The following is a 54,507-nucleotide window of genomic DNA, read 5'->3' as shown; positions in this document are numbered from 1 at the left end:
AATTTACCGAGTGCACCGGCTCGGAGCGCCCGAGCCAGCGAACCGGGTGACAATCCGATGACCACCACACTCCACGCGACCGACATCTCCTCCCCACAGGGGGAGAGTCCGTCCACCGTGGGGTTCGTGGTCGCCGGATACCGCCCGAACGCGCAGTCCGCGTCCACCCTCGCCGCGTGAAGCGGCGACGGAACCCCGAGGGGGACGCGGTCCGCCGTCGAACGCCGCCGACGGCACTGCGCGTGCTTCTCGTGGGTCCACCGGGTGAGCGCGGGCTGTACTCCCGACAGCCCGTGGCCGCCAGCCAGCCTGGCCCGAGTTCGAGTCTCGGCGGGAGCCTATGGCAGCAGCTTGCCAGCGAGTCCGCCTCGTGGCGGACCTCACGATGAACGTCCCGCGCGACGCCGCCGGCGACCTCGAGTGCGGCGCGCAGAACGTCCTCCGCGGCGTCGGCGCCGTCGACACCGTCGAACGCGTCGACGTCACCGCCCTCCAGCCGCGGCTGAACGACCTCCAGGTCGAGGCGACGGCGACCGTCGCCGTCGCGGCGCCTGACACCGACGCCGCTCGCGACGCGCTCGCGGACGGCTTCGGCGTCGCGGCCGTCGACGTCGTCCAGGTCGACCACGCCGACGCCGGCGCGGACGCGCCGGTCGAGGAGTACGGCTGAGGTGGCGGCGCGTGCCGCGTCCCCTCGCGGTCAGTCCCGCCACTCGAGGACGGTCGCCGACCACGTGTAGCCGGTGCCGGCGGCGAGGAAGAGCACGACGTCGCCGTCGGCGACGGTGCCGGCGGCGAGGCCCTCGCGGAGCGCGAGCGCCTGGTCGACGCTCTGGACGTGGCCGTACTCGTCGAGGTAGTGGTGGCCGTCGTCGCCGAGGCCGAGTTCGCCGACGAGCCACTCGTGGAACGACCGCTTCATGTGCGTGACCGCGGCGAAGTCCAGGTCCTCGCGGGCCAGCCCCGAGCGCTCGAGGGCGTCGTCGGCGACCGACAGGAAGTTCGGGCCGCTGACGTCCGCCATCCGGTCTTTCATGTCGTCGCTGGTGACGGTGAGCGCGTGCAGGCCCTCCCCGATGGTCCGCTCGCTGGGCGGGTTCCGCGAACCGCCGGCGGGCATCACGACGTCCGCGGCGAAACTGCCGTCCGTGACGGCGGCGCTCTCGCGGACGGTCGCGCGAGCGCGGTCGCCGGCGTTCCGCTCGAGCACGTACGCGGACGCGCCGCTCCCGAAGTTGAACATGAACGAGGCGTCCTCGTCGCCGTAGTCCACGAGGTCCTCCTCGCGGCTCGCGGCGACCAGCAGCGCCGAGTCCACGTCGCCGGTCTCGAGTTGCGCGCGCACCTGGCGGAGCGCGACCGGGGCGCCCGCGCAGAGCGTGTAGCTCTCCGTCGCGTACGCGTGCTCGGCGCCGAGGCGGTCGGCGACGTTCGCGGCCGCCGACCACACGACGTAGTCTTTGTACTCGCTGCCGTGGTAGAGCACGAGGTCCAGCGACCCGGGGTCGACGTCGGCGTCAGCGAGCGCCTCCTCGGCGGCCGCCACGCACATGTCGGTGGCGTGGTCGTCGTCGGGCGGACACACGTGCTTCTCGCGGACGCCCATCTTCTCGGTGACGACGTCGACGGGGATCCCGCTCTCCGCTGCGACCGCCTCGCCGGTGACGACCCGGTCGGGGACGTACGTCCCGAGGCCGGTGAGACAGACCGTCATCGGCGGAGGTTGCGCAGGTAGACCGGGAGCCGTTTCGCGACGGTGCCGCCCATGCGGTCGCGCAGCCAGCCGAGCAGGCCGCCCGGCACGTACAGCACGAACACCACGAACACGACGCCGAGGTACAGCGGCGCGTGCCCGTTCAGGAACACCTCGATGCCCTCGCCGAGCGTCAGCCCGCCTACCAGCGGCGTCTCGACGACACTCGCCGGCAGGTACGCGCGCAACAGGGGCAAGAGCCCGCCGCCGCTGCCGGTCTTCGAGAGGAACTCGACGACCGCCTCGTTGAACAGCCAGCCGTACAGCGGCCCGGCGAGCGTGCCGAACCCGCCGATGATCGAGGCCAGCAGCGCGTCGCCGCTCACGAGGAAGTACAGCGAGTTGTCCGGGGAGACCGCGCGCCGGAACCCCGCGAACAGCGCGCCCGCGACGCCGGCGAAGAACCCGCTGACGGCGAACGCGGCGAGCTTGTACCGGTAGGTGTCGTAGCCGACCGCGCGGGCGCGCTCCTCGTTCTCGCGGATGGCGACGAGCACGCGCCCGAACGGCGAGTGCACCATCCGCTGCATCGCGAGGTAGCTCGCGAGCACGACTGCCCCGACCATGTAGTACGACACCTCGGTCGCGCCGAGGTCGAGGAACAGCCACCGGAGCTCGTCGCCGCGCAGCGGCCCGATGGCGAAGTTCAGGGCGTCGACCCCGGGGACGCCGATCTCGAAGCCGTTCGGGTGGAGGTCGTTGCTGACCGCGACGCCGTCCCGGGGGTTGGAGCCGAGGTACTCCCAGTCCCGCATGAAGACGTACATCACCTGCGCGAACCCGAGCGTGATCATCGCGAAGTAGACCCCGGAGAGCCGGAAGGACACCGACCCGATGAGCAGCGCGAGCGCCGCCGCGAGCAGGCCGGCCAGCAGCATGCTCACCACGAACGGCGTGTCCGGCGGCAGCAGCGGGACCTTGCCGTTCGCGACGAGGACGACGAAGTACCCGCCCGTGCCGTAGAACGCGGCGTGGCCGAACGAGAGGTAGCCGGTGTACCCGGAGATGAAGTCGAAGCTCATCGCGAACAGCCCGAAGTAGAACACCGCGATCATCGTCTCCGTCCGCGGGAGGAACGCCTCGGCGACGCCGCCGAACCCGACGGCGGTCACCACCGAGTACACGAGGGGGTAGGCGCCGAGCGCTCCGACCACGAGCAGGTGGGCGACGTGGTCGCGTGCGTACCGGCGCACCCAGCTCGCGTCCGCGTCGGCCGCTCGCTCGCGGCCGACAGACTCGGTGCTAATGGCCCCCCACCTCCGCGAGCCCGGAGATGCCCTGCGGGCGCACGACGAGGACGCCCACGAGGATGAGGAAGATGGTGAGCTCGGGCAGCCCCGAGAACGTGACGATGCCCTCGGTGAACACGTGCGTCATGAGGGCGTCGACCATCCCGACGAGCAGCGCGGCGATGACCGTGCCGCGGAACGTGCCGAGGCCGCCGACGATGACGACGACGAACGCCGGCAGCAGCGTCTCCGACGCGAGCGGGACGCTGGCGCCCCACGCGGAGTCCCACATGAGGAGCGCGCCGGCGAACGCGGCGAGCGCGGAGCCGAGCGCGAACACGACGGTGAACACGCGCCGCACGTCGACGCCGAGCGCGGCCGCCATCTCGTCGTCCTCGCTGCCCGCGCGCACCATCAGCCCGTACCGGGTGCGGTTCAGGAACGCCCAGACGGCGACGACGGTGAGCGCGCCCCACGCGAACTCGAACAGCTCGAAGTTCGAGACGCTCGCGCCGAGCACGCCGTACGTGTCGCTGAGGAACGCCGGCTTCGTGCCGAGCGCCTCCCGCCAGTCCGTGCGCGGCTGCATCCCGTAGAACAGCACGACGATGCGCGCGAGCTCGTCGATGACCAGCGTCACGCCGAACGTCAACAGGATCTGGTAGATCGGCGGCCTGTCGTAGAGCTTCCGGATGAGGCCGACCTCCATCGCCGCGCCGATGCCGCCGACCACGGTGGCGGCGACGACGCCCGCGACGAGGAACGTGCCGACCGCCGCCCAGCCGGTGCCCGCGAACGTCACCATCACGAACGCGGCGACGTACGCGCCGACCATCGTGAGCGCGCCGTGCGCGAAGTTCAGCACGCCGAGCAGCCCGAAGATGAGGGTGAGCCCGAGCGCCATCATCGCGTACAGGCCGGCCTTCGCCAGCCCCGAGACGAGGATCTCGAGGAGCGTCCCGAGCGCGCTCATGCCGACAACCTCTCGAAGCGCTCGTCCTCGGTGGTCACGCCCGCCGTGCTGCCCTCGTCGACGACGGTGCCGTGGTCGAGCACGTAGAACCGGTCGGCGAGGTCGAGGGCCAGCGGGAGGTTCTGTTCGACGAGCAGCAGCGTCGTGTCCTCGGCGACGTCCTGCAGCGAGGCCGCGACGTCCTCGACGATGAGCGGCGCGAGCCCCTCGCTGGGCTCGTCGACGAGCAGCAGGTCGTTCTCGCCGACGAGGCCGCGTGCGATCGAGAGCATCTGCTGTTGGCCGCCGGAGAGCGTGCCGGCGTCCCGGCCGGCGAACTCCTCGAGGTCCGGGAACGCCGCGAAGGCGGTCTCGAGGCCGGCGCGCTCGTCGCCGCCGTCGGGGACCGCGAGCCGGACGTTCTCCTCGACGGTGAGGTGCGCGAACACGCGGCGGTCCTCGGGAATCCACCCGACGCCGCGGTCGGCGACCTCGTGGGTGTCGAGGCCGACGAGGCTCTCGCCGTCGTAGCGGACGTCGCCCTCGCGGGGCGGCGTCAGCTGGAGGACCGACCGCAGCGTCGTCGTCTTCCCGACGCCGTTGCGGCCGACGAGCGCGACCACCTCGCCGCGCTCGACCTCCAGGGAGACGCCCTCGAGGACGTGGCTCTCGCCGTAGTACGTGTGGACGTCCTCGACGTCCAGCAGCGTCACGCTACCCCCTCGCGTTCGTAGCCGCCGAGGTACGCCTGCTGGACGTCCTCGTCGTCGCGGACGGCCGACGGCGGGCCGTCGGCGATGACCTCGCCGCGGTCAAGCACCACGACGCGGTCGCTGACGTGCATCACGATGTCCATGTTGTGCTCGACGAGCAACACGGCGTGGTCGGTGGCGACGTCCTCGATGAGGTCGACGATGCGGTCGACGCTCTCCGAGGAGACGCCGGCGTTCGGTTCGTCCAGCAGGAGGACGTCGGGGTCGCCGGCGAGCGCGATGCCGACCTCGAGCTGGCGGGCGGCGCCGTGGCTGAGGTTCTGGGCTGCCTCGTGGGCCTGGTCGGCGAGGTCGACGCGCTCCAGGATCGCCCACGCCGCCTCGTAGTGCTCGTCGAAGGCGGTGACGTTCCGGTGGAGGCGGCGGCCGGTGTCGTCGCCGGCCTGCGCGGCCACGCGGACGTTCTCCAGGACGCTGGTCGTCGGGAAGACGTTCGTGATCTGGTACGACCGGTGGACGCCCAGGCGGGCGGTCCGCGCCGGGTCGGCGTCGGTGACGTCCCGCCAGCCGTCGCCGTCGCGGAGTTCGACCGCGCCCTCGCTGGGCGCCAGGGTCCCCGTGAGGAGGTTGAAGAACGTCGTCTTCCCGGCGCCGTTCGGCCCGATGAGCGAGCAGAGCTCGTCCCCGCCGAGCTCGAAGTCGACGTGGTCGACCGCGACCAGGCCGCCGAACCGGCGGGTCAGGTCACGCGTTCGCAGCATCTACAGCGAGCAGCCCATCTGGTCGCTGTCCGCGGGGATCGTCGACGCCTCCCCGGAGACCGTCTCCAGCGGCTCGGTCGGCATGATGGGCGCGTTCCAGTTGTCCGCCCACTCGTCGCTGGTCGGCGTCACGCCGGCGACGGTCATCGACGAGCGCGCCTGGTTGTTGTACTCCTGGAACGTGTACGCGTCCTCGCCCTTCGGCGTGTCCGCGACGGTCATCCCCGTGAGCGCGTCGATGAGGTCGTCGGGCTGCGTGGAGCCGGCCTCCTGGACCGCCTGCACGATGGCGGACGCCGCGGTGAACGTCCCGGAGCTGAACAGGTCCGGGACCTTCCCGTACGTCGACGTGTACATGTCGACGAAGTCGCTGTTGACGTCGTTGTCGTACTGGTTCCAGTGGTAGCGGGTCGTGAACGGGCCGGCCTTCACGCCGTCGAGTTTCTCCTCGGTGAGCGGCTCCCCGAGCACCTGCTTGAGGGTGTCGCCGAGCGCGCCGGTCGCGATCTCGGTGGCGAACCCGCCGAACAGCCGGAACGAGTAGTCGCCCTGGAGGAACTGCGCGAACATGTACGGGAGCGTCGAGACGGTGAACCCGCCGACGACGCCCTCCGCGCCGGCGTCCTCGGCCTGCTGGAGGAGGCCCTCCCACTCGCTGTAGCCGCTCTCGACGAAGCGCGTGTCGACGATCTCGACGCCCGCGTCGCTGAGCACGCTCTCGTAGTTGTTGACGACCGCGCGCCCGAACGAGTAGTCCGCGCCGAACAGGTAGACGCTGCCGACGTCGGTGTTCTCGGCGACGTACTTCCCGCCGCTGCGGGCGTCCATCGCGGTGTTCTCGCTCGCGCGGAACAGCTGGTCCGAGCACGTCTCCGCGTCGTTGGTCAGGTCGGCCGCGGCGGCCGGGCCCGCCACGTACGGGACGTCCGTCGCCGTCAGGACGTTGTTCGCCACGCGGCGCGCGGCGCTCGAGGACGCACACCCGAACAGGACGTCGACCTCGTCGTCGCTGACGAGGTCGTTCGCGACGGACTGCGCGGTGTCCGCCTGGAACTTCGAGTCGCGGACGACCAGTTCGATCGTCGTGCCGTCGACGTCGACCTCGTGGGTGCCGGTCTCCGGCTCGGCGATGGGGTCGGTCTCGCCCTTGTACGCGAGCCCGGAGAGGAACCCCCACAGCGAGTGTTGTCCGTAGTACGCGATGTCTCCCGACAGCGGCTGCATCACTCCGATTTTCATGTTATCAGGACCGCTTGAACCACCGAGGCCGGCACAGCCCGCGAGGCCGGTGAGGCCAGCGGCGCCTGCCGCGCCGACCGTCTTCAGTACGTTCCGCCGTGACGTGCCAAACTTCGGCATGTCACGCTATTCTGTTACGCTTCCTGCAAATACGGCCGGGTTAACATGTGAACGACCGCCGGCGCGCCGACGCCGGACCGACGCCGGGACCTCACTCGAGGTCCTCGATGGCGTCGATGACGCGCTGGATCATCTTCTGTTCGCCCCGCCGGAGGTTCTTCGAGACTGCGGGCTTCGAGACGCCGAACCGGTCGGCGAGCGTCCCCAGCGTCGCGTCACGGGGGTTCTCGTAGTAGCCGTCGGAGACCGCCGCCTCCAGGGTCTCGCGTTCGACGTCCGAGAGGTCCCTGCAGCCCTCGATGAGCGTCATCGCCGCGCCCGCGTTCTGCACGAGCCGGTGGAGCTCCGCGTCGTCGGTGTCGTCGCGGCCCACGACGTCGTACTCGTGGTTGCGGTCCAGCGCGGCGAGCGCGCCGTCCGCGTCGTCGGGCTCGTCGAACCCGACGTGCCAGGTCTCCGTGCCGTGCTCGGCGTAGAACGGCCCCGTGATGTAGCCGTCGTGGGACTGCACCACGTCCATCGCCGCGGTCGGCCCGACCACCGTCCGGAACTTCGCGACGTTGTCCACCTTCGAGAACAGCTCGTACTCCGCGACGCCGTCGTGGTCCCGGACGGCGCCCAGCCCGGACTCGAGGGCCGCCCGGTCGGCGGCCTCCGCGACCCACCGCACCTCGGTGCGGTCCGGCCCCGCGTCGCAGTGCACCGAGGAGAACGCGACCTCGTGGCTGTCGCTGGCGTGGACGAACGGGCAGTCGTACTGCTCGACCTCCACGCTGACGTTGATCATCGTCCGTGTCCAACCTGACTCTGTTCGAGGACCGACAAAACGTTTACCCCGTCGCGCGCCGGCCGGCCCCGCGAGCGCGTCACGCGCCCGAGACCGGTCGGCCGGCCCCGTCAGGCGTCCTCGGCACCGAAGGCCTCGCGGACCGCGTCGCGGTCGATCTTCGACGGCCCGCTCGTGGGCAGTTCGTCGACGAACGCGAGGTGCCGCGGGTGCTTGAAGCCCGCGAGCCGGTCGTCGAGGAACGCCTCGAGGGCCGCGAGCGTCAGCGACTCGTCGCCCTGCACGACCGCCTTCCCGACGGTCCCCCAGGTGTCGTCGGGGACGCCGACGACGACGACCTCCTCGACCTTCGGGTGGTCGGCGACCGCGTCCTCCACCTCGGGCGGGTAGACGTTCTCCCCGCCGCTGACGAACATGTTCTTCTTCCGGCCCTCGACGTAGTAGTAGCCGTCCGCGTCCCGGCGCGCCAGGTCGCCCGTCGACACCCACCCGGCGGAGACGCCGTCGGCGGTCGGGTCGTCGACGGGCGCGGCATCGAACGTCTCCGCGGTCTCCTCGGGCGCCCGCCAGTAGCCGGCGGCCGCGTGCGGGCCGCGCAGGAGGAGTTCGCCGACCTCGCCGTCCTCGACCGGCGTGCCGTCCTCCGCGACGACGCGCGCGTCGACGTGCATCGCCGGCACCCCGACGCTGTCGGCCTTCTCGCGCGGCCAGTCGTCCGGCATCGCGAAGTTGTTCGGCCCGCACTCGGTGAGGCCGTAGCCCTGCGAGAGGTCGACGCCGCGGTCCCACCACGCCTCCATGACCGCGCGCCGGCACGGCCCGCCGCCGCTCTTCGCGAACCGCAGCGACGAGAGGTCCGCGTCCGGCCAGTCGTCGTGCTCGGTCACCATCCGCAGGACGGCCGGCACCGCCACGAGCACGCTCGCGTCGTGGGCCTCGACCAGCGACAGCACCTCGCCGGGGTCGAAGTCACGCGCGATGACGACGTGCCCGCCGACGTGGAACAGCGGCATCGTCAGGACGTTCCAGCCGCCCGTGTGGAACATCGGGAACACCATCGGCGTCGCGTCGCCGGGGCGCAGCCCCCACGCCGTCACCGTGTTCGTCGCGTTCCAGACGACCGAGCCGTGCGTGAGCACCGTCTCCTTCGGCGTCCCCGTCGAGCCGCCCGTGTGCAGGAACATGAACGGGTCGTCCGGCGAGCGGTCCCGCGACCGGTACGGCGAGTCGTCGGCCGGCACGGCGCCGCCGAACGCCGGCGCGTCGTGGTCGCCGTCGGTCGCGAGCGCGAGCACCTCGGGGCGGTCGTCACCGTCCTCGACGTCCCCCAGCGCGTCGGCGACGTCGCCCTCGAAGCGCTCCTCGACGACGACGAGTTCGGGGTCGACGGTCCCGAGCAGCGCCGCCAGCTCCGGCGGCGCCAGCCGGTGCGAGAGCGGCGCGAACACGCCGCCGGTCTTCCCGCACGCGAACACGAGGTCGACGAGCGCCGGGCGGTTCCGGGAGACGACGGCGACGCGCTCCCCGTCGGCCACGCCGCGGTCGGCGAGCAGGCGCGCGGTCCGGTTCGCGCGCGCGTCCAGGTCCGCGTACGTCCACGTCTCCCCCGTCGTGGCGTCCGTGAGCGCGGGCGCGTCGGGCGACAGCGCAGCGCGGCGCGCGCTCCAGTCGCCCACCCAGTCGCCCGCCTCAGACATCGTCGAGGAACGCGAGCAGGCGGTCGTTCACGCGGTCGCTGTCCTCCACGAAGAAGAGGTGCGGGCCGCCCTCGACGAGGTCGAGGCGGCTGTCCGACAGGCGCTCGTGGAGGACGCGCGCGTTCTCCACCGGGAGCACGCGGTCGGCGGTGCCGTGCATCACGAGCACCGGCAGGTCGACGTCGCCGAGGCGGTCGCTGGCGTCGAAGGCCGCGACCGCCGCGCCCTGCGCCTCGCGGGCGTGCGGCGGCGCGTCGGACGCCAGCCGCCAGTCCACGATTTCCTCGACGACGTCGGAGTCCGCCAGCCGGTCGGTCATCGCCGGCTCCATCTTGTACAGGACGGCCTCGCGCTCGTCGAGGTCCTCGGGCACGTCGAACATGCGCTCCTGGGTCTCCGGCGGCGTCGGCACCGCGACGTCGCCGCCCGGCGACGTGCACAGCAGCGTCAGCGAGCGCGCACGGTCGAAGTCCAGGGCGTACTGCAGGGCGATCATCCCGCCCATGCTCGCGCCGACGACGTGCGCCTCCTCGACGCCAGCGTCCGCGAGCACGGCGTCGAGGTCCGCCGCCAGCTCCGCGATCGTGTACGGTCCCTCGGGCGCGTCCGAGTCCCCCGTGCCGCGGTTGTCCGGCACCAGGACGTCGTAGTCGTCGGCGAGCGCGTCTCGCTGCCAGTTCCACATCCAGCGGCCGTACCCCAGGCCCTCCACGAGGACGACCGTCTCCGCGTCCCGCGGCCCGTCTCGCTCGTAGGCCAACCGGACGCCGTCGCGGGAAACCGTCTGCATACCCCTTGCATGCGCGGACGCCGCCTTCAACCCCCTGTTTCACATGTTAACCACGGGAATTTCGGGGACGCGGCGCCGACCGACTCCCATGCCAGTCGCGTCCGTCGGCGACACCGCCGAAGCGTCCATCGCCGTCACCGAACAGACCATCGAGGCGTACGCCGACCTCTCGGGCGACCACAACCCCATCCACGAGGACGACGAGTACGCCGCCGAGACGATGTTCGGCGGCCGCATCGCCCACGGCATGCTGTCGGCCGCGCCCATCAGCGCCGCGCTCGCCGCGCTCCCCGGCGACGTCGTCTACCTCTCCCAGGACCTCGCCTTCGAGAACCCGGTGTACCCGGGCGACACCGTCACCGCCGACGTCGAGGTCGTCGAGGACCTCGGCGGCGACCGCGTCCGCGTCGAGACGACCGCCGCGACCGACGAGACCGTCGTCTCCGGCGAAGCAGTGGTGCTGTCCGTCCCCCACGAGTCGTAGCGAGCCGGCACGGACGACTACCGATTACTGGCCGTCCCACCCCAGACGACCACCGATACTGGCCGTCTCGCCCCAGGCGACTACCGGAACTCGCCGTCGCGCCGGGGGTCGTCCGCGAACCCCTCCCGGTCGCTTCGCTCGTCCGGCAGCACGCCCGGGTCCGCGCTCCCGACCGCGGTCGGGTCGGGCTCCGTGAGGAAGTCGTGGAGGTCCGGGATGTCCTCGAGCCTCGGGCCGACGTCCCCGCTCGGCGGCACCGGCGCCGGACCGCGGTCGTCCCGCGAGCGCCCGCCCGTCGACGCACCCTCGCCGCCGCCGTCGAGTTTGGCTTCGATGCGCGCGACCGACCGGTCGAACCCCAGGCGCTCGTAGCGGTCGCGCGCGGCCTCGAGGTGCGTCAGGCGCTCGCCGTCCCCGTCCGCGAGCGTCGCCTCGCGCTCGCGGCGCTGGCCGACGAGGTGGTCGCGCAGCTCCGCGAACCGGCCGTCCGGCACGCCCTGGTCGCGGAGCGCGTCGAGCGCGTCGTCCAGCACCGCGACCGCCGCCTCGTGTTCGCCCGCGGCGGACAGCCGGTTCGACTCGACGACCGCGCGGCTGTACGTCGGCTCCCATGGGTCGAGGAAGTCGTACTCCGACGCGAGCGCGCGCGCCGCGTCGAAGTGCGCGACGGCGAGCGCGTGGTTGCGGCCGCTGCGGTGCCGGTGACCGGCGGCGCGGTGGCGCTCGAAGCGCGCCCGGCCGACCACCCAGTCCAGGTCGATCGTCGCCGCCGCGGCGGCCGCGCCCTCGTGGCAGAGCTCGTCCGCCCGCGAGTCCGTGCGCGCGACCTCGCCCGTCCAGTAGAGCGCGTTCGCGAGCACGTACGCGAACACGTCCTCGGACTCGCCGGCCGCCGGCAACAGGGCGTCCCGCCACGCCGCGCCGCGGTCCCAGTAGTCCGCGCGCTCGGCGGCCGCCTTCGCCGCCGCGAAGTCCTCGTGGTCGACGCCGGCCGCCCGTCGCGCGACACGCTGTCTCGCCGCCGGCACGCCGCGCGTCCGCGCGACTTGCGCGAGGTAGCACGCGAGGAACCGGCCGTCGCCGCGGTCCGCGAGGGCGGCGACGTCGAAGCCCAGGTCGGCGAGCCAGCGCCGCGTCGCACCCGGGGAGTCGTGCGCGACCGCGGTGGCGGCCGCGAGCGCGTCCAGCACGTCGACGTCCCCGATGCCAGCCACTTCGTCCAGCCCGCCGACGAGCGCTTCGACGTCCTCGGCGTCCGCGAGTCGCGGCCCGGCGGCGGTCGTCGCCGAGACCCGCACGAGGTCGTAGCGCGCCGCGTGGAGGTCGTCGGCGGCGGTCCCGCTCGCCGCCGCGAGCGCGTCCACGAGCGCGACGACGCCCTCGACGTCCAGGAACGTGCCGCACGCGAAGACCGCGGGGACCGCGCCCGCGAACGCACCGAGCACGGCGCGCGCGGCGTCCTGGTCGCCGTCGAGCGCGGCGGTGAGGTCGTCGTCGAACCCGGGGCCAGCCACCCGGAGGACGGTGGCGTCGGCTCCCGCTCGCAGGCGCACGCGCGCAATCCCGGTGCCCTCGCCGACGCGCAGCCAGACCGCGCCCTCGCGTTCGACCTCGCAGCCGGCCGGCGCGTCGACCGCCGCGTCGCCGGCCGAGCCCCCGCCCGGCAGCGAGAGCCGGTAGCGGCACTCGCGGTCGCCCGCCGCGAGGTCGTGGTCGCCAGCGACCCGCTCGACGGTCACCGCGGCGTCGCCCAGCGGTCGCGTCCAGCGGAACTGCCGGGTCATCGACGCCCCGTACGCCGCGCGGCCGCTTCAGCGCACGGATTCCGCGCGGCGCCAGTTGGAGTCACGCCGCGCCGAAGTGCCGGCGCGTCCGCTCCCCGACGGCGCGTCGCAGCGCGTCCGCGTCGACGCTCGCCCGGTCGCCGAAGAGCCGCGCGTACCCCTCGCGCGCGACCAGTTCGAAGACGCGCTCGGTGACCTCGTCGAGGCCGCCCGTCGCCGCGGCCGCCGCGCGGTCGACCCGTTCGGCCGTGACGAGCGCGTCCGCGGCCGCAGCGGCGTCACCGAACGGGGCCGCCTCGGCTGACACGTCGCCGGTTCCGTGGTCGCGTCCGTCACTGACCACGCCGTCGCGCCGGTCGCCGTCGAGCGCACAGCGCAGGAGTCCGCGGTCGCCGGTCTTGTTCCTGACGACCACGCCGGCCGCCTCCCCGTCGCGGTACGCCGAGGGCGGGCAGTCGTGGCGCGCGGGGTCGAAGTCGGCGCCGCGGACCTCTTTCGCGACCGCCGGCAGCCCGGCGAGTCCGAGGCGGTCAGCCAGCGCGTCCACGGCGTCCGGCGGCAGGAAGCGGTCGCCCTCGGCGTCGTGGACGTCCACGAGGAGGAACGGCGGCACGCGCGCCCAGTCGTAGTCGAGCCCCTCGAAGCGAGTGGCCAGCCCGAAGAACGTCGCCGTCTCGACGTCCGCGAGCGCCGCGCGGAGCGCGTCCCGGTCGAAGGACGCGCGGACGTGCCGGAGCGCGGCGCGAAATCCCGGCGGGGGGTCGCCGCCGAACGCCCGGTTCTCGTCGCCGAACGCCAGGCGGCCGGACTCGCGCAACTGGACGCGCAGCCAGCCGCCGGGGACGTACTCCTGCAGCCAGAGGTGGCCGTCGAGCAGCGACGCGGGCGCGTCGGCCACGTCCACTGGGGGCGGGAGGGTTCGCATCGACGGAGCGTTCACCGCCGACGCCGGTAAGCCTTCGCCCCGCCCGGGGGCCGTCGGACGCGACCACGACGGACCAAACCACTTAGGCACACCGCCGAAGGAGCCGGAGTGACACGGTACGGACGAGGTCGGGTCCGATGGCGAGCAAGAACCGACACACCGACGGCGTCGTCGAAACGTGCGACGAGTGCGGCCGTGAACGCCCTCACGAGGTGGGCATCGAGCTGCTCACCGAGAGCGACGACGGCGACCGCGAGAACGCCGCCTTCTCGCGGGAGCCCTACCGCGTCGCCGAGTGCCAGGCCTGCGGCGAGACCACCACCACCCGGATGAACGACGCGTGACGCGGTCGGCGGCCGGGCTGCGACCCGTCTCTCGCGCGCCGACCGACGCCGCCTACTGACCGTACGACTCGAACTGCTCTTCGACGGCCGCCAGCTGTTCGGCCGAGAGTTCGTCGGGCGTCCCGTGCTGGCGCGCCTGCAGGTACACCCGGCAGAGGTTCTCCACGACGTACGTGTTCTCGACGGCCGCCGCGAGGTCCTCGCCCGTCACCACCAGGCCGTGGTGGGCCAGGAGGCACGCCCGCGAGTCCGCGTCCGCCATCTCGTCGACGACGAGTTCCGCGAGGTCGTCCGTACCGTAGGGCGCGTAGCCGGCGACGGGCACGCGGCGACCCACCGCCGTGATCATGTAGTGGACCGGCGGCAGCTCCTCGCCGAGCACCGCCAGCGTCGTCGCCCACGTCGAGTGCGTGTGCACGATGGCGCCAGCGTCCAGCCGGCGGTAGATGCCCGTGTGCATCGGCACCTCGCTGGTCGGCGCCATCTCCCCGGCGACGACCTCGCCGTCCAGGTCGACCACCGGCACGTCCGCCGGGTCGAAGCCGTCGTAGGGGACGCCGGTCGGCGTCGCCGCGAACTGGTCGCCGCGCCGCACGCTCAGGTTCCCCGTGCGACCGGGCGTCAACTCCGCCAGCGTCGGTGCGTACTCCGTCACCGCGACGCGTTCGCGAGCGAGCATTACAGTACCACCTCCAGAACCTCGCCGAACGCATCAATCTGGTGGTCGGGCCGCCGATTGCCCGTCTCGCCGTCCGCGACCCCGTTGAACAGCACGGTCGTCAGCCCCACCGCGTTCCCGCCCGCGACGTCCGACGCCACGGAGTTCCCGACCATCACCGCCTCGCTGGGCCGCCGGTCGAGCTGCGCGAGCGGCAGCGTGAACATCACGCTCGCCGGCTTCTCGCTGCCCGTCTCCTCGCTGGTCACCACGAGGTCGACGTACTCCTCGACGCCGAGGTGGTCGATCTTCTCCAGCTGGATGCGCGTCGTCAGGTTGCTCACGACGGCGACGTCCACGCCCTCGGCCCGTAGTTCCGCGAGCGTCGCCTCGACGCCGTCGAACAGCTCCATCGTCTCCACGTACGTGCCCCAGTACGCCTCGCCGAGCGCGAGCGCGTCCCGCGCCTTGTGGGTCCCCGTGTGGAACTCCAGCGCGCGCTTGAAGTACAGGAACCGCTCGTGGGCCGACGCCGTCCCCGCGAGCTCGCGTTTCACCTCGCGTCGCCCCTCCATGTAGAGGTCGTCGAAGGCCTCCCGCGAGAGGTCGTAGCCGCGGTCCCTGGCCGCCTCGAACGCCGCCGTCTTCCCCGCCTCGTTGCACTCCGGGTACGAGTACAGGGTGTCGTCGAGGTCGAAGAACACCGCCTCGTAGCTCATGGCCCCGCATTCACCGGTCAGGGTGTTAGCAGTCACGGTCGCACCCACTCGCCGAGTCCGGAACGTCCGCGCGGCCCACAGCCGGCCGCACACGCGCCGTCCCGGCACGCGAGCGCGCCGCTCCGACCCACTGATTTATCAGCCAGCCAATCGAACGCCACCCTGGGGAGTGATACCGTGAAACACACCGAACCTGCGGGCCCGGCGCTCTCGCGGCGGAGCGTACTGAGACGCACCACGCTCGCGTCGGTCGCCGGCCTCGCCGGCGTCACGGGACTGTCCGCGTCCGCGGCCGCGCAGTCCTGTGACGCCGTCGTCCCGGACGACTACGCCAGCATCCAGGCGGCCGTCGACGACGCCGACGCCGGCGACACCATCTGCATCGAACCGGGGACCTACGAGGAGACCGTCAGAGCCGACGAGGAAGTGACGCTGCGCGGACGCACGGCGCCGAACGGCGGGAACCCGGCAACCGTCGACGGCTACGTCTCCGTCGAAGCGGACGGCGTGACGATCCGGCGCCTCCGGATCACGGCCTCGGAGACGTTCGACGGCGGGACGTTCCCCGACCCCTTCGGCGTGCGCGTGACCGCCGGCGACGTCCTCGTCGAGGACAACCTCGTCGAGGGGTTCCGCGCGGACCTCGGCGACGGAGCGGGGAGTTTCACCGTCCACGGCGTGCAGGTGTTCGGCGCGTCCGGCGCCGGCGCCAGTGACGTCACCGTCCGCGGCAACCAGATCCGGGACGTCCGCAGCGACGGCGGCGACGAGTGGCCGGAGTACGGCGGCGTCGCCGGCGTCAAGATCCAGGCCGGCGCCGACGGCGCGACGGTCACGGACAACGAGATCACCGACCTGCACTCGGCGGGCTGGGCGTACGGCGTCGTCCTCGCGACGTCCGCGAGCGCGCCCGGCGCACCGACCGACGTCACCGTCGAGGACAACGACGTCTCCGAACTGAACGACGGCACCGAGTTCGACGTGTTCACAGGGGCGGACGACGGCCGGAGCGCCGCGCCGTACCCGGGCAGCGCGGTCGCCGTCGACACCGGCGCGGACGCCACCGAAGCGACGGTCCGCCACAACAACCTCCTCGCCCCGAACGGCGTCGAGACGAAAGACGACGACGGGACGCTCGAGGCCACCTGCAACTGGTGGGGTGACCGCTCCGGCCCGACCGACGACGACAACCCTGACGGCACCGGGACGTGGGCACTCGAGCGCGGCGACGCGTCCGCAGACTACACGCCGTGGCTGAACGCGCCGTCGCCGGCGCGCTCCTGCGTCGGCGGCCAGACGAACGGCAACGGCGCCAGCGGCAACGGTAACGGCAACAACGGCAACGGCAAAGCCAACGGCAACAACGGCAACGGGAAGGCCACTGGCGCCAGCGGCAACGGCAAAGCCAATGGCGCCAACGGGAACAACGGCAACAACGGCAAGGCCAATGGCGCCAGCGGCCGCGGACGCGGCCCGTAACTCGCGGCCGCTCGTCCCCGTCTCGGCGGCGGCACAACGAGGGAATCCCGCGACAAGCGACGCGCCCGTGGCTGGTCGACGGGCCGTTCGGAGAAGTGCTCGGTCGGGGATTTGAACCCCGGTCATCGGCTCGAAAGGCCGAAATGATTGGCCGGACTACACCAACCGAGCGAACACCGCTGTACTGCGGCACTCGAACCGAGTGGGCGGGGACGTATAAATTTCACCAAACGGAGCGAGGCGTGTCATCGCCGGGGGACGTCGACCGAACCGTGTTCGACCAGCGCGTGACAACGCTTGCAGAGAACGACGAGGTTGTCGAGGTCGTGTGCGTCGGCCGGCGTCTTGTCCTCGGCTTCGTGGAACGCCCTGACGGGGACGACGTGGTGGACGTCCAGTTCGAGGTCCGTCCCGTCCTCGCAACAGCGCTGGCAGACCTCGTCGCGGTCCAGGGCACGCTCCTTGGCGACCGCCCACCCGTCGCCGTACCGGCGGTAGTAGCCGCCCTTCCAGTTGGGATTCCGCGCCCCCGTCATCGCCTCGCTGATACGAGCGCGGGTCTCACTGGACTTCGACGTGCCGGACAGCGCCTCCGAGATGGCGGTCCGCGTCTCCTCGTCGAGTGAGCGGCCTCGCTGGGCCTCGGAGATCGCCGCCCGCGTCTCATCAGTGAACTCTCGGCCCCGCATCGATTCCGATATCTTGTGCCTCGTCTCGTCGTCGCGGGACTCGCCGTACAGGCCGTGGTGTTCGCCCTCGACGGCCCTGGTCTCGATGTCGTGGCGGGCCATCCACTCGCGGATGCAGCGCGGGGAGACGCCGCACTCGTCGGCGATCTCGGCCTGCGTGCGGCCGTCGCCGTGGTAGCGGTCGCGCAGCCAGTCGGCGTCCCGGTAGCGGCGGCGCACGCGAGTGGGTCACCGCGTGCTGGCAGAAAAAGGTACGGTGGGAGGCTACTCGCCCTGGAAGTCGGGGTCGCGGTCGCTGGTGAACGCGGCGATGCCCTCCATGAGGTCCTGGGTGTTCATGAGCTGGCCGAACGCCTGTGCTTCGGCCTCGAGACCGGCGTCCGTGGACTCGCGGCCGGCGAGCATCGCGCGCTTCGTGTACGTCTGGGCGATGGGCGGGCCGGCGGCGAGGTCGCGGGCGAGCTCCCACGCGCGGTCCTGGAGGTCGTCGCTGTCGACGACTTCGTTGAGGAAGCCGTACTCCTCGAGGTCGGCGGCGTCGTAGCGGTCAGCCGTGAAGATGATCTCCTTCGCGCGGCCCTCGCCGACTATGTGCTTGAGGCGCTGGGTGCCGCCCCAGCCGGGGAGCAGGCCGAGGTTGTGTTCGGGCTGGCCGAGCTCCGACCGCTCGCTGGCGACGCGGAGGTCCGCGCACGTCGCGAGCTCCATGCCGCCGCCGAGGCAGTAGCCGTCGATGCCGGCGACGACGGGGACGTCGGCGGCCTCGAGCTTGCCGAACGTCTGCTGGCCCTTCCGGGAGAGCTCGACGGCGTCGAGGGGGTCGGCGCTGCCGGCCATCGAGGTGACGTCGGCGCCCGCGGAGAACGCCTGTTCGCCGGCGCCGGTGAGGAGGATGGCGCGGACGTCCTCGTGGGCTTCGAGGGCGTCGACGGCGTCGGCGAGCTCGTCGAGGAGGTCCGCGCTGATGGTGTTCATGCGGTGCGGGCGGTCGAGTTCGACGTGGCCGACGTGGCCGTCGACCTCGACGGCGAGGTTCTCGTAGGCGAACGCGTCGCCGCCGTCGTCGTCGTCGCTGCCGTGGAACGGTTCGTCCGCGCTGGCGCGGCGTTCGAGCTCCGCGCTGGGCTCGTACCGGGGCGCGCCCGTCTCCTCGTGGAGGTCATCGAGCGTCTCGTAGAGGTACTGGATGCCGGCGTCGTCGGCCATCTTCGCGGGGCCCTGGGGGTAGCCGGCGCCGAGCATCACGGCCTCGTCGATCTCGTCGGGGTCGGCGACGTCGTTGCCGACGAGCTTCGCGACCTCGTTGGCCATCACGGCGGTGAGGCGGTCGGCGACGTCGTCGCGAATCTCGTCGGTCGGAACCTCGGCGCCGCCGTCGTCGTAGTCGTAGAACCCCTCGCCGGTCTTCTTCCCGAGTTCCTCCGCGTCGACCTTCTCGACGAGCAGCGGGCACGGCTCGTAGGCGTCGCCGAGGACGTCCTGCATGTAGTCGAGGACGTCGTAGGCGACGTCGACGCCGACCTGGTCGGCGAGCTCGAAGGCGCCCATCGGGAGGCCGATGTCGTACTTCGTCGTGGAGTCGACCTCGGCGACGGTCGCGACGTCGTCGTGGACGAGCCACGCGGCCTCGTTCAGCAGCGGCACGAGCACGCGGTTGACGATGAACCCGGGGGAGTCCTTGCGGACGCGCACGGGCGTCTTCCCCATCGCCTCGGCGAGGTCCTCGGTGAGGTCGAGGACGTCGTCGTCGGTGTGGTCGCCGGCGATGACCTCGACGAGTTGCATCCGCACGGGCGGGTTGAAGAAGTGCATCCCGCAGAACCGCTTGGGGCGCTCGGTGACTTCGGAGAGGTCAGTGATGGAGAGGCTGGACGTGTTCGTCGCGAACACGGCGCGGTCGGGCGCGTGCTGTTCGAGTTCGCGGTAGACGTTCTGCTTGATGTCCATCTTCTCGGGCACGGCCTCGACGACGAAGTCGACGTCCGCGACCGCCTCCTCGAGGTCGACGATCGGCGTGACGCGGTCGAGGGCGGCGTCGGCCTCGTCGTCGCCGATCTGGTCGTTCTCGGCGAGCTTGCCCAGCGACCACTCGATCTGGTCGTAGCCGTTCTGGACGAACTCCTCGTTGATGTCCCGGAGGTGCACGTCGAACCCCGCGAGCGCTGCGACTTCCGCGATGCCGTGGCCCATGTTGCCTGCGCCGAGCACCGCGATGGTTTCGATGTCGTCGACGTCCATGCGAGTAGGTCCAGCGGGCGCCCCGTTGAAGCTTTCCCTCTCGCCGAGTGTGAACGTCTCACGGGTTTACACGCGTGGAAACGGCCGCCCGGTGACGGCCACGCGAAACGACCTCGCGGTGGCGGGGGTCCGCCGTTACGAGCGCGCGCCAGGCGCGGGACGCGAAACGCACTTCACGGATTGTCGACAACTCGGCCGCATGGACGACACCGGTCGCGCAGCCCTCCTCGGTCTCGGCGTCGGCTTCGCCCACACCGTCGTGCGCCTGTTCGCCGTGGACGCGGGCACCAGCGTCCCGCCGGACGGCGTCGTCAGTATCGCGGTCCAGTCGCTGGTCGCCACCGGCCTCCTGCTCGCGGTGGTCCCGGGGGCCGCCCTCTACGGCGCGGCGCAGTTCGGCGCGCCGGTCGAGGACGCGGTCCGCCTGGCCGCCGCCGTCGCTGTCGGTACCGGCGTCGCCGTGGTCGCCAGCTACCCGGTGCTGTCGCCCGCGAGCCAGGGCGTCGCGGTCAGTGACGCGTTCCGGCTCCGGCTGTTCGTGGCGTTCGCCGTGAACGCGGTCGGCCCGGCCGTGCACAGCGGCGTCGGCGCGCTCGCCGGGTTCCTCCTCGCGGCCGTCGACCGCTGACCGGGGCTGGCGGCGAGCGGGGAGCGAAACGCGTGTATCCCTGCGGGCCCTGGCTCCGGGCGTGACCGAGCCCTACGACGTGCTCCGCGAGGACCCCGAACTGGCGTCGCTCGTCGACGAGCACGGCGAACTCGCGCTCGAGCCGGCCGAGGACCCGTTCCGGCGGCTCGTCGTCTCCATCGTCCGCCAGCAGGTGTCGATGGACGCGGCGGCGGCCATCCGCGAGCGGCTGTTCGACAGCGTCGCCGTGACGCCCACCGGCGTCGCGAGCGCGGACTCCGGAGCGCTCCGGTCGGCGGGGCTGTCCGGGCGGAAGGCCGAGTACGTGCAGAACGTCGCCGAGGCGTTCCTGGAGCACGGCTGGGACCGCGCGTACTTCGCCGGCCTCGACGACGACGCGGTCCGAGAGGAACTCACCGCGGTAACGGGCGTCGGCGACTGGACCGCGGAGATGTTCCTCATGTTCGCGCTCGGCCGCGAGGACGTGTTCCCGGTCGGGGACCTCGGTATCCGGAAGGGGATGCGGGCGCTGTACGGCGAGGAGCTCTCGCGGAGCGGGATGCGCGACGTCGCGTCCCGGTGGCGGCCCTACCGGTCCTACGGGTCGCTGTACGTGTGGCGCGCCTACGAGGAGTAGCGAGAGCGCGCGGCCGGGTCGTCAAGCGAGGGCGCACGCCCTGGCCGTCAGTCGTGGCGCGCGGCCGGCCATCAGGCGGCGACGCGGCGCCACGCCCAGTCGGCGAGCAGGCCACCCACGAACGCGACGCCGACGCCGACGGCGAGCCCGGCGACGCCGACGCCGACGGTGACCGCGAGGCGGTCGGTGTCGAGGCTCGTCCGGCCGAGCTGGACCGCGACCGCGGCGAGCACGACGCCGAGCATCGCCACCGGGAACGCGGCGACGACGCCGACCGCGAGCACGGCGGCGAGCACGTAGCCCGCGCCGAGGACGACGTTCGCGGCGGCGGTGCGCGCGCCGAACGCGTACTTGCCGGCGACGCCGCCGCTGCCGTGGCACATCGGGATCGCGCCGAGCGGGACCGCGAGGAGGTTCATCGCGCCCATGCTCGCCGCGAGGTCGTCGGCGGTCGCGTCCGCGTCGAAGTACTCCTCGAGGAGGAGCGCGGTCGCGACGGCGGCGTTGCCGACGGACATCGCGAGCTGGCCGACCGCCGCCTGCACCGTCGCCGCGCCGGTGACGTCCGCGACCGACGGGAGCGCGAGCGCGAACGTCGGCACGGTCACGGCCGGGACGCCGACGTCGGCGAGTGCGACGCCTGCGCCGACCGCCACGACGGCGAGCGCGCTGGCGCGAACGGAGACGACGGCGACCGCGAGGCCGACGGCGACTGCGAGGGCCGCGAGCCCGGGGTTCGCGCCGCCGAGGCCGACCGCCGTCTCGAAGAGCACGAGCGCGACGGCGAGCTGGACGCCGCGCACGACCGGCTGGCCGACCGCGTCGCTGACGCGGCCGAGCACGCCGAACGACCCGGCGAGGAAGAGCGCGCCGCCGGCGAGCAGGCCCGCGGCGGCGAGGCCGCTCGCGGACAGCGACCCGGCGATGGCCAGCGCCGCCAGCGCCTTCATCGGCTCGACGGACACCGGGACGCCGTACCGGACGCCCCACGCGACCTGGAACACGCCGAACCAGACGAGCACTGGCGCGAGGGCGACGTCGGAGAGCGCGGCGAGTGCCACCACGACGGGGACGGCCGTAACCGAATCCCCTACCGCGCCGGTGACCTCGCCGGCCACGTCGAAGCCGGTCGGCCAGCCGTGTACGTGCTCCGAGAACGCCATCAACGAGTGGGACGGGCGCCCCCCGCAAGAAACTGGCGCGTGCCCGTCCGTCGTTCCCTCGTCGCGCAGTCGTAACCGTAGGAGGTTACTCCTCGCTCTCGGACGGCTGGTCGGCGTCCGAGCGCCGGCGGACGTCCACCTGGTAGTGCTGGAGGATGTCGCGGCCGAGCAACAGCGGGTACTGCATGTGGCCGCGGTCCTCGAGGGAGGCGGCGACGGTGTGGCGGTCGCCGGCGACGCCGACGACGATGTCGACGACGGGCCGCGCCTTCCCGGACTTCACGCTCCCCGAGCGAACCTTCGTCATCGACTTGATCGGGCCGGCGCCGATCTCGGCGGCGAGCCGCGTGTCGATGCTGGTGCGGGCCGCGCCCGTGTCGGACTTCGCGAGGACGCGCTGCGTGCCGCTCGTCCCGGAGACGAGGACGTCCTCCGTGTACCCGATGGTCGCCATCTCCTCGGGGGGCGCGCGCGGCGTCGGCGCCGTCGTCGCCGGCGTGGAGTCGTCGAGGACGCCGGACAGCGACGCGACCTGGTCGTCGTCGACGTCGCCGCCCGCCGTCTCGATGGCGAGTTTCGCGATGCGTGGCGCCGGGCTCACGCCGGTCGCCGCGAACAGCCCCTTGAAACCCGCGGTGGGGTTGACCTCGAGTAGGTGCCAGCCGTCGTCGCCCTCCACGAGGTCGACGCCCGCGTAGTCGAGGCCGACCACGTCGGCGGCCTCCAGGGCCATGTCCGCGGCGTCCTCTGGGAGGTCGTCGACGCCCTCGACGTCGCCGCCGAGCGCGACGTTCGTCCGCCAGTCGTTCTCGGGCGCGTACCGCCGCATCGTCGCGACGATGTCGCCGTCGACGACGTACACGCGGAGGTCGCGGTGGCGGTCGCTGTCCCGCTCGACGAGCTCCTGGAGGAACGCGAAGCGGTCGCCGACCCTTGGGTTGACCTGCTCGTCGGCGGCGATCTTCCACGTGCCGCCGCCGTGCGTGCCGATGGCGGTCTTGTAGACGACCTCGTCGCCGTACTTCTCCTTCTCGGCGTTCAGGCGGTCGGAGTCGAGCGCGAGCGTCGCCGCCGGCAGCCGGACGTCCGACCCCACCATCGCCGTCGCGGTCGCGAACTTGTGGAACGCCGTGAGGACGTTCTCCGGTCGGTTCAGCGTCGGCCGCAGTCGGCTCAGCGAGAGCGCGAGGCCGAGCAGCTCGGCGGGCTGTTCGGTGTTCGACAGCAACAGCCGGTTCGCGATGACGTCGACGTCCGGGTCGAGGGTGGCGCCGTCGTCGGTGACGTCCACGCAGAGGTTCTCCTCGCGCAGCCAGACGCCGTCGTGGCCGAGCGCCTCGACCGCGTTCAGGATCGCCTTCGTCTCCTTGCTGTTGTGCAGGCTGAGCACGCCCACCGTCACGGAGTCGTCCATTTCCCTGAACAGACGGACAGCGCCGACTAAACGGTGCCGGTAGTGGCACTGGCGGCGGCCCGCGCGCCGGTTGCCGTCCCCACCCCAGTTTTACGTGTCCGCCGCCAAGCCGGGGCCATGACTGACGGGGCGTTCACGTACAACGGCGGCCGGGTGGACCCCGGGGAGCGCGCGGACATCCGGTACAGCATCAGCGAGACGTACCTCGGCGACCCCGTCCGCATCCCCGTCTCCGTCGTGAACGGCGAGCGCCCGGGGCCGACGGTGTTCCTGTCGGCGGCGAGCCACGGCGACGAGCTGAACGGCATCGAGGTGGTCCGCGAGGTCGCCCACGAGTGGGTGCACACGAACCTCCACGGCACGCTCGTCTGCATGCCGGTGCTGAACGTCCCGGGGTTCGTCACCCAACAGCGCTACCTCCCCGTCTACGACCGCGACCTCAACCGCGCGTTCCCCGGCCGGGAGGGGTCGACGAGCGCGAAGCGGATGGCCGCCCAGATCTTCGAGAACTTCGTCGCGCCCTGCGACATCGGCCTGGACTTCCACACGTCGACGCGCGGCCGCACGAACATGCTGCACGTCCGCGCGGACATGGACAGCGACGACGTCTCGCGGCTCGCGCGGTCGTTCGGGTCGAACGTCCTCATCGACAGCGAGGGCTCGGAGGGGACGCTGCGACGCGAGGCCACGAGGGCCGGCGTCCCCACCATCACCGTCGAAATGGGGGAGGCCCACCGGTTCCAGCGGCCGCTCATCGACCGCGCGCTGGACGGCGTCGCGAGCGTGCTCGCGGAGTACGGCGTCTACCCGACCGAGCCCGTGAACTGGCCGGGCTGGCGCACTGTCGTCACGCGCGACCAGAAGACGTGGATCCGCGCGGACGCCGGCGGCCTCGTGGACATGCACTACGAGCGGGGCGACCTCGTGCGCGAGGGCGACGCGATCTGCACCATCTCGAACCCGTTCAAGACCGAGGTCGTCGACGTCCCGGCGCCGTTCACGGGACTGCTCGTCGGGAAGCTGGAGAACCCCGTGGTCTACCCGGGGAACCCGCTCGTCCACCTCGTGGAACTGGACGAGCGGACGCGGCGCGCGTACGAGCGCGAGCGCTCGGGGACGATGCCCGAGCGCCCGGACTAGCCCCGATCGAGAGCTTGCGGACCGACCTCCGGTCGCGTCTCGAGGACGGTCTGCTCGGCGGCTGACCTGTCACGTCCACTCGCCGCCACGGTGGGCCTCCGCTCACCGGGAGCGAGCAGCACAGTGACGCCCGGCAGCCAGGAGGGCCGGTCTCGCGGCCGGTGTCTGGCCGCCGCGTCGCGAGAGTGTATCCTCCGTAACAATTTAGCGGGGCGGCGAGAGTGTGCGGTACATGCGCGAGCGAAAGCCGGACGACGACCTCCTCGAAACACTCGTCGGTCGCAGGGACGCGCTCGCGGCGCTGTCCGGCGGCTCGCGCAGCCGCAGGGAACTGGAGGCCGAACTCGACGTCTCGAAGTCGACCTGCCACCGGATCGTCCGCGCGCTCGAGGAGCGGGGGCTCGCCGAACGCGTCGACCACGAGTGGACGCTCACCGGGCTCGGCGACGTCGTCGCGACGCGCACCGCGTCGTTCCAGCGAGCGGTCACCGCCGCCTACCGGCTCGAACCGCTCGTCGACGCGTTCGCGTCCGCGGCCGTCGACTTCGACGTCGAACTGTTCGCTGACGCCACGCTCACGCGCCCCCAGCCGGACACCCTCTCGCCGCCCATCAACCGGTACCTGGAGCTGTACCGCGAGGCGGACGCCGTCCGGACCATCGACCGGACGTCGTTCGTCCCGCCGCTGTACTTCGAGAAGCTCTACGAACTCGCGGAGGAGGGGGACAAAACGGCGGTCGCGGTCCTGCCGGAGTCCGTCGTCGAGACGCGGTTGACGGAGTTCCCGGACATCCACCGCGCCGCCGCGGCGACCCGGGAGCCCGCGTACCGCATCCACGACGGCGTCCCGTTCGGGATGACGCTGTACGACGACGACCACGTGGCGCTGCGCGCGTACGACGACGAGTCGGGCGCCCTCCTGCTGTTCGCTGACACGGACGACCCGGACGCCGTCGCGTGGGCCCGGGACGTCTACGACCACTACTACGAGGAGTCGAAGCCCCTGAGCGCCGTCGACGGCGTCCCGGACTGGTCGCCGGACGCCATCTGACTGCCCGACGGCGGCGGCCACCGCGCGACGAGCACTCGACGGCCGGGCCGCCGACGCCCCCGGCAGCAGGTCACGACGACAGTCAGTCCGGGTTCCCTCGCGCGGCCGCACCGCGTGCCCGTGTAGTAACTTCTATGTGCGGAGGGACCCCACCGTCTGAATGGTATGAGTCAGTCGTACGACCGAGGCCTCATCGAGGACTTCGGCCGGTGGCGGGAGTTCACGGCCGGGATGTGGGCCTGGGTGTTCCACAAGTTCACGGGGTGGGTGCTCATCGGGTACCTCTTCACCCACATCGCCGTCCTGAGCACGTCCATGCAGGGTGCGGCAACGTTCAACGACACCATCGGCGGCCTCGAGGGGCTGGCGCTGGTCCGCCTGATGGAGGTCGGTCTGCTCGCGGTCGCCGTCTTCCACATCCTCAACGGCGTCCGCCTGCTGTTCGTGGACCTCGGCGTCGGACTGGAATCGCAGGACAAGAGCTTCTACGCGTCGCTCGTGCTGACCGGCGTCATCGTCGTCGCGAGCGTGCCGACGTTCGTCTCGGGGGCGTTCTGACCATGGCGGAACGCTACTCCTCGTTCCGGTCCGGGTCGACCGCGTGGCTGCTCCAGCGCGTCACGGCGGCGTTCCTCGTCGTCGTGCTGGCGTTTCACTTCTTCAATCTCCACTTCGTCACGCACGCCTACGAGATCGAGTTCGCGGGCAGCCAGGCGCGCATGCAGAACGTCGGCTACTACGTCACGATGGTGCTGTTCCTGCTGACGGGCACGTTCCACGGCGTCAACGGCGTCTACAACGCGCTCGTCAACCAGGGCATCGACGGCGTCCAGAAGCGCGTCGCCCAGGTCGTCCTCGGCGTCGCAGCGCTCCTGCTGGTCGTCCAGGGGATTCGCGTCGCAAACACGCTCGCGGGGTTCTAACATGAGTACGCAGACACCCGACACCGAGACGGACACCGACGCGGAGGCCGAGGCGGAGACCGAACAGCCGGCCTCGACGTCGCCACAGCAGCGCCGGATGGCAAAGAAGCGCGCGCGCAGGGAGCAACGCGAGCGCGACGCCGCCGAGGCGGCCACCGAGATCGAGGGGGAGACGGTCGAACTGAAGGTGTTCCGCTACGACCCCGAGATCGAGGGCAAAGAGGAGCCGCGGTTCGACTCGTTCGCGGTCCCCTTCGAGAAGGGGATGACCGTGCTGGACGCGCTCATCTACGCCCGCGACGAGTACGACTCCAGTCTCACCTTCCGGCACTCCTGCCGGCAGGCGGTCTGCGGGTCGGACGCGTTCTTCGTCAACGGCCGCCAGCGGCTCGGCTGCCAGACCCAGATCGCGGACCTCGACGCGCCCGTCCGCGTCGAACCGCTCCCCCACCAGGACGTCGTGAAAGACCTCGTGGTGGAGATGGACCACTTCTACGACCAGATGGAGGCCGTCGACCCGTTCTTCGACCCCGACGACCTCCCCGAGGGCGAACTCGAGGAGCAGCGCCAGGACCGCCAGAACCGCGAGAAGATCAAGCTCTCGACGCGGTGTATCTGGTGTGGCGCGTGCATGTCCTCGTGTAACATCGCCGCGGGCGACAACAAGTACCTCGGGCCGGCGGCCATCAACAAGGCCTACCGGTTCTACATGGACGAACGGGAGGGCGAACAGAAGCGGCGGGAGCGCCTGGAGATCATCGAGCAGGAACACGGCGTCTGGCGGTGCCAGACCCAGTTCTCGTGTACGAACGTCTGCCCGAAGGACATCCCGCTCACCGAGCACATCCAGGAGCTGAAGCGAGAGGCGGTCAAGCAGAACCTCAAATTCTGGTAACATGTACGAGCACGACGTAATCGTCGTCGGCGGCGGCGGCGCGGGACTCCGCGCGGCCATCGCCGCCCACGAGGAAGGCGCAGACGTAGCGATCGTCACGAAACTCCACCCGGTGCGGTCGCACACCGGGGCGGCGGAGGGCGGCATCAACGCCGCGCTCCGCGAGGGCGACTCCTGGCAGGACCACGCCTACGACACGATGAAGGGGTCGGACTACCTCGGCGACGCGCCCGCCGTCGACACGTTCGCGCAGGACGCGCCCGAGGAGGTCATCCAGCTCGAGCACTGGGGGATGCCGTTCTCCCGCGAGGACGACGGCACCGTCAGCCAGCGGCCGTTCGGCGGGCTGTCGTTCCCGCGGACGACGTACGCGGGCGCGGAGACCGGCCACCACATGCTGCACACGCTCTACCAGCAGGTGGTCAAACGCGGCATCGAGGTGTACGACGAGTGGTACGTCAGCCAGGTCGCGGTCACCGACGAGGACGACCCGAACGACCGCGAGTGCCACGGCGTCGTCGCCTGGGACGTCCAGTCCGGCGAGGTCGCCGGGTTCCGCGCCAACGACGGCGTGATCCTGGCGACCGGCGGCCTCGGGCAGGCCTACGACCACACCACGAACGCCGTCGCGAACACGGGCGACGGCGTCGCCATCGCGTACCGCGCGGGCGTCCCGATGGAGGACATGGAGATGATCCAGTTCCACCCGACGACGCTCCCCTCGACGGGCGTGCTGATCAGCGAGGGCGTGCGCGGCGAGGGCGGCATCCTCTACAACAGCGAGGGCGAGCGCTTCATGTTCGAGTACGGGTACGCGACCAACGACGGCGAGCTCGCGTCCCGCGACGTGGTCGCGCGCGCCGAACTCACCGAGGTCCAGGAGGGCCGCGGCGTCGAGGACGAGTACGTCTACCTCGACATGCGCCACCTGGGCGAGGAGCGCATCGTCGACCGCCTGGAGAACATCCTCCACCTCGCGGAGGACTTCGAGGGCGTCGACGGCCTCGAGGAGCCGATGCCCGTCAAGCCCGGCCAGCACTACGCGATGGGCGGCATCGAGGTGAACGAGCACGGCGAGACGTGCATCAGCGGCCTGTACGCGGCCGGCGAGTGCGCGTGCGTCAGCCTGCACGGCGGCAACCGCCTCGGCGGGAACGCGCTCCCCGAGCTGCTCGTGTTCGGCGCGCGCGCCGGCCGGCACGCCGCCGGCGCGGACATGCCGGAGCCGAAGATCGAGACCGGGCCGCGCGAGGACTTCGAGCGCGAGGACATCGAGCTCCCGGTCGGCGAACCGCGCACCGGCGAGGCCGAAGCCGCCACCGACGGCGGCGCGGTCGACGCCCCGGACTCGGCGGACCCGACGGCCGTCGTCGAGGCGGCGGCCGAGGCCGAGCGCGAGCGCATCGAGACGCTGCTCGAGCGCGAGGACGGCGTCAACCACGCCGACGTCCGCGCGGACCTCCAGGCGACGATGACGGAGAACGTGAACGTCTTCCGCGAGGAGGGCGGCCTGGAGCAGGCGCTCCGGGACATCCACGAGGCCCGCGAGCGCTACCAGGACGTCTACGTCGCGGACAAGTCCCGGACGTTCAACACCGACCTCCAGCACACCATCGAGACGCGGAACCTCCTCGACGTCGCGGAGGCGATCACGATGGGCGCGCTCGCCCGGGACGAGTTCCGGGGCGCGCACTGGCGGGCCGAACACCAGGAGCGCAGGGACGAGGAGTACCTCAAGCACACGCTCGTCTCCTGGAACGACGGCGAGCCCGAGCTCTGGTACCGCCCCGTCATCCTCGAGGGCGACGAGCAGACCTACGAGCCGAAGGAGCGCTCGTACTGACGGCGCCGGCGCGTTCCGCCAACCGGCCCGAGGGTTCTTCTGTGATGCCGCGGCCAGCAGTGGCCGTGACCTGACCGCGAGCGCGGGCTCGGCGAGCGAACGGCACCGCGCCGACCTGCGAGGCCGACGCGAACGCGGTGTCTGTCGGCCCAGCGAGCGGGCGGCTCAGACGCCGAGCCCGTCCAGCAGGTCGAAACCGACGCCGAGGTGACGGACGAGCCGGTACCCCGCCCAGATGCCGACGATCCCCATGACGCCCGCCAGCGACGGCGGCGCCGGAATCGGGATGCGGAGCGACGCGAACACCGCGCCCACGAGGACGCCGGTCAGCGTCGCAGCGACAACGAAAGCGACGTTCATAGTCGTCGCTGACGGACGCCGGTCGCAAAAGGACCGCGGAACGAGTCTGACGGGCGCCAGTCGCAGAAAGACCGCGGAACGAGTCAGTCGCTGCGGTACTCCTTGCGGAAGCCGCGGAACTCCGTCCGGTGGGCCTCCTCGTCGGCGAGGACGGTCACCGCGAGGTCCTCCGTCACGGGGTCGTCGGCCTCCCTGGCGGCGTCGACGAGCGCGCGGTACGTCTCGATGGCGTCCTCCTCCGCGTCGAGGACGCCCTCGATGACCGAGAGGACGTCCGTGGAGTCCTCGGGCGGCTGGAGGCTGTGCTGGCGGGCCTCGAAGTCCGCGGACGCGGGCGGCGCCTCGTCGAGCTGTTTGAGGCGTTCGCCGAGCTGTTCGGCGTGCCCGAGCTCCTCCTGGATGTCCGCCTGGAGGGACTCCTTGATCTCCTCGGCGCGCACGCCGTCGAGGACGATGGAGTTCGTGAGGTAGTTCATCACCGTCTCGACCTCGTCGCCGTACGCCTTCCGGAGGAGGCGCGTGACCTCGTCACTGGTCATGGCTGTGAGTTCGACGCCCGGCCGTATAGAACTACCCGCCGATTCTCAGTTGGCTGTCACCCGCGCCGCGTCAGTCGCCGCGGACCCGCCGCATGTGGCGGACGCGCTCGTCGAGCAGTTCGCGCGTGCCGATGTCGGTGCGCACTCGGAGTCCCTCTGGGAGGTCGCCGAGCGCGGCCGTCGCCTCGGCTTCCGCGTCCGGGATCGAGGAGCCGAACCCGGTGACGGCGTACGACCGGGAGGTCGTGGTGTAGACGCCGTCCTCGCGGGCGTCGACGCTCGCGTAGAACAGGTTCGCGTCCTCGAAGGCCGACTCGTCGACGGTGACCCGAGTGCCGCCCTCGGGGTTCGTGGGGTAGCCCTCGGGGACGGCGTACTTGCAGACGGTGGCGACGTCCGCGAACTCGAGGTCCGGCAGCGGGTCGCCGTCGCGGGCGGCCGTGAGCACGTCCAGCAGCGGCGTCTCCATCGTCGGAAGCGTGTTCAGCGCCTCGGGGTCGCCGAAGCGCGCGTTGAACTCGACGACCTTCGGGCCGTCGGCGGTGAGCATGAACTGGCCGTAGAGGACGCCGCGGTACGAGGGGAGGCCGTCGACGACCGCTTCGAGCGTGTCGACGCAGGCGTCGTACTCGTCGTCGGTCATAAACGGGAGCGTCCACTCCGTGTCCGTGTAGCTGCCCATGCCGCCCGTGTTCGGGCCCTCGTCGCCCTCGTAGGCGCGGCCGTGGTCGTGGGCTGCGGGCGTCGGGCGGACGTCGCCGTTCGCGACGAACGCCTGGACGGTGACCTCCTCGCCGACGAGGCGCTCCTCGACGACCCACTCCTGGTGGCCGGCGGTGCGGACGTAGTCGGCGGCTTCGGCCTTCGACACCTGGTCGCCGGTGACGCGGACGCCCTTCCCGCCCGTGAGGCCGGCGGGCTTGACCGCGACGTCGCCGTCGACGGACTCGACGTAGTCCGCGGCGGCGTCGGAGTCGTCGAAGGTCTCGTAGTCGGCCTGCCCGGGGACGTCGTGGTCGGCCATGAACGCCCGCTGGAAGGTCTTGTCCGTCTCGATGCGCGCGTCCGCCTGCTCGGGGCCGAACGCGTAGACGTCCTCGGCGTCGAGCGCGTCGACGACCCCGGCAGCGAGCGGGCCCTCCGGGCCGACGACTGCGAGCGTCGCCTCCACGTCGACGGCGTAGTCGACGACTGCGTCGGGGGCGCTGGTGTCGAGTTGGCGGAAGTCGTCGGCGAGCGCGTCGACGCCCGGGTTTCGGTTGCCCGCGCAGGCGTACAGCTGGCAGTCTCCGGCGAGCGCGTCGGCGATGGCGTGTTCGCGGCCGCCGCCGCCGACGAGCAGGACGCGTTCGGTCATACCCGACGCGAGTGCGCAAGCAAGTGTAAATCTTCCCCCTTCACTCTCCGAGGTTATCCTCGTTCTTGCATACAACTGGTCGGTCGGGCGGCCGCCCGTGCCGAGTCACCCCGGGCGGTTCTGACCTGCAGCGGGGGTGGCGTTCCGCGTGACGGGGGTTTTACCGGCTGGCGGCCCGACGTCCCCGTATGACCGCGCCCACCGACCGGAACCGGCTCGGCGACGCCGCCAGCCCCTACCTGCGCCAGCACGCCGACAACCCCGTGCACTGGCAGGAGTGGGGCGAGGACGCGTTCGCCGCCGCCGAGGAACACGACGCCCCGATCTTCCTCTCGATCGGCTACTCGGCGTGCCACTGGTGTCACGTTATGGAGGAGGAGTCGTTCTCCGACCCGGAGGTCGCGGACGTCCTCAACGAGCACTTCGTCCCCGTGAAGGTCGACCGCGAGGAGCGCCCCGACGTCGACTCGCTGTACATGACCGTCTGCCAGGTCGTCCGCGGCGGTGGCGGCTGGCCGCTGTCCGTGTTCCTGACGCCCGACCGGGAGCCGTTCTACGTCGGCACGTACTTCCCGAAGCACGCCACGGGCAACCAGCCCGGGTTCCTGGTGCTCCTCCGACGAGTCGCCGACGAGTGGGAGACCGACCGCGGGGAACTGGAGGACCGCGCCGACCAGTGGATGAGCGCCGCGACGGGCGAACTCGAGTCGCTGCCCGACCCCGTCGAGGCCGGCGACGAGACGCCGCTGTTCGACGCCGCGGACGCGCTCGTGCGCGCCGCCGACGACACCCACGGCGGGTTCGGGCGCGCGCCCAAGTTCCCCCAGACCGGCCGCGTCGACGCCCTCCTGTGCGCCCACGACCGCGCCGACGCGGCGGACACGCCCTACGGCGGCGCCGCGGAGCGCGCACTCGACGCGATGGCCGACGGCGGCCTCTACGACCACCTCGGCGGCGGCTTCCACCGCTACTGCACGGACGCCGACTGGACGGTCCCGCACTTCGAGAAGATGCTGTACGACCAGGCGACGCTCGCCGCCACGTACGTCGACGGCTACCGGCTGTTCGGCGACGACCGGTACGCCGACGTCGTCCGCGAGACGCTTGCGTTCGTCGACCGCGAACTCGGCCACCCCGAGGGCGGCTTCTACGCGACGCTGGACGCCCGCAGCCCGCCCGTCGACGACCCGGACGGCGAACAGGAGGAGGGCGCGTTCTACGTCTGGACGCCCGACCAGGTCCGCGACGCTGTCGCCGACTACGCGGACGCCGCGCCGAGCGACCACGACGACGAGGTGCTCGCGGACGCGTTCTGCGAGCGGTACGGCGTCGACGCGGCCGGCAACTTCGAGGACGGCCGGACCGTCCTGACCGTCTCGGCGAGCGTCGACGAGGTCGCCGACTCGCTGGGCGTCGACGCCGCCGACGCCGGGACGGCCATCGAGGCCGCCGAGGCGCGCCTCCGCGCCGCGCGCACCGACCGGCCGCGACCGGCGCGCGACGAGAAAGTGCTCGCCGGCTGGAACGGCCTGATGATTGCCGCGTACGCGGAGGCCGGACTCGCACTCGACGCCGACGACGCCGAGCGCGCCGCCGACGCACTCGAGTACGTCCGCGGGGAACTCTGGGACGGCAGCCGGCTCTCGCGGCGCGTCATCGAGGGCGACGTCGCCGGCGTCGGGTACGCCGAGGACTACGCGTACCTCGCGGCGGGCGCGCTCGCCACCTACGAGGCGTCCGGCGACCACGACCACCTCGGGTTCGCTCTGTCTCTCGCGGACGCCCTGCTCGCGGAGTGCTACGACGCCGACACCGGCGCCCTCTACGAGACCCCGGAGTCGGTCACGGACGTCGGCGTGCGCTCCCAGGACGTCGCCGACGGCCCGACGCCGTCACCGGTCGGCGTCGCCGCCGAGACGCTGCTCCGCCTCGACGCGTTCGACCCGGACGCGGGCTACGCGGCCGCCGCCGGCGCGATGCTCGACCGGTACGGCAGCCGCGTCCGGGACAGCCCGGCCGGTCACCCGACGCTGGCGCTCGCCGCGGACACGCGCGCCGAGGGGCTCCTGGAGGTCACCGTCGCCGGCGAGCGACTGCCCGAGGAGTGGCGCGAGGCGGTCGGCGGACGGTTCCTGCCGCACCGCCTGCTCGGGGTGCGGCCGCCCACGGCCGACGGCCTCGGCGAGTGGCTCGAGGACCTCGGTATCGCCGCGGCGCCCCCGGTCTGGGCGGAGCGGAACGCCGACGACGGCGAGCCCACGGCGTACGTCTGCCGGCGCGCGTGCTCGCCGCCGGTCACCACCACCGGAGAACTCGCGGAGTGGCTCGCCGAGTTCCGAGCATAGCCCGGTGGCTCGCCACGTTCCGAGCATAACCGGGTGGCTCGCCGCGTTCCGCGCCCGAGCGGTCAGTCCTGGAGCTGGTCGGCGAGGTAGACGGCGGCCTCGACGCGCTCCGCCTCGACGAACCGCGCCAGCTCTTCGCCGTCGCGCTCGACCACGATCGTCGGAATCAGGTCGACGCCGTACTCCTCGACCTTCGGCCCGACCTTCTCGCCGTCCTCGCGCTCCACGGGGTACTGTTCGACGTTCTCCACGTCGGCCGCCTCGAGCGCCGCCGCGAAGTCGGGGAGCTGGCCGCGGCAGTCCCCACACCAGTCCGCGCCCCACACGCGGACCGTCGTCTCGTCGTCCAGCGCGGCGAACGCGTCCACGACGTCGGGGTACGAGTCGGGGTCCCACGCCGGGTTCGGCTCCATCGTCTTGAGAGTCATACCCCGGGATTGGCCGCCGACCGGCAAAAGGCCCGCGCTCCCGGCGGCGCCTCCGGTCGCGACCGTCGGTGGCTTCATCGGGACTGGCCGCGTCGGGAGCGGCATGTCTGTCAGGCTCCTGTTGCGCGCCGAGGGCGCGACCGCCGCGGCCCTCGCCGCCGCCGCGTTCCTCTCGCTGGACGGCGCGTGGTGGCTGTTCCTCGCGGTGATTCTCGCGCCCGACCTCGGAATGCTCGGCTACCTCGCGGACGCACGCGTCGGCGCCGCCACGTACAACGCGTTGCACACGTACGTCGGCCCGCTCTCGCTCGGGGAGTCGGCGTCGCCACGGGGACCGACCTCGCCGTCCTCGTCGGGCTCGTCTGGGTCGTCCACGTCGGCGCGGACCGCGCGCTCGGCTACGGCCTCAAACGCCCGGGCGGGTTCGCCGACACCCACCTCGACGCCTGAACCCGGCAGGCTCTGTCGCGGCCCGCCACACGTTTAGGGGGGTGCCGCGTACGGACGGCCAATGAAGGACAGCATCCTCGAGACCGTCGGGTCGCCGCTCGTGCGCGTGCCGGCACCCGAGGGCGCGACCATCGCGGCGAAGCTCGAGGGCTTCAACCCCGGAGGGTCGGCGAAAGACCGGCCCGCTCGCGAGATGGTGCTGGCGGCCGAACGCGACGGCCACGTCTCGCCCGGCGACCGGCTCGTCGAAGCCACCAGCGGGAACACCGGCATCGGGCTCGCCGTCGTCGCCGCCGCGCGCGGCTACGACCTCACCATCGTCATGCCGGCGTCGATGAGCGAGGAGCGACGCCAGCTCCTGCGCGCGTACGGCGCCGACCTCGAACTCGTCGACGGCGACATGGAGACCGCCAACGAGCGCGCCGACCGCATCGCCGAGGCCGGGGGCGGCTACCGGGTCGCCCAGTTCGAGAACCCGGCGAACCCGCGCGCGCACTACCGCACCACCGCCGAGGAGATCGTCGAGCAGGTCGAGGGGCGCGACGTCGACGCGTTCGTCGCGGGCGTCGGCACCGGCGGCACCATTACCGGCACCGCGAGGCGCCTCAAGGAGGAGTACCCCGAGATGTCGGTCGTCGCGGTCGAACCCGAGTCGAACGCCGTGCTCTCGACCGGGGAGGCCGGCGAGGACGACTTCCAGGGCATGGGGCCGGGGTTCGTCAGCGACCTCCTCGACCGCGACGTCGTCGACGCGGTCGAGACCGTGTCCGTCGAGGACGCCGAGGCGACGGTGCGCGGCCTGGCGCGCGAGCAGGGCATCCTCGTCGGCCAGTCCAGCGGCGCAGCGTACGTCGCCGCCCAGCGCGTCGCCGAACGCGTCGCCGAACCGGGCCTGAACTGCCCCGAGGTCTCCTTCGACGCCGACGACCTCGCGGACGCCGGCCTCGACGAGGACGCGCTCGCCGACGGCGGCGAGGCCTACGACGACTGCCCGCTCGTCGTCACCGTCTTCCCGGACTCCGGCGAGCGCTACCTCTCCGCCGGCGTCTTCGACGAGTAGCGGGACTCAGCCGCGGAACTCGTCGTCGGTGACGCGCACGACGAGCGTGTCCTCGACCTCCCGGAGGTCGTAGTCGGGGCGCTCGCCCTGGACGCGCGTGACGTACATCGGTTCGACCAGTTCGCCGTCGGCGACCCCGTACACCTTCAGTCGGGCGTCCGTCTCGGGCGCTGGAACGTCGCCGTCGCGGACCCTCCTGGCGAGAGCCCGGGACAGCCACTCCTCGTCGCTCACCGACGGCTCCAGGACGAACGCCTCGTCGGCGAGCCGCACCAGGTACCAGTTCAGGTCGTTCAGCAGGGAGACGGCGGCGCCGAGGCTCACCGTGTCAACGGCGACGGTGTTCCGGTACGGCGAGCGCACGTCGTAGGTCGCCAGCGCGCGGCGCGCGGTCTCGTAGGCGAACAGGTCCGTGCGGAGGTCGGCGTCCTCGCTGCCGAGGATGCAGACCCTGGTCACGCCGGCACCACCTCGGCGCGCTCGGTGTCGCGAGCGACGGCGTCGGCCCACTCGAAGAGGGCGTCGGGTTCGTCCGCGAGGACGCTCTCGAGGGGGGCCGCAGTCAGCGGCTGTCTGGGCGCGAGCTGGTTGCAGCCGACGTCGATGGTGGAGTCGCGGTACGTGCCGATGTCGCGGGCGCGAGCGACGATCTCCTGTTTGTCGAGCGCGAACAGCGGCCGGTGGACGGGGAGGTCGGTGGCGCGGTCGACGGCGGCGAAGTTCGCGGCCGTCTGGCTGGACTTCTGGCCGAGGGACTCGCCGGTTACGATGCCGGCGGCGCCGACGTCCTCGGCGACGCGCTCGGCGACGCGGTACATGAACCTGCGGTAGGAGAGCATCCGCGTGCGACCGGTCGCCTCGGCGAGGCGCTGGACCGCGTCCCCCGCGGGGGCGACGCGGAGGTCGAGGTCGCGGCCGGGCGCGTACGCGGCCAGCCGGCGGACCGTCTCCTCGGCGCGCGCGAGGTGGTCGGGGCCGCCGTACGGACCGAGGTCGAGGTAGAGGGGGACGACCGGGGAGCCGCGCTTCATCGCCGTCCAGGCGGCGACCGGGGAGTCGATGCCGCCGGAGACGAGGGCCACCAGGGGCGCCTGGCTGCCGAGCGGGAGGCCGCCCGGGCCGTCGCGTTTCTCCAGGAAGACGAACGCCTCCTCGTCGCGCACTTCCACGAAGAACGAGAGGTCGGGGTCGTCGAGGTCGACCGCCGGCGCGACGTCGTCCTCGACGGCGTACCAGACGGCGTCGCCGCCCTCGCGGTTGACGTCGTGGCTGGTGAACGCGTGGTCGCCGGTGCGGCGCGCGTCGACGGCGTACGTGCCGCCCTCGTAGTGCTCGCGAGCGGTCTCGGCGAGCGCCCCCCGGATGGCGTCCAGGGTCGGCTCGACGCTGACTGCGGGGCTGGCGGAGACGACGCCGAACGTGTCGGCAGCGGCGTCGGCGGCGGCGTCCGGGTCCGACGTGCGGACGACGACGCGTCCCCACTCGCGTTCGACCTCGCCGTCGACGCCGCGGTCGGCGAGCATCGCGCCGACGTTGTCCCGGAGCCGCCGCTCCATGCCGGCCTGCACCGAACTCGACTTCACGCCGACGTCGCCGTGTCTGACGAGGACGGCGTCGGCACCGGGCGGGAGCATAGTCGTTGCAAGCCGACGCGGTAGTAAACACCTATCGCCTCGGCTACCGTCGGTCGGCGGTCAGAACACTCGCAGACCGGGGGTGAGCCGGACCGGCGCCGCGTGAATCGAGCAGGCGGCGGCGTCGTCAGCGAGCCGGCGGGCCGCGCTCCCGCCTCGGCCGGACTCGCGCCGGTAGTTCAGGGCACGGCGAGGGATGGTCGCGGTCTAGTACTTGAACCTCCGCTCCCGCGGCGAAGCCCGCGTTCAGAAGGTCGCGAGTTCGCCGTCGATGACGCGCTGGGTGACGTCGGTGATGTTCGCGAGTTCGGCGTCCACGATGGCCCGAATCCGGGGTTCGACGTCGCCGAGCGCCGTGTCGCCGTCGGTGACGACGTGGACGTCGGCGACGTGGGGCTGATCGATGGGGCGGCCGATCTGGGAGAGCAGGCGGACGCGGAGGTCGCGGATGCCACTCACCTCGGCGACGACGCTCTCGGCGATCTGCGTGGAGACGAGGTTGTAGATCTTCCCGATGTGGTTGACGGGGTTCTTCCCGGAGGTCGCCTCCATGCTCATCGAGCGGTTCGGCGTGATGAGGCCGTTCGCGCGGTTGCCGCGGCCGACGCTGCCGTCGTCGCCCTGTTCGGCGCTCGTGCCGGTCGTGGTGAGGTAGATGGAGCCGGCGTCGTAGTCGTCGGCGGTGTTGACGTGGACGGTGACCTCGCGGTCGGTGTACTCGGTGGCGATGTCGTGGACGTGCTCGCGGATGGCCTCGATCTCTGCCTTGTACGCTTCGAGGTTGGGGACGTAGGTGTCGACGAGCGCGGCGGCGACGGTGAGGTCGATGTGGTCGTTCTCGCGTTTCCCCATCACCTTGACGTCGGCGCCGACCGCGGGGTTGTCCGCGCCGTACTCGCCGTTGAGGGAGTGCTCGGTCTCGTAGACGATGCGCTCGGTCTCCGTGAGGGGGGCGTGGCCGACGCCGAAGCTGGTGTCGTTGGCCATCGGGACGCTGGGGCCGTCCTCGACGAAGACCTCCTGGAGGTCGCCGGAGCCCTCGCCGAGTTTGACGTCGACGACGACGTCGGTCTCGAGGTCGAGGTTCGGGAGGTTCTCGCGGAGGTAGTTCCGCGCGGCCTCGAGCGCGATGGACTCGACGGGGATTGTGTGTTCGGTGCCGTCGTCGTCGACGTACTCGCTGGTGGCGCGGCCGACGACGAGGATGTAGATGGGTTCGGTGACCTCGCCGCCGCCGAAGTCGGGCGCGGCGGTGCCGGCGACGAGCTGGGTCTCGTCGGTGTTGAAGTGGAGGACTTCGCCGACGCGGTCGAGGTACTCGCGGGCGAGGCGTTCGCAGACGTGTTCGGCGATGCCGTCGCAGATGGAGTCGGGGTGTCCGAGCCCCTTTCGCTCGACGATCTCGACGGCCTCGTCCTCGACGGCGCCGCGGTCGAGGGACTGCACGCGGATATTCCGGTCGGTCATTGCGCGAGTGTTACCCGCCTCCGCTTCTATAACTTGCGAAAACGGAGACGAGCGGAAATATGCTCCTCGCGCATACCCCGGTGGTCGGCTGGCTCGCCTACGCCGCGTCGAGTTTGAGTCCGAGGTAGGACGTGCGGACCTGGTCGGCGGGGTCGAGGCCCAGCCGACGCAACACGTCGTAGGCGGCCTCGCGCGCCGCCGCCACGTCGGCCTCGTCGGCGACGTCCGTCTCGACTTCGACGTACTCGCCGACGTCCTCGACGGCGTCCAGCAGGACCGTGAACTCGCCGACCCGGTACCGCTCGCGGAGCTTCCGCACCGTCGCCGCCGGCTCGAACCCCAGGCGGCCGAATATCTCGCCCAGCGCCTCGCCGCTGTCGACGCCGGTCTCGAACTCCTCGCGGGACTTCGACTCGGCCTCCAGCAGCGGCCCCTTGTAGGTCACGCGCGACTCGCCGGGCCCCCCGTCCTCGCCGTCCAGGACGGCGTCGACGGCCCCAGACGTCTCGCCCGCGGCCGCCGGGTCGAACGCCGCGGTCGCCGCGGCGGTCCGGCGGACGCGCAGCGCCTCGTCCGTCTCGGCGAAGTCCCGGTGTGGCGCGTCGAAGTACGTGTCCGCCTGCGCCACCGTCTCCGCGCGCTCCACGCCCAGGGCCGCGAGCGCTCCCCGCACCGCGTCGTGGTCCGCCGGGACCTTCACTTCGACCTCGTACATGCGCGAGTCCTCGCCGCCGCCGCGGAAAAGCGCGACGCTTCCGAGCACTCAATAGTGGTACGGTCGGCTCTTAGCAGGGGTTATCTGCGTGCGAGCCGACTCACCCGACGAAGCAGGATGGCTACCGACCCACCCCAGGACGCCGCCGAGCACGCCCGGCTGGACCACCGCCCGGAGCCGCTGGAGGCCACCGTCGTCCGGTACGAGAACGGCCCCGACCGCTGTACCGTCTCCCCGCGGGACGTCGACCGCGACCGACAGCTCACCGCGTGGCTGTCCGTGAACGCGGCCGCGCTCGTCGCGCTCGAGGAGACCCGGTGACGGCCGCGCGGACGGCCGCGAAACGTGATTCTTAAGGGTGGAACGGGAGTCCGTAGGTGTATGAGCGACGAACCCGAGGCCGAGACCACCGACGAACCCGAGGCCGAGACCACCGACGAATCCGAGGCTGAACAGGACGGACTCCAGGAGGGCGACTTCGTCGAACTCGCGTACACCGCCTACACCGTCGACGGCGGCGAACTCGTCGACACCACGGACGAGGAGGTCGCCGAGGAGGAGGGCGTCGACGCCGAGGGCCAGGACTTCTCCCCGCGCACCATCGTGCTCGGCGAGGGCCACATCTTCGACGCCGTCGAGGACGACATCATCGGCAAAGCGGTCGGCGACACGGGCACCGTCGTGGTAGAGCAGGCGTTCGGCGAGTACGACGAGGACGAGGTCCGCACCGTCTCCGCGAACAAGATCCCCGAGGACGACCGCTACCCCGGCGCGCACGTCGACGTCGACGGCGAACACGGCCACGTCGAGGCCATCATCGGCGGCCGCGCGCGCGTCGACTTCAACCACCCGCTCGCCGGCGAGGACGTCGAGTACGAGTACGAGATCGTCGACGAGATCGAGGACACCCTCGAGAAGGCCCGCGGTCTCCTGAAGATGTACTTCGACGTCGACCTCGACATGCACATCGAGACCGACGAGGTCGAAGAGGAGGTCACCGAGGAGACCGACGACGGGGAGACCGAGACCACCACGGAGACCGTCGAGAAGGAGACGCTGTACATCGAGCAGTCCCCCCAGCTCCAGTTCAACCAGCAGTGGATGATGGGCAAAGACCAGATCCTCAACCAGGTCATCGACATGCTGGCCGTCGACCGCGTGGTCGTCCAGGAGATCATCGACGGCCAGGACGGCGGCATGCCCGGGATGATGGGCGGCGGCATGGGCGGCATGGGCGGCGAGGACCTCGGCGACGTCGAGGACGCCCTCGAGGACGCCGACGTCGACGCCGACGAGATCGTCGAGGAACTCGACGTCGACGAGGAGTAACCGCCTCGGGGCAGTCGAGCACCGACCCGACCGACTGCGTCGACTCGTTCTGCGGCGCCGGCGACCCGACAGCCCGCGGCTCGGCGTCGATGGGTGGTGCGGGCGGTCGATTCGGGCGCGTGGCTGCCGACCGACCGGGACAGGAGCGCCGCCGACCGGGACAGGAGCGCCGCCGACCGGGTCAGGCGATGTCGCGGCTGGTGTCGACCTGCACGCGCTCGCCGAGGTTGAGCTTGATCGAGGAGTCCGGGGCGTTACCGCCGCGGAACTTCGGCACAGTGAGCAGCGTCTCGACGTCGCCGTTCTCCTCGCTGACGCGGAGCCGGAACACGACGTCGGCCATGTGCTCGGTGGTGCCGCGGAGCGCGGTGTCCTGGCCCGTGTCGAGGCAGTGGAGGACCGCGACGCCGCCGACGTTCCGCATGTGGTTGCCGAGTTCGTTCAGGAAGTTCTCGTAGCGGCTGCGGTCCGCGCGCTCGAGTGCGTCCGCCGGGTCGACGATGACCGTCGACTCGGTCGGGACCGACCGGAACGCGCGCCGGGCGTTCTCGAGGGAGTCCGCGCCCGGGATGTAGCCGATCTCGGGGTCGCCCGTCGGCGCGTTCGTCGCCTCGAAGGCGTCCCGGACGGCCTGCTCGGTGCGGTCCGTGGTGAGGTACAGCGTGGGGCGGGGGCGCGTGAGCTCGTACAGCAGTAGCTCGCCCTGGCTGGCCGGCGGCGCCTCGTACGCGACCACCGTGCCGGCCGGGACGCCGCCGCCGAGCTCCCGGTCGAGGACGTCCACGCCCGTGGACAGCCGCCCCTCCATACCCCCTCACAGGGACGTGTGGCGGTTAAGTATTTGGCCCGGCGCAGTCCGCGACTCGCGCGTACGCGGCGGCCGCGTCGCGGTCCGCGAGCGGGTCCTCGACCGCTGGAACGGGGACGGTCGGCGCGCCGGCGGCGTCCTCGAGCCCGCGGGGCGCGTCGGCCGACCGCGACACGGCGAGCGCGCGCACGGGCGTCCCGACGGCGCGCGCGAGTTCGGCGGTCTTCACGGCGTCCTCCACGCTCTCGCGGCCGCGCGTCGCGACGACGACGCAGGCGTCCGCCGCCCGGACCGGCCGCGCGGCGGCCTCGCTCGCGCCGGCCGGGCAGTCCAGCAGCACGGGTCGGTCGTCCGGGAGGGCGTCGAGGGTCGCGGCGAGGGCCGCGCCGTCGGCGTCGCCGGCCGGCAGGACGTCCACGCCGGGGACGACCGGCGACTCGTGGGCGGCGGCGACCGGGTTCTGGGCGTCGACGCCGGGGTCCCGCGGGACGCCGGCGCGGACGTGGAGGTTCGGCGCGTCGAGGTCGCAGTCCGCGACCAGCGGTCGGCGCCGCCGCTGGACGAGCGCGCCCGCGACGCCGAGCGCGGTGGTCGTCTTGCCGCTGCCGCCCTTGCCGCCTGCCACTGCCAGCACGCCGTTGGGTGGCCGCGCTCTCGCACTTGAACCCTCGGCCGGCCGACGTGGGTGGCCGGTGTCTCGACCTGTCGAGCGCGTGGCCGGTGTGGTGTGTCCGGACGGTGTGAGCGTCGGTGGCGGTCGACGCCGCGGCCGGGACCCGAGAGATTTACGCCCCCTGGGGACGCGTGCCTACTCGATGCGTCACGACCACCTCCTCACCGCCAAACAGCTCTCCCGGGCCGACGTCGAGACGGTGCTCGACCGCGCGGCCGCCTTCGACGCCGACCCGGGCGCCGCGCGCGAACTGCACGCGGACAAGCTCCTGGGGCTGTGCTTCTTCGAGCCGAGCACGCGCACGAAGATGAGCTTCGAGACAGCGGCCAAGCGCCTCGGCGGCGACGTCGTCGACATGGGGTCAGTGGAGTCGTCGTCAGTGAAGAAAGGCGAGTCGCTGGCGGACACGGTCCGCGTCGTCGAGGGGTACGCGGACGCGCTCGTGCTCCGCCACCCGAAGCAGGGCGCCGCGAAGATGGCCAGCGACTTCGTCGACGTCCCCGTGTTGAACGCGGGCGACGGCGCCGGCCACCACCCGAGCCAGACGCTGCTGGACCTCTACACGATCCGCGAGCGCGCCGGCCTGGACGGCATCTCGGTCGGCATCGTCGGCGACCTGAAGTACGGCCGGACGGTGCACTCGCTGGCGCACGCGCTCACCAACTTCGACGTCCGCCAGCACTTCGTCAGCCCGGAGAGCCTGCGCCTGCCGCGCTCTGTCAGGTACGACCTCCACGAGGCGGGCGCGCAGGTCCGCGAGCACGAGGACCTCGACGCGGTGCTCCCGAACCTCGACGTGCTGTACGTGACGCGCATCCAGCGCGAGCGGTTCCCGGACGAGGAGGAGTACGAGGCGGTCGCCGGCGAGTACCGCATCACCGAGGAGACGCTGGCGGCGGCCGACGACGACCTCGCGGTGTTGCACCCGCTGCCGCGCGTGGACGAGATCGCGCCCGAGGTCGACGACGCGGACGCGGCGACGTACTTCGAGCAGGCGCACAACGGCGTCCCGGTCCGGATGGCGCTGCTCGACCTGCTGCTCGGCGAGGGGGGTGATCGAGCATGACGGACACCGACACGGAACTCCGCGTCTCGAAGATCCGGAGCGGCACCGTCGTCGACCACGTCACTGGCGGCGAGGCGCTGCACGTGCTCTCCCTGCTGGGCATCGACGGCAGCGAGGGGACGACTGTCAGCCTCGGCATGAACGTCCCGTCCGAGCGCCTCGGCCGGAAGGACGTCGTGAAAGTCGAGGGCCGCGAGCTCAGCGACAGCGAGGCGGAGGTGCTCTCGCTCATCGCGCCGGAGGCGACCATCAACATCATCCGCGACTACGACGTCGTCGAGAAGCGCCGCGTCGAGCCGCCCGAGGAGGTGACCGGCGTCCTCGTCTGCCCGAACCGTGACTGCATCACGAACGCCGGCGAGCCCGTGGAGACGGCGTTCGCGGTGCTCGAGGACGGCCTGCGCTGCGAGTACTGCGGCGAGATCGTGCGCGAGGACATCACCGACCACCTCCGGGACTGACCGCGCGGTCGGTGCGTCGCCGCCGACGTGTTGGGAAGGAATCACAGACGCGTGCCGCCCCCGCAAAGCGTTTAGTGCCGGCGCGCGAAGCTGTCAGGTATGGCAGGGAAACTCCTGAAAGCGGTCGTCGTGCTCGCAGTCATCGCCCTCGTCTGGAAGTTCGTCCTCGGCGGCGACGAGGCGCCCGAACCCGAGGAGGTCGACCGCATCGACTGACGCCGCGGCGCCGAGCGCGCCGCCGACGCACCGCCCGCCGACCACCTGTTCTCGTCCGGCCGCGCCGGGAGCGAACGACTTACCCACGGCCGCGGCCAACGCCCGTCCATGTACGGCGTCGTCACGCGGAACGCCGAGGAAGTGGAGTGGCCGGAGTTCGACCGCGCGTTCTACGAGGTCAAAGACGTCACCGGCCGCCACACCGACCCCGTCGAGGACGCCGTCAACATGGTGTCGTGCTTCGGGGACAACGCCACCGCCGGCACCGAACCCGACCTCGTGCCCGTCGACGACGAGGGCAACGAGGCGACGCGCGAGCGACCGTACTTCGACTGGTCGTACGTCTGCCCGCTCGCGGCGGACTACCGCAACGGGCTCCTGGAGGTCGTCGAGACGTGCACGGAACTCGCCGAGGACGTCCGGCTCGACGACGTCGGCTTCCCGCGGGCCGAGTACTGCCACTGCGAGCGCTGCGAGACCGCGTTCGCGGAGTCCGACGTCGAGGACTGGTACGACTGGCGCGCCGACGTGATCACGGAGTTCGTCGCCGACGCCGCCGACCGCATCCCCGGACGGACGTACCTCACGCTGTACCCCGACCCCTACCCCGGCCACCTCTACGAGCGCTCCGGGCTGGACGTCGCCGCGCTCGCCGAGCACGTCGACGAGTTCGTCGTCCCCCTCTACGACACCGCGTACGGGACGACGTACTGGCTGGAGACCATCGCCTCGGGGTTCGCGGACCTCCTGGACGCGCCGTTCAGCGTCGAACTGTACGCCGTCGACGTCGACGTCGAGAACCTCGTCCACGCCGCGGAGGTCGCCGGAGAGTACGCCGACGACGTGTTCTTCGGGTACGAGGCGAGCAACGCTCGCGCCGCGCTCCGGCGGATGGACGCCGAGTCCCGCGAGGGCGAGTCCTTCGGCCCCCAGTAGTCAGTCGCCGTACGCCTGGCAGCTGATCCGGTAGTACGCGCCGTCGTGTTCGGCGACGAACGACGCGTCCCGGTCGTAGCGGGTCGCGGCGGGCGCGTTCACGTACGGGCAGCGGACGCCGCGGTCGTCGAGGAACCGCGCGGCCGCCGACTCGCCCGCGTACCCGCGCAGCGACAGCCGACAGACGCCGTCCTCGCGGGGGTCGCAGGCGGACGCCGCGAACAGGTCGGCGGCCAGCCGCGGCGCGTCGTCGAAGTCGGCGACGGGGTCGTCCGTGCTGTCCGCGGTCGTCGGTTCCGCGACGACGTCGTAGCCGCCGCCCCAGCCGAGGCCCACCGCGAGCAACACGAGGAGGAACGCGAGCACGGGTGCGGTCCCGGCGAACGCCGCCGTCGTCGCCGGTGCGGTGTCCGCGGCCGCGAGCGCGGCGACCGCGGCGACCCCGAACGCGAGGTACGCGACGACGACGGTCAGCAGACCGACGACGCCGACGTACGCGGACACGAGCAGGACGGCGGCGAGGAGCGCCACCACTGCGACGGCGCCGGTGGCGACGCGCCGGCCGTGGACGCCGGCGAGCAGTTCCACGGCGACGACCGGGACCGCCGCGGCGAGCGCGCCGCCGACGCCGAGGTGGACGACGGTCGCCGCCGTGGTCGCCGTCCACGGGCCGAGCAGCCGGTAGTAGGCGTCGTAGACGACCACCTGGAGGGGCTGGAGCACGGCCAGCGCGGCGACGGCGGCGACCGCGGTCGGGACCGCGCCGGACAGCGCGGCGGCGGCCAGCGTCGCGGCACGGGACGGCGAGTCGGGGCGTCTCACGGGGGACCTGCCGGCGGTCGCCGGCCGAGTGGTCGCCCTGTCGCGGCCCGGGACGAAGTGTCTTTGGGCTGCCAGCTGTGGGCCGGTCGCTCAGAGCTCCCGCCGCAGGCTCCGGAACTTCACGTCGAACCCCTGGCTCCGGTAGAACGCGTTCGCGGCGTCGTTGTCGACGTGCACGGAGAGACTGACGTACTCGGCGCCGCGGTCGCGGCCCCACGCGGACAGCTCCTCGAGCAGGCGGCCGGCGACCCCCTCGCGGCGGCGGTCGCCGACCACGTAGAGGCCGTCGACGTAGCAGCGCTGGCCGCGCGAGTACAGCGCGGGCGAGTCGGCGACGCCGCCGGAGACGAACCCGACCGGCCCGGGGTCGTAGGCGACGAACATCGTCCGCGCGTCGTCGTCCAGCCACCGCGAGCAGTCCTCGGCCGCGACGGCGTCCTCGGCGAGGTCGCTGAACGCGGGGTCGCGGGCCTCCGCGTCGCGGTACGCCGGCCGCAGCAGCCGGTCGACGACGGCGGCCCGCTCGCTGTCCGACGGCACGCGGACGTCCATGCGCGTCCGGACCCGTCCGGCGACCGTAAGTCCTACGAGAGCGCGCGGTCCCGCCACCGCTGGAGCTGCCCGCGGTCGCGGGTGTCGTCGGGGAAGTCGGCGAACCACGCGGCAGCCGAGATCTCGCCGTCCGGGTCCCGGACCTCGAGGTCGGTGTCGTCCGCGCACGCCTCGAAGACCGGGAGGACGCCCCACGACGAGTAGCCGTCGCACGCGAAGCTGACCGACGTCACCATCGCGAGGCCGTCGTAGGTGGCGTCGACGCCCGCCTCCTCGTGGAGTTCGCGGCGCGCCGCCTCGCGGAACGACTCGTCGCCGTCGACGCCGCCGCCGGGCAGCACCCAGAGGTCGACGTCCTCGTGGCGCACGAGCAGCACGTCGCCGTTCTCCCGGTAGACGGCCGTGTGCGCGCCGAACGGCGCGCCGGTGCGTTCGACGCGCTCGGCGAGCGTGCGGAACCGCCGCCGCGACACCGTCCGGTGGCGGTCGAACTCCAGGAAGTCGTCGTGGGACGCGGTCAGCGCGTGGTACGCGCGCTCGGCCCGCTGTTCCGCGCGGCTCGCGAGGTACCAGAGGTCATCGACGGGCATCGGCCTGCGGTCTCGGCCTGCGGCTGGCGGACGCTGCGAGCGGGGGGCGTGCGGTGGTCATGCGCGGTACTACGGCGGACTCCCACGTTACCGTTACGGAGACCCGAAACCGGGTCCCTTTTGACCGGGCCGCCGGAACAGTGGTCCATGAGCTTCGAAGAAGACGACGAGGTCGTCCTCCACGACAAGCACAGCGAGTTCGACGGCGAGACCGGCACTGTCACGCAGGTCGTCGAGACGATGTTCGGCGAGCCGAACTACACGGTGAGCTTCGAGGACGGCCAGGAGGCCGGCGTCCCCGAGGACAGCCTCGAGCTCGCGGACGGCGACGAGGACGACGCCGACGACGAAGACGAAGACGAGGAGTAGGGCGGTTAGTTCTGCGGTTCGGGGTCGGTCGCGAAGCGGCGCGTGGCGCCCGCGAGAACTAGAGGTAGCCGAGGTCCTCGAGGCGCTCGTTGATGTCGAGCATCTCGACGTCCGTCGGGTCGACGCCGCGCTCGGGGAGGCGGTCGGCGAGTTCGGCCTCGAGGTCCGGGTCGTCGACGCGGCGCAGTTCCCGGGGGTCTTCGGCGAGGTCGTAGACGCCCGGCGGCCAGTCGCGCTCGGGGTACTCGACGTACTTCGCGTCGCCGTAGCGGACCGCGCGCGCCCAGTTCCGCTCGCCGTGCAGGGACGCCCCGCAGGCGCGCATGTACGCGACGCGGTCCTCGACGCCGGGTTCGATGGGGTCGCCGTCGGTCTCGTGGTCGACGCCGAGCGCGTCCAGGATCGTCGGCAGAATATCTATCTGCCGGACCTGGGCGTCGACCGTGGACGGCTCGACGCCCGGGCCGGCGAGCACGAACGGGACGTTCGCAGTGAAGTCGTAGACGTTCTCGCCGTGGCCGTTCTCAAGGAAGTGGTCGTGGATGTCGGGCCCGAACCCGTCGCAGTAGCCGTTGAGTCGCTCCTCGAGGCCGCGCGTGTCGACGCCGCCGTAGTACCGGACGGCGTCGCGGACGGACTTCGCGAGCAACCGCAGGGGGTTGTCGCGGTGGGTGACGCTCTCGCCGTGGTCGCCCACGAACGCCACCACGGTGTCCTCGGGGACGGCGTCGACGAGCGCCTCGACCTCGCGGTCGAGCGCGGAGAACGCGCGGCCGTACGGCGTCTCGCCGTACGCCGGGCTGTCGTACTCGTCGGGGACGCGGACGTCCTCGTGGATCTCCCAGAGGTGGACGAACGCCGCGAACGGCTCCGGCAGGCCCGCGAGGCGGTCGAGCGCGTCCTCGCGCCAGTCGCTGAACATGTCCTCGTCGCGGTCCCGGCACTCGTAGACGTCGAACCCCCTATCGAGGCCGGTCTCGGGGACGAGCGGCCCGGTCGCCATCGCCTCCGTGTGGTAGCCGCGGTCGCCGAGCACCGACGCCATCGGCTCGACGTCGTCGCTGAGGCTGCCGCGGCGCAGCGACTGGATGCCGTTGACCTCGCCGTACGCGCCCGTCAGCAGGCTCGCGACGGCGGGCGTGGTGGTCGTCGCGGTGGCGTACAGCTCCGTGCACTCCATGCCGCGCTCGCGCAGCGAGTCGAGGAACGGCGTGTCCACGGCGTCCCGCCGAAGGAAGTCCTGGCGGAGGCAGTCCACGCACACCAACAGGAGGTTCGGGCGGTCGTCGGCCCGTCCGTCCGCATCGTCGCCACGCAGTTCGTCCGCATCGTCGCCACGCAGTTCGTCCGCATCGTCGCCACGCAGTTCGTCCGCGCCGTCGCCACGCAGTTCGTCCGCGCCGTCGGCTGCCGTCTCCCCGGGTGCGTCGGTCACGTTCGGTACCCCAGGTCTGCGAGCCGCTGCTCGATTTCGGCCTCGTCAGTCGGTTCGTCGGCCGCCGCGTCCCGTTCGGCGGGCTCGCGGGTGCGGTCGTCGGTCGGCGACACCGCACACCACGGCACCTCGCGCAGCACGGGGAGGTCGACGCCGCCGGGGTGGCCGTAGACGCCGCGCTCGCCGAACGCGTTCCCGTGGTCGGCGGTCACTATCGCGCGGTCCGCGTCGAGGTTCGCGAACAGCACGGCGAGGTCCGCGAGGACGAGTTCGAGGTTGCGCCGGTACGCGGTCCACGCCTCCTCGACGCCGCGGCGGCCGAACCGGAGGTCGTCCCAGACGGAGAGGTCGGTCTCCCCGAACCGGTCGAGTTCGATGCCGCCGTCCGCGTCGCCGTCCTCGGCGGCGGGGATCGACGGGAAGTGCGGTTGCATGTAGTGGACGACCATGCGGTCGGCGTCGCCGTCGCGCCACGTCCGGATCGCGGCGTCGGTGACGGGCCGGGGCGGAATCGTCCCGAGGTCGTCGTCCCACGCGTACCGCCACACTTCCTCGACGGCCCGGAACCGGCCGGCGTCCAGTTCGCTCGCCGAGAACGGGTTCCCGGTCACGTACGCGAGGTCCCGGAGGGCGTCGTCGCTGGCGGCGCCGAACACCTCGGCCAGCCACTCCTCCGAGGAGCTCGCGGGCGACGTCCGCGAGCCCGGTCGGTCCGGGAGGAAGTCGTGGTCGGCGTCGGCGGCGACCTCGCGGAACAGGTCCGCGCGGCACGCGTCCAGGACCACGAGGACGTCCCAGTCGGCGTCCAGGACGGGGTCGGCGGTGGTCGTCGACGTCACGGCGTACCGGACCAGGGCTGCGAACTCGCGGACTGCGGCGGCTGGCCGGTACCGGAGGTTGCGGGCGACGTTCGCCGCCTGCCCGGCGACATCAACCATCGATGGAGTCGGCTCGCTGGCGGAACATTTTCGGGCGGTGCTCGGTGCGTCGGTGGTCGTGCGCGGAGAAAAAACCTCCCATTCGGGGCAGAGCGCCACCGGCTCCCACGCACCGGTTTCCCCGCCGAGCCAGCGGAGCGCCGACTCGGACCGATTTCCCCGCCGAGCCGGGAGCGCCGACTTCGATGGATTGATTCGGTCCGGGGTGTCACTCGCAGGCGTGCAGCGAGAGGACTACGTCGCGACGCTCGCCGGTCTCGCGGCCGCGGCGGCCGTGTTCGCCGTCATGTTCTGGCTGGTGGACGCCGAGGAGGTGTTCGCCGCGGCGCGCAACGCCGACCCCGTGCTGCTCGTCGGCGTCGTCGCGACCATCCTCCTGTGGAACGTCTCCTGGGGGTTCGCGCTCTGGAACGTCCTCTCGGCGCTCGAGGTCGACGTCCCCCTCCACAACGTCCTGCTCGTGCAGGCGGCGGGCGCGTTCGCGAACCACGTCACGCCGTTCGGACAGGCGGGCGGCGAACCCGTCACGGCGTGGCTGCTCACGAGGACCGCGGACACCGACTACGAGGTGAGCCTCGCGTCCATCGCCAGCCTCGACGCCATCAACGTCGTCCCGTCGCTGGCGTTCGCGTCCGGCGGCGCGCTGTACTTCGTCGCGACGACGGCCACAGACGGGAAGCTCGGCTGGATTCCGGTGTTCGTGCTGGTCGCCGCCGTGGGGCTGCCGCTGCTGGCGTTCGTCGTCTGGCGGAACCGCGGCCGCATCGGCCGGCGGCTGTCCGTGCTCGGGCCGCCCCTCCACCGCGTCGCGAGCGCGATTCCCGTCGTCTCCGTGCCGGACATCGAGACCGTCAGGGAGCGCTTCGTCGGCTTCGCGAACGCCGTCCAGCGGGTCGCGGTCTCCCGCGAGCGGCTGGCCGCCGCGATCGGCTGTTCCGCGCTCGGGTGGGCGTGGCAGGCCGTCGGCCTCTGGGTGACGTTCCTCGCGCTCCAGAGCGCGATTCCCGTCTACGTGCCCTTCTTCGTGTTGCCGCTCGGGAAGGTCGGGTCGCTGTTCCCGACGCCGGGCGGCCTCGGCGGCACCGAGGCCATCAACGTCACGCTGCTGGCGCTGCTGACGCCCGTCAGCGCGTCGACCATCGCCGCCGCGGTCACCATCCACAGCGTCGGCGGCTACCTCCTGACGACGACCGTCGGCGCTGGCGCGACGAGCGTGCTCGGCGTCCGCGAGTGACCGACGGCCGCGTTCGGGTCCATTTATGTCCGTTCGGTCCGCAGACCCGGTAGTGACTACCGAACCGAGCGGCCGGCCGCCGAAGGTGGCTGTCGCGCACTACTGCGAGGGCGCCGGCCACGCCACGCGGATGCTGGCGGTGGTCGAGGAGCTCGAGGCCGCCGGCTACGACACGGTCATCGCGGGCGGCGGCCCCGGCGTGAAGTTCGTGGAGGCGAACGGCTACACGGAGTACGAGCCGCCGGACGTCGACTTCGTCGGCGACTACCAGGACGGCAACCTGCTCGCGGTGCTGCGGAACAGCGCGCCCGCCGTCTACGAGCGCGTCGACCGCTACCGGGCGTGGTTCGACCGCGAGGTGCCCGCCCTCCTGGTCACGGACGACATCTCCGCTGCCGTCGCGGCGACGCTGCACGGCCAGCGGTTCGTCTACGTCTCCCACGACCCCTCGGGGTTCTACGACACCGCCGTCGAGCGCGCCGGCGCGTGGGTGCGCAACCGCCTCGCGCGCCGCGGCGCCGAGCAGTTCCTGCTGCCGAAGGTGTGGGACGGCGCGCCGACGATCCCGGGCGCCGTCGAGATCCCGCCGATGGCGCAGCTCGCGACCGGCGAGCCCGCGGACGTCGACGTGCTCGTGGTGCCGTCGGCGTTCAGCGTCGACCCCGACGAGCTCGCCGACCGCCTCGAGGCGCGGGGGCGGTCGGTGACGCTCGTGGGCGGCGACGACTGGGAGACCCAGGAGTCCCTCCAGCCGTTCGTCGCGGGCGCGGACCTCGTCGTCTGCAGCGGCTACTCGACGGTGATGGAGTGCGCGGTGGCGGGCACGGCCTGCGTCGTGGTGCCCGCGACGAGCGAGCAGCGCGGCGTCGTCGACGCGCTCGCGGACACCCCCGGGTTCTACGCGGCCGACTCCATCGCCGACGTCGAGGCGCTTCTCGACGACGCGGCGCCGCCAGAGCCGCGCGCGAACGGCGCCGCGCGGGTCGCCGAGGTCGCGGCGACCTACCTCCCGGAGCCCGACGGCGGCGCGCGAGCGGACGCCACGGGGGACTGAGGACTCGAGGTCGCTGCGCTGTCGGTCTCGACGCTCGGCGTCGCTGCGCGCTCACACTGCGAACTCGACGTCACTCCGCGGTCGCGCTCGCGCAGAACGCGGCGCCGTCACTGGTCGAGTTCCAGCCACGGGACCTCCATCAGCACGGGGATGTGGGTCTCGATGTGGTGTTCCCAGACGCCCTGCTCGCCGAACGCCTCGCCGTGGTCGGCGGTGACGACGACGTCGCCGTCCAGGGAGTCGACGAGGTCCGCGACGCCCTCCAGGGCGATGCGTAAGTTCTCCTCGTGGTACTGCATCGCCGTCTCCCGGGTGCCGTCCGTGAACACGCCGCCGAGCCCGGTCTCCAGCCAGAGCCCGAGTTTCATCGCGAGGTTGCTGTCGTCGAGGACGCTCTCGACGCGCGGCCGCACCGCGTCCCCGACAGACGACAGCAGGCCGCCGCCGTCGCCGTCCCGCTCGCCCTGCCGCCTGATGCCCTTCTGTATCTGCCTGAGCTTCTGGCCGCCGCCCCGCGAGAGGAAGGGCGCGTGGGGCTGCATGTAGTGGATGACCGTGCGCTCGGCGCGCTCGACGACGTCCTGGTTGTCGTGGAACGACGCCGCGAGGCTCTCCGGCGGGATGGTGCCGAGGTCGTCGTCCCAGCCGTGCTTCCAGACGTCGACGACCTCGCTGATGTGGTCGTCGGCGCTCCACTCGTAGTCGCAGGACGCCCCCCACTTGAGCTCGTTCAGGGGGATGCCGAGGCTGTTGATGAAGGGGTTCCCGGAGAAGTACGCGATGTCGTGGCTGCCCGTGAACGTCCGGTACGCCCACTCGGGCGTCGACGACCCGTTGCTCCAGCGCTTCTCCAGGTCGCCGTCGAGGTACTCGTCGTAGACGTCGCTGAACACGTCGTACCGGCAGGCGTCGAGGACGACGCAGTAGTCCCACTCGGACTCCAGGAAACGCTGGTCTCGCATTCGGTTCTCCCCTCGGGGTTCTTCGCGTCTCCAAGTAGTTCTGTCGGTCCGTTGCACTCACTGACGGCGCCCGCCTGCCCCCAGTGGCGACCCTTTTAGGCGTCCGTCGACTACGTGCACGCGATGAGTAGCGTCCCGTTCCACTACGTCGACCTCCGGGCGTTCTGCTACGCCACGGAGGACGAACAGCGCGTCCGCGAGGCCCTCCAGCACTTCCTCCCGGAGGACGTCGAACTGGAGCGCGCCGAGACCGAGGGCCACCTCGGCGACCGCATCGTCGTGCTGTCCGCGCGCGTCGAGCGCGCCGACGAGATCCGTCACGTCCTCGACAGGCTCCGGGCTGGCGCGGACGTCGACCGCGTCCGCGAGGAGCTCGACCAGCGCGTCGACGACAACTGCTCGCTATTCGTCCACCTCGACAAGCAGGCGGCGTTCCGCGGCGTCGCCGAACTCGGCGACGGCATCGCGCTCCGCGCGAAGGTCGAAGCCTACCCCGCGAACAAGGACGCCGCCGTCGAGAACGCCCGCGAGGCGCTGTCGTAGCCCGGCGGCCCACACCGGCCGTCGCCCCGTGCGACCGCGCGGCGAACGCACGCGTTTTTACCGCTGGCGGGCGAACCCGGAGTCGTGTACGAGGCGGTCCACGCCCACCCCGACGGCGACAGCACGGTCGCGCGGTTCGCCGCGACCGCGGCGAGCGTCGGCTACGACGGCGTCGTCGTGCGCAGCGACGCCGACGCGCGGCCGAAGTACGACCGCGAGGCGGTCGTCGACGAGTACGGCGTGGACGTCGTCGACGGGGTGGAGCTGGCCGCCGACGACCGGTCGCACGCGAGCGGCGCGGTCGGCCACCTCCGGCAGTCGGCGACGGTCCTGGTCGTCCGCGGCGGCACGCCGGGCCTGAACCGGTTCGTCGCGGAGTCGCCGCGCGTCGACGTGCTCGCCGGCCCGATGCGCGGCGACGGCGACGTGAACCACGTCGTCGTGAAGGCCGCCGAGCGGAACGCGGTCCACCTCGAGTTCGACCTCTCGCGCGTGCTGCGGGCCAGCGGCGGCGAGCGCGTGCAGGCGCTCAGGGGCCTCCGGAAGCTCCGCGAGCTCGTCGAGCACTACGACGCCCCCTACGTGGTGAGCGTCGACCCGGCGAGCCACCTCCACCTCCGGGCACCCCGCGAACTGCTCGCCGTCGGCGAGGAGGTCGGGTTCACCCGGGGCCAGATCCGGGCCGGTCTCGAGGCGTGGGGCGGCATCGCCGAGCGCAACCGCCACCGGCAGTCCGGGGAGTTCATTGCGCCGGGCGTGCAACGAGGCAGACATGAAGAAGACGCTTGAGGAGCACGCCGCGCGGTTCGACGACGTGGCCGCGGAGTACGACGAGGACAAGAGCGCGGAGTACAACGAGTGCGTCGCGCTCGTCCTCGAGCACGCCGCGCCGGCGAGCGACGACGTGGTGCTGGACCTCGGCTGCGGGACCGGCGCTATCGCGCTCGGGCTCGCCGAGGACGCCGGCCGCGTGGTCGGCCGGGACATCAGCGAGGGCATGATGGACCAGGCCCGCGAGAAGGCCGTAGAGCGCGGCCTCGAGAACGTCGAGTTCGGCGAGGGACGGTTCCGCGAGCCGAACGCCCCCGACGACGCGAGCGTCGACGTGG

59 protein-coding genes, 1 tRNA gene and 1 pseudogene (1 of these 61 cut by a window edge) are annotated in these 54,507 nt (G+C 72.0%); 27 read left to right on the top strand and 34 right to left on the bottom strand.

Annotated elements, in window-relative coordinates:
- Nucleotides 1-57: 57 nt before the first annotated feature.
- Together U5911_RS16725 and U5911_RS16720 are read left to right on the top strand one after the other, a co-directional pair.
- The gene (locus tag U5911_RS16725; protein WP_336038245.1) at nt 58-180 is read left to right on the top strand and encodes a hypothetical protein; all 123 of its coding nucleotides are present in this window, start codon (nt 58-60) and stop codon (nt 178-180) included.
- A 160-nt stretch (nt 181-340) separates the two neighbouring features.
- A complete protein-coding gene (locus U5911_RS16720; protein ID WP_336038244.1) occupies nt 341-670 on the top strand; it encodes a hypothetical protein in 330 nt (109 codons plus the stop codon).
- Between the two features lie 30 nt (nt 671-700).
- On the opposite strand, the gene U5911_RS16715 is transcribed toward U5911_RS16720, so the two are convergent.
- The 9 genes from U5911_RS16715 to U5911_RS16675 all read right to left on the bottom strand — a co-directional run bounded on the left by U5911_RS16715 (nt 701) and on the right by U5911_RS16675 (nt 10,041).
- The gene (locus U5911_RS16715; protein ID WP_336038243.1) at nt 701-1,714 is read right to left on the bottom strand and encodes a 3-oxoacyl-ACP synthase; all 1,014 of its coding nucleotides are present in this window, start codon (nt 1,712-1,714) and stop codon (nt 701-703) included.
- Nucleotides 1,711-2,946 (bottom strand): branched-chain amino acid ABC transporter permease, encoded by a 1,236-nt coding sequence (locus tag U5911_RS16710; RefSeq protein WP_418771555.1) that lies wholly within the window; start codon nt 2,944-2,946, stop codon nt 1,711-1,713. The genes U5911_RS16715 and U5911_RS16710 overlap by 4 nt, the downstream gene beginning before the upstream one ends.
- Before the next feature lie 49 nt (nt 2,947-2,995).
- A complete protein-coding gene (locus U5911_RS16705) occupies nt 2,996-3,955 on the bottom strand; it encodes a branched-chain amino acid ABC transporter permease (protein WP_336038242.1) in 960 nt (319 codons plus the stop codon).
- A complete protein-coding gene (locus U5911_RS16700) occupies nt 3,952-4,647 on the bottom strand; it encodes an ABC transporter ATP-binding protein (RefSeq protein WP_336038241.1) in 696 nt (231 codons plus the stop codon). The genes U5911_RS16705 and U5911_RS16700 overlap by 4 nt, the downstream gene beginning before the upstream one ends.
- On the bottom strand, nt 4,644-5,408 hold the full coding sequence (locus U5911_RS16695) for an ABC transporter ATP-binding protein (protein WP_336038240.1): 765 nt from the start codon (nt 5,406-5,408) through the stop codon (nt 4,644-4,646). Before U5911_RS16695 ends, U5911_RS16700 begins: the two co-directional genes overlap by 4 nt.
- Nucleotides 5,409-6,767, bottom strand: a complete 1,359-nt coding sequence (locus U5911_RS16690; protein ID WP_336038239.1) for an ABC transporter substrate-binding protein — start codon at nt 6,765-6,767, stop codon at nt 5,409-5,411.
- Between the two features lie 91 nt (nt 6,768-6,858).
- On the bottom strand, nt 6,859-7,554 hold the full coding sequence (locus tag U5911_RS16685) for a helix-turn-helix domain-containing protein (protein WP_336038237.1): 696 nt from the start codon (nt 7,552-7,554) through the stop codon (nt 6,859-6,861).
- A gap of 110 nt (nt 7,555-7,664) precedes the next feature.
- Entirely contained in the window at nt 7,665-9,251 is a 1,587-nt protein-coding gene (locus U5911_RS16680) for an AMP-binding protein (protein WP_336038235.1), read from the bottom strand.
- Nucleotides 9,244-10,041: an alpha/beta fold hydrolase gene (locus tag U5911_RS16675; RefSeq protein WP_336038234.1), complete on the bottom strand. Its 798-nt coding sequence runs from the start codon at nt 10,039-10,041 to the stop codon at nt 9,244-9,246. Before U5911_RS16675 ends, U5911_RS16680 begins: the two co-directional genes overlap by 8 nt.
- Before the next feature lie 88 nt (nt 10,042-10,129).
- Between U5911_RS16675 and U5911_RS16670 the strand changes: the two genes are divergently transcribed.
- Nucleotides 10,130-10,525, top strand: a complete 396-nt coding sequence (locus U5911_RS16670) for a MaoC family dehydratase (protein ID WP_336038233.1) — start codon at nt 10,130-10,132, stop codon at nt 10,523-10,525.
- A gap of 80 nt (nt 10,526-10,605) precedes the next feature.
- Here the strand turns inward: U5911_RS16670 and U5911_RS16665 are convergent, their stop codons facing one another.
- Together U5911_RS16665 and U5911_RS16660 are read right to left on the bottom strand one after the other, a co-directional pair.
- Complete coding sequence (locus tag U5911_RS16665) at nt 10,606-12,309, bottom strand: hypothetical protein (RefSeq protein WP_336038231.1); 1,704 nt, start codon at nt 12,307-12,309, stop codon at nt 10,606-10,608.
- Between the two features lie 61 nt (nt 12,310-12,370).
- Entirely contained in the window at nt 12,371-13,234 is an 864-nt protein-coding gene (locus tag U5911_RS16660) for a hypothetical protein (protein ID WP_336038230.1), read from the bottom strand.
- Nucleotides 13,235-13,371: 137 nt separating this feature from the next.
- Here U5911_RS16660 and U5911_RS16655 point away from each other — a divergent pair, with 137 nt between their 5' ends.
- Complete coding sequence (locus U5911_RS16655) at nt 13,372-13,578, top strand: DUF7835 family putative zinc beta-ribbon protein (RefSeq protein ID WP_336038229.1); 207 nt, start codon at nt 13,372-13,374, stop codon at nt 13,576-13,578.
- Between the two features lie 52 nt (nt 13,579-13,630).
- Here U5911_RS16655 and U5911_RS16650 read toward each other — a convergent pair whose 3' ends face one another.
- Both U5911_RS16650 and U5911_RS16645 read right to left on the bottom strand, forming a co-directional pair.
- Nucleotides 13,631-14,257, bottom strand: a complete 627-nt coding sequence (locus U5911_RS16650; protein WP_336038228.1) for a class II aldolase/adducin family protein — start codon at nt 14,255-14,257, stop codon at nt 13,631-13,633.
- Complete coding sequence (locus tag U5911_RS16645) at nt 14,257-14,955, bottom strand: HAD family hydrolase (protein ID WP_336038227.1); 699 nt, start codon at nt 14,953-14,955, stop codon at nt 14,257-14,259. Before U5911_RS16645 ends, U5911_RS16650 begins: the two co-directional genes overlap by 1 nt.
- Before the next feature lie 177 nt (nt 14,956-15,132).
- Here U5911_RS16645 and U5911_RS16640 point away from each other — a divergent pair, with 177 nt between their 5' ends.
- Complete coding sequence (locus tag U5911_RS16640) at nt 15,133-16,434, top strand: right-handed parallel beta-helix repeat-containing protein (RefSeq protein WP_336038226.1); 1,302 nt, start codon at nt 15,133-15,135, stop codon at nt 16,432-16,434.
- 96 nt (nt 16,435-16,530) lie between these two features.
- Here the strand turns inward: U5911_RS16640 and U5911_RS16635 are convergent.
- From U5911_RS16635 to U5911_RS16625, 3 genes are all read right to left on the bottom strand, one after another.
- Nucleotides 16,531-16,605: transfer RNA gene (locus tag U5911_RS16635), tRNA-Glu, on the bottom strand.
- Nucleotides 16,606-16,679: 74 nt separating this feature from the next.
- The gene (locus U5911_RS16630) at nt 16,680-17,342 is read right to left on the bottom strand and encodes an NUMOD3 domain-containing DNA-binding protein (RefSeq protein WP_336038225.1); all 663 of its coding nucleotides are present in this window, start codon (nt 17,340-17,342) and stop codon (nt 16,680-16,682) included.
- A gap of 45 nt (nt 17,343-17,387) precedes the next feature.
- Complete coding sequence (locus U5911_RS16625) at nt 17,388-19,361, bottom strand: 3-hydroxyacyl-CoA dehydrogenase/enoyl-CoA hydratase family protein (protein WP_336038224.1); 1,974 nt, start codon at nt 19,359-19,361, stop codon at nt 17,388-17,390.
- Nucleotides 19,362-19,560: 199 nt separating this feature from the next.
- Between U5911_RS16625 and U5911_RS16620 the strand changes: the two genes are divergently transcribed.
- Both U5911_RS16620 and U5911_RS16615 read left to right on the top strand, forming a co-directional pair.
- Nucleotides 19,561-19,989: a hypothetical protein gene (locus U5911_RS16620; RefSeq protein ID WP_336038223.1), complete on the top strand. Its 429-nt coding sequence runs from the start codon at nt 19,561-19,563 to the stop codon at nt 19,987-19,989.
- Between the two features lie 61 nt (nt 19,990-20,050).
- Nucleotides 20,051-20,626: a DNA-3-methyladenine glycosylase family protein gene (locus U5911_RS16615; protein WP_336038222.1), complete on the top strand. Its 576-nt coding sequence runs from the start codon at nt 20,051-20,053 to the stop codon at nt 20,624-20,626.
- 71 nt (nt 20,627-20,697) lie between these two features.
- On the opposite strand, the gene U5911_RS16610 is transcribed toward U5911_RS16615, so the two are convergent.
- Nucleotides 20,698-21,789 (bottom strand): putative sulfate/molybdate transporter, encoded by a 1,092-nt coding sequence (locus U5911_RS16610; RefSeq protein ID WP_336038221.1) that lies wholly within the window; start codon nt 21,787-21,789, stop codon nt 20,698-20,700.
- Nucleotides 21,790-21,874: 85 nt separating this feature from the next.
- Nucleotides 21,875-23,203, bottom strand: a complete 1,329-nt coding sequence (locus tag U5911_RS16605; RefSeq protein ID WP_336038219.1) for a putative ATP-dependent zinc protease — start codon at nt 23,201-23,203, stop codon at nt 21,875-21,877.
- Between the two features lie 117 nt (nt 23,204-23,320).
- Between U5911_RS16605 and U5911_RS16600 the strand changes: the two genes are divergently transcribed.
- The 6 genes from U5911_RS16600 to U5911_RS16575 all read left to right on the top strand — a co-directional run bounded on the left by U5911_RS16600 (nt 23,321) and on the right by U5911_RS16575 (nt 29,055).
- Nucleotides 23,321-24,343 (top strand): succinylglutamate desuccinylase/aspartoacylase family protein, encoded by a 1,023-nt coding sequence (locus U5911_RS16600; protein WP_336038218.1) that lies wholly within the window; start codon nt 23,321-23,323, stop codon nt 24,341-24,343.
- Between the two features lie 232 nt (nt 24,344-24,575).
- The gene (locus U5911_RS16595) at nt 24,576-25,394 is read left to right on the top strand and encodes a helix-turn-helix transcriptional regulator (protein ID WP_336038216.1); all 819 of its coding nucleotides are present in this window, start codon (nt 24,576-24,578) and stop codon (nt 25,392-25,394) included.
- Nucleotides 25,395-25,559: 165 nt separating this feature from the next.
- Complete coding sequence (sdhC, locus tag U5911_RS16590; RefSeq protein ID WP_336038214.1) at nt 25,560-25,952, top strand: succinate dehydrogenase, cytochrome b556 subunit; 393 nt, start codon at nt 25,560-25,562, stop codon at nt 25,950-25,952.
- Between the two features lie 2 nt (nt 25,953-25,954).
- Complete coding sequence (locus U5911_RS16585; protein ID WP_336038212.1) at nt 25,955-26,317, top strand: succinate dehydrogenase hydrophobic membrane anchor subunit; 363 nt, start codon at nt 25,955-25,957, stop codon at nt 26,315-26,317.
- A 1-nt stretch (nt 26,318) separates the two neighbouring features.
- Nucleotides 26,319-27,212, top strand: a complete 894-nt coding sequence (locus tag U5911_RS16580; protein WP_336038211.1) for a succinate dehydrogenase/fumarate reductase iron-sulfur subunit — start codon at nt 26,319-26,321, stop codon at nt 27,210-27,212.
- A 1-nt stretch (nt 27,213) separates the two neighbouring features.
- Nucleotides 27,214-29,055: an FAD-binding protein gene (locus U5911_RS16575; RefSeq protein ID WP_336038209.1), complete on the top strand. Its 1,842-nt coding sequence runs from the start codon at nt 27,214-27,216 to the stop codon at nt 29,053-29,055.
- A 165-nt stretch (nt 29,056-29,220) separates the two neighbouring features.
- Here U5911_RS16575 and U5911_RS16570 read toward each other — a convergent pair whose 3' ends face one another.
- The 3 genes from U5911_RS16570 to purD form a co-directional block, all read right to left on the bottom strand.
- Nucleotides 29,221-29,415: a XapX domain-containing protein gene (locus U5911_RS16570; protein ID WP_336038207.1), complete on the bottom strand. Its 195-nt coding sequence runs from the start codon at nt 29,413-29,415 to the stop codon at nt 29,221-29,223.
- Nucleotides 29,416-29,498: 83 nt separating this feature from the next.
- Entirely contained in the window at nt 29,499-29,954 is a 456-nt protein-coding gene (locus tag U5911_RS16565; protein WP_336038205.1) for a ferritin-like domain-containing protein, read from the bottom strand.
- A 70-nt stretch (nt 29,955-30,024) separates the two neighbouring features.
- On the bottom strand, nt 30,025-31,311 hold the full coding sequence (gene purD, locus U5911_RS16560; RefSeq protein WP_336038204.1) for a phosphoribosylamine--glycine ligase: 1,287 nt from the start codon (nt 31,309-31,311) through the stop codon (nt 30,025-30,027).
- A gap of 188 nt (nt 31,312-31,499) precedes the next feature.
- On the opposite strand from purD, the gene U5911_RS16555 reads away from it, so the two are divergent.
- Nucleotides 31,500-33,656 carry a thioredoxin domain-containing protein gene (locus U5911_RS16555; protein ID WP_336038203.1) on the top strand — a complete coding sequence of 719 codons (2,157 nt, stop codon included), beginning with the start codon at nt 31,500-31,502 and terminating at the stop codon, nt 33,654-33,656.
- A gap of 62 nt (nt 33,657-33,718) precedes the next feature.
- Here the strand turns inward: U5911_RS16555 and U5911_RS16550 are convergent, their stop codons facing one another.
- On the bottom strand, nt 33,719-34,084 hold the full coding sequence (locus tag U5911_RS16550; protein ID WP_336038201.1) for a thioredoxin family protein: 366 nt from the start codon (nt 34,082-34,084) through the stop codon (nt 33,719-33,721).
- 103 nt (nt 34,085-34,187) lie between these two features.
- Here U5911_RS16550 and U5911_RS16545 point away from each other — a divergent pair.
- A pseudogene (locus U5911_RS16545) lies at nt 34,188-34,534 on the top strand (DUF4260 domain-containing protein).
- A gap of 61 nt (nt 34,535-34,595) precedes the next feature.
- Entirely contained in the window at nt 34,596-35,594 is a 999-nt protein-coding gene (locus tag U5911_RS16540) for a PLP-dependent cysteine synthase family protein (RefSeq protein WP_336038198.1), read from the top strand.
- Between the two features lie 6 nt (nt 35,595-35,600).
- On the opposite strand, the gene U5911_RS16535 is transcribed toward U5911_RS16540, so the two are convergent.
- The 4 genes from U5911_RS16535 to cyaB all read right to left on the bottom strand — a co-directional run bounded on the left by U5911_RS16535 (nt 35,601) and on the right by cyaB (nt 39,410).
- The gene (locus U5911_RS16535; protein ID WP_336038197.1) at nt 35,601-36,053 is read right to left on the bottom strand and encodes a DUF5804 family protein; all 453 of its coding nucleotides are present in this window, start codon (nt 36,051-36,053) and stop codon (nt 35,601-35,603) included.
- On the bottom strand, nt 36,050-37,228 hold the full coding sequence (locus U5911_RS16530; protein ID WP_336038196.1) for a tRNA sulfurtransferase: 1,179 nt from the start codon (nt 37,226-37,228) through the stop codon (nt 36,050-36,052). Before U5911_RS16530 ends, U5911_RS16535 begins: the two co-directional genes overlap by 4 nt.
- A gap of 246 nt (nt 37,229-37,474) precedes the next feature.
- Nucleotides 37,475-38,695, bottom strand: coding sequence for a methionine adenosyltransferase (locus U5911_RS16525; protein WP_336038195.1), 1,221 nt, complete (start codon nt 38,693-38,695; stop codon nt 37,475-37,477).
- A 97-nt stretch (nt 38,696-38,792) separates the two neighbouring features.
- Nucleotides 38,793-39,410: a class IV adenylate cyclase gene (cyaB, locus tag U5911_RS16520; RefSeq protein WP_336038194.1), complete on the bottom strand. Its 618-nt coding sequence runs from the start codon at nt 39,408-39,410 to the stop codon at nt 38,793-38,795.
- 117 nt (nt 39,411-39,527) lie between these two features.
- On the opposite strand from cyaB, the gene U5911_RS16515 reads away from it, so the two are divergent.
- The gene (locus tag U5911_RS16515) at nt 39,528-39,731 is read left to right on the top strand and encodes a DUF7511 domain-containing protein (RefSeq protein WP_336038193.1); all 204 of its coding nucleotides are present in this window, start codon (nt 39,528-39,530) and stop codon (nt 39,729-39,731) included.
- Between the two features lie 60 nt (nt 39,732-39,791).
- On the top strand, nt 39,792-40,739 hold the full coding sequence (locus U5911_RS16510; protein ID WP_336038192.1) for an FKBP-type peptidyl-prolyl cis-trans isomerase: 948 nt from the start codon (nt 39,792-39,794) through the stop codon (nt 40,737-40,739).
- 181 nt (nt 40,740-40,920) lie between these two features.
- Here the strand turns inward: U5911_RS16510 and U5911_RS16505 are convergent, their stop codons facing one another.
- Together U5911_RS16505 and U5911_RS16500 are read right to left on the bottom strand one after the other, a co-directional pair.
- Complete coding sequence (locus U5911_RS16505) at nt 40,921-41,547, bottom strand: RAD55 family ATPase (RefSeq protein ID WP_336038191.1); 627 nt, start codon at nt 41,545-41,547, stop codon at nt 40,921-40,923.
- Between the two features lie 25 nt (nt 41,548-41,572).
- Nucleotides 41,573-42,181, bottom strand: coding sequence for a MinD/ParA family ATP-binding protein (locus tag U5911_RS16500; RefSeq protein ID WP_336038190.1), 609 nt, complete (start codon nt 42,179-42,181; stop codon nt 41,573-41,575).
- 181 nt (nt 42,182-42,362) lie between these two features.
- Here U5911_RS16500 and pyrB point away from each other — a divergent pair, with 181 nt between their 5' ends.
- From pyrB to U5911_RS16485, 3 genes are all read left to right on the top strand, one after another.
- A complete protein-coding gene (pyrB, locus tag U5911_RS16495) occupies nt 42,363-43,286 on the top strand; it encodes an aspartate carbamoyltransferase (protein ID WP_336038189.1) in 924 nt (307 codons plus the stop codon).
- Nucleotides 43,283-43,747 carry an aspartate carbamoyltransferase regulatory subunit gene (gene pyrI, locus U5911_RS16490; RefSeq protein WP_336038187.1) on the top strand — a complete coding sequence of 155 codons (465 nt, stop codon included), beginning with the start codon at nt 43,283-43,285 and terminating at the stop codon, nt 43,745-43,747. The genes pyrB and pyrI overlap by 4 nt, the downstream gene beginning before the upstream one ends.
- Nucleotides 43,748-44,071: 324 nt before the next feature.
- Entirely contained in the window at nt 44,072-44,899 is an 828-nt protein-coding gene (locus U5911_RS16485; RefSeq protein ID WP_336038185.1) for a hypothetical protein, read from the top strand.
- Here U5911_RS16485 and U5911_RS16480 read toward each other — a convergent pair whose 3' ends face one another.
- The 3 genes from U5911_RS16480 to U5911_RS16470 all read right to left on the bottom strand — a co-directional run bounded on the left by U5911_RS16480 (nt 44,900) and on the right by U5911_RS16470 (nt 46,863).
- Nucleotides 44,900-45,721, bottom strand: coding sequence for a hypothetical protein (locus U5911_RS16480; RefSeq protein WP_336038184.1), 822 nt, complete (start codon nt 45,719-45,721; stop codon nt 44,900-44,902). It lies immediately after the preceding gene.
- Between the two features lie 90 nt (nt 45,722-45,811).
- Entirely contained in the window at nt 45,812-46,273 is a 462-nt protein-coding gene (locus U5911_RS16475; RefSeq protein ID WP_336038182.1) for a GNAT family N-acetyltransferase, read from the bottom strand.
- Nucleotides 46,274-46,305: 32 nt separating this feature from the next.
- Nucleotides 46,306-46,863: an NUDIX hydrolase gene (locus U5911_RS16470; protein WP_336038181.1), complete on the bottom strand. Its 558-nt coding sequence runs from the start codon at nt 46,861-46,863 to the stop codon at nt 46,306-46,308.
- A gap of 147 nt (nt 46,864-47,010) precedes the next feature.
- On the opposite strand from U5911_RS16470, the gene U5911_RS16465 reads away from it, so the two are divergent.
- Nucleotides 47,011-47,232 carry a DUF1918 domain-containing protein gene (locus U5911_RS16465; RefSeq protein WP_336038179.1) on the top strand — a complete coding sequence of 74 codons (222 nt, stop codon included), beginning with the start codon at nt 47,011-47,013 and terminating at the stop codon, nt 47,230-47,232.
- Between the two features lie 58 nt (nt 47,233-47,290).
- On the opposite strand, the gene U5911_RS16460 is transcribed toward U5911_RS16465, so the two are convergent.
- Together U5911_RS16460 and U5911_RS16455 are read right to left on the bottom strand one after the other, a co-directional pair.
- A complete protein-coding gene (locus U5911_RS16460) occupies nt 47,291-48,667 on the bottom strand; it encodes a sulfatase-like hydrolase/transferase (protein ID WP_336038178.1) in 1,377 nt (458 codons plus the stop codon).
- Complete coding sequence (locus tag U5911_RS16455) at nt 48,664-49,605, bottom strand: alkaline phosphatase family protein (protein WP_336038176.1); 942 nt, start codon at nt 49,603-49,605, stop codon at nt 48,664-48,666. The genes U5911_RS16460 and U5911_RS16455 overlap by 4 nt, the downstream gene beginning before the upstream one ends.
- 220 nt (nt 49,606-49,825) lie before the next feature.
- On the opposite strand from U5911_RS16455, the gene U5911_RS16450 reads away from it, so the two are divergent.
- The gene (locus U5911_RS16450) at nt 49,826-50,839 is read left to right on the top strand and encodes a lysylphosphatidylglycerol synthase transmembrane domain-containing protein (RefSeq protein WP_336038175.1); all 1,014 of its coding nucleotides are present in this window, start codon (nt 49,826-49,828) and stop codon (nt 50,837-50,839) included.
- Nucleotides 50,840-50,891: 52 nt separating this feature from the next.
- Nucleotides 50,892-51,893 (top strand): glycosyltransferase, encoded by a 1,002-nt coding sequence (locus tag U5911_RS16445; RefSeq protein WP_336038173.1) that lies wholly within the window; start codon nt 50,892-50,894, stop codon nt 51,891-51,893.
- Nucleotides 51,894-52,000: 107 nt separating this feature from the next.
- Here U5911_RS16445 and U5911_RS16440 read toward each other — a convergent pair whose 3' ends face one another.
- A complete protein-coding gene (locus U5911_RS16440) occupies nt 52,001-52,855 on the bottom strand; it encodes a hypothetical protein (RefSeq protein WP_336038171.1) in 855 nt (284 codons plus the stop codon).
- Nucleotides 52,856-52,978: 123 nt separating this feature from the next.
- Between U5911_RS16440 and U5911_RS16435 the strand changes: the two genes are divergently transcribed.
- The 3 genes from U5911_RS16435 to U5911_RS16425 form a co-directional block, all read left to right on the top strand.
- The gene (locus tag U5911_RS16435; RefSeq protein ID WP_336038170.1) at nt 52,979-53,398 is read left to right on the top strand and encodes an RNA-binding protein; all 420 of its coding nucleotides are present in this window, start codon (nt 52,979-52,981) and stop codon (nt 53,396-53,398) included.
- 84 nt (nt 53,399-53,482) lie between these two features.
- Nucleotides 53,483-54,187: an RNase P subunit p30 family protein gene (locus tag U5911_RS16430; RefSeq protein WP_336038169.1), complete on the top strand. Its 705-nt coding sequence runs from the start codon at nt 53,483-53,485 to the stop codon at nt 54,185-54,187.
- Nucleotides 54,171-54,507, top strand: partial view of a class I SAM-dependent methyltransferase gene (locus U5911_RS16425; protein WP_336038167.1) — the 5' portion only. Its footprint extends 272 nt past the window's final position; 337 of the gene's 609 nt are visible here — the first part of the coding sequence; the start codon lies at nt 54,171-54,173; its stop codon lies off the right edge, out of view. The genes U5911_RS16430 and U5911_RS16425 overlap by 17 nt, the downstream gene beginning before the upstream one ends.

It is taken from the genome of Halobacterium yunchengense, from assembly GCF_037031165.1.
GTDB classification, from domain to species: domain Archaea; phylum Halobacteriota; class Halobacteria; order Halobacteriales; family Halobacteriaceae; genus Halobacterium; species Halobacterium yunchengense.
This window is presented reverse-complemented; position numbering and strand designations above follow the sequence as displayed.

Coding starts and splice junctions, on each gene's coding strand:
- U5911_RS16725 (WP_336038245.1), top strand. CDS start 58: ATGACCACCACACTCCACGCGACCGACATCTCCTCCCCACAGGGGGAG.
- U5911_RS16720 (WP_336038244.1), top strand. CDS start 341: ATGGCAGCAGCTTGCCAGCGAGTCCGCCTCGTGGCGGACCTCACGATG.
- U5911_RS16715 (WP_336038243.1), bottom strand. CDS start 1,714: ATGACGGTCTGTCTCACCGGCCTCGGGACGTACGTCCCCGACCGGGTC.
- U5911_RS16705 (WP_336038242.1), bottom strand. CDS start 3,955: ATGAGCGCGCTCGGGACGCTCCTCGAGATCCTCGTCTCGGGGCTGGCG.
- U5911_RS16695 (WP_336038240.1), bottom strand. CDS start 5,408: ATGCTGCGAACGCGTGACCTGACCCGCCGGTTCGGCGGCCTGGTCGCG.
- U5911_RS16690 (WP_336038239.1), bottom strand. CDS start 6,767: ATGCCGAAGTTTGGCACGTCACGGCGGAACGTACTGAAGACGGTCGGC.
- U5911_RS16685 (WP_336038237.1), bottom strand. CDS start 7,554: ATGATCAACGTCAGCGTGGAGGTCGAGCAGTACGACTGCCCGTTCGTC.
- U5911_RS16680 (WP_336038235.1), bottom strand. CDS start 9,251: ATGTCTGAGGCGGGCGACTGGGTGGGCGACTGGAGCGCGCGCCGCGCT.
- U5911_RS16675 (WP_336038234.1), bottom strand. CDS start 10,041: ATGCAGACGGTTTCCCGCGACGGCGTCCGGTTGGCCTACGAGCGAGAC.
- U5911_RS16670 (WP_336038233.1), top strand. CDS start 10,130: ATGCCAGTCGCGTCCGTCGGCGACACCGCCGAAGCGTCCATCGCCGTC.
- U5911_RS16665 (WP_336038231.1), bottom strand. CDS start 12,309: ATGACCCGGCAGTTCCGCTGGACGCGACCGCTGGGCGACGCCGCGGTG.
- U5911_RS16660 (WP_336038230.1), bottom strand. CDS start 13,234: ATGCGAACCCTCCCGCCCCCAGTGGACGTGGCCGACGCGCCCGCGTCG.
- U5911_RS16655 (WP_336038229.1), top strand. CDS start 13,372: ATGGCGAGCAAGAACCGACACACCGACGGCGTCGTCGAAACGTGCGAC.
- U5911_RS16650 (WP_336038228.1), bottom strand. CDS start 14,257: ATGCTCGCTCGCGAACGCGTCGCGGTGACGGAGTACGCACCGACGCTG.
- U5911_RS16645 (WP_336038227.1), bottom strand. CDS start 14,955: ATGAGCTACGAGGCGGTGTTCTTCGACCTCGACGACACCCTGTACTCG.
- U5911_RS16625 (WP_336038224.1), bottom strand. CDS start 19,361: ATGGACGTCGACGACATCGAAACCATCGCGGTGCTCGGCGCAGGCAAC.
- U5911_RS16620 (WP_336038223.1), top strand. CDS start 19,561: ATGGACGACACCGGTCGCGCAGCCCTCCTCGGTCTCGGCGTCGGCTTC.
- U5911_RS16610 (WP_336038221.1), bottom strand. CDS start 21,789: ATGGCGTTCTCGGAGCACGTACACGGCTGGCCGACCGGCTTCGACGTG.
- U5911_RS16605 (WP_336038219.1), bottom strand. CDS start 23,203: ATGGACGACTCCGTGACGGTGGGCGTGCTCAGCCTGCACAACAGCAAG.
- U5911_RS16600 (WP_336038218.1), top strand. CDS start 23,321: ATGACTGACGGGGCGTTCACGTACAACGGCGGCCGGGTGGACCCCGGG.
- U5911_RS16595 (WP_336038216.1), top strand. CDS start 24,576: ATGCGCGAGCGAAAGCCGGACGACGACCTCCTCGAAACACTCGTCGGT.
- sdhC (WP_336038214.1), top strand. CDS start 25,560: ATGAGTCAGTCGTACGACCGAGGCCTCATCGAGGACTTCGGCCGGTGG.
- U5911_RS16585 (WP_336038212.1), top strand. CDS start 25,955: ATGGCGGAACGCTACTCCTCGTTCCGGTCCGGGTCGACCGCGTGGCTG.
- U5911_RS16580 (WP_336038211.1), top strand. CDS start 26,319: ATGAGTACGCAGACACCCGACACCGAGACGGACACCGACGCGGAGGCC.
- U5911_RS16575 (WP_336038209.1), top strand. CDS start 27,214: ATGTACGAGCACGACGTAATCGTCGTCGGCGGCGGCGGCGCGGGACTC.
- U5911_RS16570 (WP_336038207.1), bottom strand. CDS start 29,415: ATGAACGTCGCTTTCGTTGTCGCTGCGACGCTGACCGGCGTCCTCGTG.
- U5911_RS16565 (WP_336038205.1), bottom strand. CDS start 29,954: ATGACCAGTGACGAGGTCACGCGCCTCCTCCGGAAGGCGTACGGCGAC.
- purD (WP_336038204.1), bottom strand. CDS start 31,311: ATGACCGAACGCGTCCTGCTCGTCGGCGGCGGCGGCCGCGAACACGCC.
- U5911_RS16555 (WP_336038203.1), top strand. CDS start 31,500: ATGACCGCGCCCACCGACCGGAACCGGCTCGGCGACGCCGCCAGCCCC.
- U5911_RS16550 (WP_336038201.1), bottom strand. CDS start 34,084: ATGACTCTCAAGACGATGGAGCCGAACCCGGCGTGGGACCCCGACTCG.
- U5911_RS16540 (WP_336038198.1), top strand. CDS start 34,596: ATGAAGGACAGCATCCTCGAGACCGTCGGGTCGCCGCTCGTGCGCGTG.
- U5911_RS16530 (WP_336038196.1), bottom strand. CDS start 37,228: ATGCTCCCGCCCGGTGCCGACGCCGTCCTCGTCAGACACGGCGACGTC.
- U5911_RS16525 (WP_336038195.1), bottom strand. CDS start 38,695: ATGACCGACCGGAATATCCGCGTGCAGTCCCTCGACCGCGGCGCCGTC.
- cyaB (WP_336038194.1), bottom strand. CDS start 39,410: ATGTACGAGGTCGAAGTGAAGGTCCCGGCGGACCACGACGCGGTGCGG.
- U5911_RS16515 (WP_336038193.1), top strand. CDS start 39,528: ATGGCTACCGACCCACCCCAGGACGCCGCCGAGCACGCCCGGCTGGAC.
- U5911_RS16510 (WP_336038192.1), top strand. CDS start 39,792: ATGAGCGACGAACCCGAGGCCGAGACCACCGACGAACCCGAGGCCGAG.
- U5911_RS16505 (WP_336038191.1), bottom strand. CDS start 41,547: ATGGAGGGGCGGCTGTCCACGGGCGTGGACGTCCTCGACCGGGAGCTC.
- pyrB (WP_336038189.1), top strand. CDS start 42,363: ATGCGTCACGACCACCTCCTCACCGCCAAACAGCTCTCCCGGGCCGAC.
- pyrI (WP_336038187.1), top strand. CDS start 43,283: ATGACGGACACCGACACGGAACTCCGCGTCTCGAAGATCCGGAGCGGC.
- U5911_RS16485 (WP_336038185.1), top strand. CDS start 44,072: ATGTACGGCGTCGTCACGCGGAACGCCGAGGAAGTGGAGTGGCCGGAG.
- U5911_RS16475 (WP_336038182.1), bottom strand. CDS start 46,273: ATGGACGTCCGCGTGCCGTCGGACAGCGAGCGGGCCGCCGTCGTCGAC.
- U5911_RS16470 (WP_336038181.1), bottom strand. CDS start 46,863: ATGCCCGTCGATGACCTCTGGTACCTCGCGAGCCGCGCGGAACAGCGG.
- U5911_RS16465 (WP_336038179.1), top strand. CDS start 47,011: ATGAGCTTCGAAGAAGACGACGAGGTCGTCCTCCACGACAAGCACAGC.
- U5911_RS16455 (WP_336038176.1), bottom strand. CDS start 49,605: ATGGTTGATGTCGCCGGGCAGGCGGCGAACGTCGCCCGCAACCTCCGG.
- U5911_RS16440 (WP_336038171.1), bottom strand. CDS start 52,855: ATGCGAGACCAGCGTTTCCTGGAGTCCGAGTGGGACTACTGCGTCGTC.
- U5911_RS16435 (WP_336038170.1), top strand. CDS start 52,979: ATGAGTAGCGTCCCGTTCCACTACGTCGACCTCCGGGCGTTCTGCTAC.